The sequence below is a fragment of the Acidimicrobiia bacterium genome (genome assembly GCA_041676705.1).
Taxonomy (GTDB): domain Bacteria; phylum Actinomycetota; class Acidimicrobiia; order Acidimicrobiales; family SKKL01; genus Actinomarinicola.
In genome coordinates, this window is the sequence record JBAYRL010000007.1 from 1 (window position 1) to 57671 (window position 57671).

Annotated in this window: 53 protein-coding genes, 3 tRNA genes and 2 pseudogenes (1 of these 58 running past the window's edge); 26 read left to right on the forward strand and 32 right to left on the reverse strand. The window is 56.0% G+C overall.

Going from position 1 to position 57671, the window contains the following annotated elements:
- Positions 1-879, reverse strand: an 879-nt coding sequence (locus WC184_10405) for a chromosome segregation protein SMC (protein MFA7478286.1), incomplete at its 3' end; no start/stop codon positions are given.
- 232 nt (positions 880-1111) lie between these two features.
- Between WC184_10405 and WC184_10410 the strand changes: the two genes are divergently transcribed.
- Positions 1112-2053, forward strand: a complete 942-nt coding sequence (locus WC184_10410; protein MFA7478287.1) for a DNA-processing protein DprA — start codon at positions 1112-1114, stop codon at positions 2051-2053.
- Positions 2054-2086: 33 nt separating this feature from the next.
- On the opposite strand, the gene WC184_10415 is transcribed toward WC184_10410, so the two are convergent.
- Both WC184_10415 and WC184_10420 read right to left on the reverse strand, forming a co-directional pair.
- Entirely contained in the window at positions 2087-2455 is a 369-nt protein-coding gene (locus WC184_10415) for a sulfate permease (protein MFA7478288.1), read from the reverse strand.
- A gap of 145 nt (positions 2456-2600) precedes the next feature.
- A pseudogene (locus tag WC184_10420) lies at positions 2601-3275 on the reverse strand (conjugal transfer protein).
- On the opposite strand from WC184_10420, the pseudogene WC184_10425 reads away from it, so the two are divergent.
- From WC184_10425 to WC184_10435, 3 genes and pseudogenes are all read left to right on the forward strand, one after another.
- Positions 3275-3475: pseudogene (locus WC184_10425) on the forward strand (single-stranded DNA-binding protein). The pseudogenes WC184_10420 and WC184_10425 overlap by 1 nt on opposite strands.
- Positions 3472-4050 carry a hypothetical protein gene (locus WC184_10430; protein MFA7478289.1) on the forward strand — a complete coding sequence of 193 codons (579 nt, stop codon included), beginning with the start codon at positions 3472-3474 and terminating at the stop codon, positions 4048-4050. The pseudogene WC184_10425 and the gene WC184_10430 overlap by 4 nt, the downstream one beginning before the upstream one ends.
- A gap of 387 nt (positions 4051-4437) precedes the next feature.
- A complete protein-coding gene (locus WC184_10435; GenBank protein MFA7478290.1) occupies positions 4438-6117 on the forward strand; it encodes a recombinase family protein in 1680 nt (559 codons plus the stop codon).
- Here the strand turns inward: WC184_10435 and WC184_10440 are convergent.
- A tRNA-His gene (locus WC184_10440) sits at positions 6110-6186 on the reverse strand. The two genes, WC184_10435 and WC184_10440, sit on opposite strands and share 8 nt — an antisense overlap.
- Positions 6187-6309: 123 nt before the next feature.
- On the opposite strand from WC184_10440, the gene WC184_10445 reads away from it, so the two are divergent.
- The 4 genes from WC184_10445 to WC184_10460 all read left to right on the forward strand — a co-directional run bounded on the left by WC184_10445 (position 6310) and on the right by WC184_10460 (position 8131).
- A tRNA-Arg gene (locus WC184_10445) sits at positions 6310-6383 on the forward strand.
- Between the two features lie 114 nt (positions 6384-6497).
- Positions 6498-6698 (forward strand): hypothetical protein, encoded by a 201-nt coding sequence (locus tag WC184_10450; GenBank protein MFA7478291.1) that lies wholly within the window; start codon positions 6498-6500, stop codon positions 6696-6698.
- Positions 6695-7033 (forward strand): type II toxin-antitoxin system PemK/MazF family toxin, encoded by a 339-nt coding sequence (locus WC184_10455; protein ID MFA7478292.1) that lies wholly within the window; start codon positions 6695-6697, stop codon positions 7031-7033. The genes WC184_10450 and WC184_10455 overlap by 4 nt, the downstream gene beginning before the upstream one ends.
- Positions 7034-7357: 324 nt before the next feature.
- A complete protein-coding gene (locus WC184_10460; protein ID MFA7478293.1) occupies positions 7358-8131 on the forward strand; it encodes an SDR family oxidoreductase in 774 nt (257 codons plus the stop codon).
- Positions 8132-8312: 181 nt separating this feature from the next.
- On the opposite strand, the gene WC184_10465 is transcribed toward WC184_10460, so the two are convergent.
- From WC184_10465 to WC184_10475, 3 genes are all read right to left on the reverse strand, one after another.
- Positions 8313-9554 (reverse strand): acetyl-CoA C-acetyltransferase, encoded by a 1242-nt coding sequence (locus WC184_10465; GenBank protein MFA7478294.1) that lies wholly within the window; start codon positions 9552-9554, stop codon positions 8313-8315.
- Between the two features lie 154 nt (positions 9555-9708).
- The gene (locus WC184_10470) at positions 9709-10614 is read right to left on the reverse strand and encodes an enoyl-CoA hydratase-related protein (GenBank protein ID MFA7478295.1); all 906 of its coding nucleotides are present in this window, start codon (positions 10612-10614) and stop codon (positions 9709-9711) included.
- A 250-nt stretch (positions 10615-10864) separates the two neighbouring features.
- On the reverse strand, positions 10865-11467 hold the full coding sequence (locus WC184_10475) for a hypothetical protein (GenBank protein MFA7478296.1): 603 nt from the start codon (positions 11465-11467) through the stop codon (positions 10865-10867).
- Between the two features lie 128 nt (positions 11468-11595).
- Between WC184_10475 and WC184_10480 the strand changes: the two genes are divergently transcribed.
- Positions 11596-12585 carry an LLM class F420-dependent oxidoreductase gene (locus WC184_10480; GenBank protein MFA7478297.1) on the forward strand — a complete coding sequence of 330 codons (990 nt, stop codon included), beginning with the start codon at positions 11596-11598 and terminating at the stop codon, positions 12583-12585.
- Here the strand turns inward: WC184_10480 and WC184_10485 are convergent.
- The 3 genes from WC184_10485 to WC184_10495 form a co-directional block, all read right to left on the reverse strand.
- Positions 12582-13226, reverse strand: a complete 645-nt coding sequence (locus WC184_10485) for a nitroreductase family protein (GenBank protein ID MFA7478298.1) — start codon at positions 13224-13226, stop codon at positions 12582-12584. The genes WC184_10480 and WC184_10485 overlap by 4 nt on opposite strands.
- Positions 13227-13319: 93 nt before the next feature.
- Positions 13320-15218: a DUF2207 domain-containing protein gene (locus WC184_10490; protein MFA7478299.1), complete on the reverse strand. Its 1899-nt coding sequence runs from the start codon at positions 15216-15218 to the stop codon at positions 13320-13322.
- A gap of 2 nt (positions 15219-15220) precedes the next feature.
- The gene (locus tag WC184_10495; GenBank protein ID MFA7478300.1) at positions 15221-16000 is read right to left on the reverse strand and encodes an SDR family oxidoreductase; all 780 of its coding nucleotides are present in this window, start codon (positions 15998-16000) and stop codon (positions 15221-15223) included.
- A gap of 168 nt (positions 16001-16168) precedes the next feature.
- Here WC184_10495 and WC184_10500 point away from each other — a divergent pair, with 168 nt between their 5' ends.
- A complete protein-coding gene (locus WC184_10500; protein MFA7478301.1) occupies positions 16169-16357 on the forward strand; it encodes a hypothetical protein in 189 nt (62 codons plus the stop codon).
- A 67-nt stretch (positions 16358-16424) separates the two neighbouring features.
- Here WC184_10500 and WC184_10505 read toward each other — a convergent pair whose 3' ends face one another.
- Genes WC184_10505 through WC184_10520 form a run of 4 tightly spaced genes read right to left on the reverse strand, consistent with a single transcriptional unit; the run spans position 16425 to position 20157 of the window.
- Complete coding sequence (locus tag WC184_10505; protein ID MFA7478302.1) at positions 16425-17027, reverse strand: DsbA family protein; 603 nt, start codon at positions 17025-17027, stop codon at positions 16425-16427.
- Between the two features lie 21 nt (positions 17028-17048).
- Entirely contained in the window at positions 17049-17642 is a 594-nt protein-coding gene (locus tag WC184_10510; protein ID MFA7478303.1) for a phosphatase PAP2 family protein, read from the reverse strand.
- Positions 17643-17684: 42 nt separating this feature from the next.
- On the reverse strand, positions 17685-18524 hold the full coding sequence (locus tag WC184_10515) for an alpha/beta hydrolase (GenBank protein MFA7478304.1): 840 nt from the start codon (positions 18522-18524) through the stop codon (positions 17685-17687).
- A gap of 10 nt (positions 18525-18534) precedes the next feature.
- Positions 18535-20157, reverse strand: a complete 1623-nt coding sequence (locus tag WC184_10520) for an AMP-binding protein (GenBank protein MFA7478305.1) — start codon at positions 20155-20157, stop codon at positions 18535-18537.
- 44 nt (positions 20158-20201) lie between these two features.
- Between WC184_10520 and WC184_10525 the strand changes: the two genes are divergently transcribed.
- Positions 20202-21323, forward strand: coding sequence for an acyl-CoA dehydrogenase family protein (locus WC184_10525; GenBank protein MFA7478306.1), 1122 nt, complete (start codon positions 20202-20204; stop codon positions 21321-21323).
- A 71-nt stretch (positions 21324-21394) separates the two neighbouring features.
- Positions 21395-21601, forward strand: a complete 207-nt coding sequence (locus WC184_10530) for a hypothetical protein (protein ID MFA7478307.1) — start codon at positions 21395-21397, stop codon at positions 21599-21601.
- A gap of 114 nt (positions 21602-21715) precedes the next feature.
- Here the strand turns inward: WC184_10530 and WC184_10535 are convergent, their stop codons facing one another.
- The 4 genes from WC184_10535 to WC184_10550 are packed head-to-tail and all read right to left on the reverse strand — an operon-like array spanning position 21716 to position 26216.
- Positions 21716-22171, reverse strand: a complete 456-nt coding sequence (locus WC184_10535) for an SRPBCC family protein (protein ID MFA7478308.1) — start codon at positions 22169-22171, stop codon at positions 21716-21718.
- 8 nt (positions 22172-22179) lie between these two features.
- The gene (locus tag WC184_10540; GenBank protein ID MFA7478309.1) at positions 22180-23151 is read right to left on the reverse strand and encodes a nitronate monooxygenase; all 972 of its coding nucleotides are present in this window, start codon (positions 23149-23151) and stop codon (positions 22180-22182) included.
- Between the two features lie 45 nt (positions 23152-23196).
- Positions 23197-24432: an NAD(P)/FAD-dependent oxidoreductase gene (locus tag WC184_10545; GenBank protein ID MFA7478310.1), complete on the reverse strand. Its 1236-nt coding sequence runs from the start codon at positions 24430-24432 to the stop codon at positions 23197-23199.
- Entirely contained in the window at positions 24429-26216 is a 1788-nt protein-coding gene (locus WC184_10550) for a VanW family protein (protein MFA7478311.1), read from the reverse strand. The genes WC184_10545 and WC184_10550 overlap by 4 nt, the downstream gene beginning before the upstream one ends.
- A gap of 214 nt (positions 26217-26430) precedes the next feature.
- Between WC184_10550 and WC184_10555 the strand changes: the two genes are divergently transcribed.
- Both WC184_10555 and WC184_10560 read left to right on the forward strand, forming a co-directional pair.
- On the forward strand, positions 26431-27357 hold the full coding sequence (locus tag WC184_10555; GenBank protein ID MFA7478312.1) for an SDR family oxidoreductase: 927 nt from the start codon (positions 26431-26433) through the stop codon (positions 27355-27357).
- A gap of 34 nt (positions 27358-27391) precedes the next feature.
- Positions 27392-28249 carry a MaoC/PaaZ C-terminal domain-containing protein gene (locus WC184_10560; protein ID MFA7478313.1) on the forward strand — a complete coding sequence of 286 codons (858 nt, stop codon included), beginning with the start codon at positions 27392-27394 and terminating at the stop codon, positions 28247-28249.
- 127 nt (positions 28250-28376) lie between these two features.
- On the opposite strand, the gene nucS is transcribed toward WC184_10560, so the two are convergent.
- From nucS to ettA, 4 genes are read right to left on the reverse strand one after another with little or no spacing between them, the layout of a single operon-like run.
- The gene (gene nucS, locus WC184_10565) at positions 28377-29036 is read right to left on the reverse strand and encodes an endonuclease NucS (GenBank protein ID MFA7478314.1); all 660 of its coding nucleotides are present in this window, start codon (positions 29034-29036) and stop codon (positions 28377-28379) included.
- Between the two features lie 7 nt (positions 29037-29043).
- Entirely contained in the window at positions 29044-30654 is a 1611-nt protein-coding gene (locus tag WC184_10570; GenBank protein ID MFA7478315.1) for an AarF/UbiB family protein, read from the reverse strand.
- Positions 30645-31472 carry a 3'(2'),5'-bisphosphate nucleotidase CysQ gene (locus WC184_10575; protein ID MFA7478316.1) on the reverse strand — a complete coding sequence of 276 codons (828 nt, stop codon included), beginning with the start codon at positions 31470-31472 and terminating at the stop codon, positions 30645-30647. Before WC184_10575 ends, WC184_10570 begins: the two co-directional genes overlap by 10 nt.
- Positions 31473-31474: 2 nt before the next feature.
- Complete coding sequence (gene ettA / locus WC184_10580) at positions 31475-33154, reverse strand: energy-dependent translational throttle protein EttA (protein ID MFA7478317.1); 1680 nt, start codon at positions 33152-33154, stop codon at positions 31475-31477.
- Between the two features lie 136 nt (positions 33155-33290).
- Here ettA and WC184_10585 point away from each other — a divergent pair, with 136 nt between their 5' ends.
- Positions 33291-33947 carry an HAD-IA family hydrolase gene (locus WC184_10585; GenBank protein ID MFA7478318.1) on the forward strand — a complete coding sequence of 219 codons (657 nt, stop codon included), beginning with the start codon at positions 33291-33293 and terminating at the stop codon, positions 33945-33947.
- A gap of 87 nt (positions 33948-34034) precedes the next feature.
- Here WC184_10585 and WC184_10590 read toward each other — a convergent pair whose 3' ends face one another.
- Positions 34035-37676 (reverse strand): multifunctional oxoglutarate decarboxylase/oxoglutarate dehydrogenase thiamine pyrophosphate-binding subunit/dihydrolipoyllysine-residue succinyltransferase subunit, encoded by a 3642-nt coding sequence (locus WC184_10590; GenBank protein MFA7478319.1) that lies wholly within the window; start codon positions 37674-37676, stop codon positions 34035-34037.
- Positions 37677-37782: 106 nt separating this feature from the next.
- Between WC184_10590 and WC184_10595 the strand changes: the two genes are divergently transcribed.
- Together WC184_10595 and WC184_10600 are read left to right on the forward strand one after the other, a co-directional pair.
- On the forward strand, positions 37783-38571 hold the full coding sequence (locus WC184_10595) for an exodeoxyribonuclease III (protein ID MFA7478320.1): 789 nt from the start codon (positions 37783-37785) through the stop codon (positions 38569-38571).
- A gap of 28 nt (positions 38572-38599) precedes the next feature.
- Positions 38600-39316: a PaaI family thioesterase gene (locus WC184_10600; GenBank protein MFA7478321.1), complete on the forward strand. Its 717-nt coding sequence runs from the start codon at positions 38600-38602 to the stop codon at positions 39314-39316.
- Positions 39317-39451: 135 nt separating this feature from the next.
- Here WC184_10600 and WC184_10605 read toward each other — a convergent pair whose 3' ends face one another.
- Entirely contained in the window at positions 39452-41524 is a 2073-nt protein-coding gene (locus WC184_10605; protein ID MFA7478322.1) for an ATP-dependent DNA helicase UvrD2, read from the reverse strand.
- Positions 41525-41584: 60 nt separating this feature from the next.
- On the opposite strand from WC184_10605, the gene WC184_10610 reads away from it, so the two are divergent.
- The 3 genes from WC184_10610 to WC184_10620 are packed head-to-tail and all read left to right on the forward strand — an operon-like array spanning position 41585 to position 43320.
- Positions 41585-42121 (forward strand): ACT domain-containing protein, encoded by a 537-nt coding sequence (locus tag WC184_10610; GenBank protein ID MFA7478323.1) that lies wholly within the window; start codon positions 41585-41587, stop codon positions 42119-42121.
- Positions 42122-42126: 5 nt separating this feature from the next.
- Positions 42127-42624, forward strand: a complete 498-nt coding sequence (gene def, locus WC184_10615; GenBank protein ID MFA7478324.1) for a peptide deformylase — start codon at positions 42127-42129, stop codon at positions 42622-42624.
- 42 nt (positions 42625-42666) lie between these two features.
- Positions 42667-43320 carry a PH domain-containing protein gene (locus tag WC184_10620; protein MFA7478325.1) on the forward strand — a complete coding sequence of 218 codons (654 nt, stop codon included), beginning with the start codon at positions 42667-42669 and terminating at the stop codon, positions 43318-43320.
- Positions 43321-43373: 53 nt separating this feature from the next.
- On the opposite strand, the gene WC184_10625 is transcribed toward WC184_10620, so the two are convergent.
- Positions 43374-44273, reverse strand: a complete 900-nt coding sequence (locus WC184_10625; protein ID MFA7478326.1) for an LLM class flavin-dependent oxidoreductase — start codon at positions 44271-44273, stop codon at positions 43374-43376.
- Between the two features lie 166 nt (positions 44274-44439).
- Between WC184_10625 and WC184_10630 the strand changes: the two genes are divergently transcribed.
- The 3 genes from WC184_10630 (at position 44440) to WC184_10640 (ending at position 48061) form a co-directional block, all read left to right on the forward strand.
- Entirely contained in the window at positions 44440-45564 is a 1125-nt protein-coding gene (locus tag WC184_10630; protein MFA7478327.1) for a ferritin-like domain-containing protein, read from the forward strand.
- A 142-nt stretch (positions 45565-45706) separates the two neighbouring features.
- Entirely contained in the window at positions 45707-46852 is a 1146-nt protein-coding gene (locus tag WC184_10635) for a CaiB/BaiF CoA-transferase family protein (protein ID MFA7478328.1), read from the forward strand.
- An 84-nt stretch (positions 46853-46936) separates the two neighbouring features.
- A complete protein-coding gene (locus tag WC184_10640) occupies positions 46937-48061 on the forward strand; it encodes an iron-containing alcohol dehydrogenase (protein MFA7478329.1) in 1125 nt (374 codons plus the stop codon).
- A 71-nt stretch (positions 48062-48132) separates the two neighbouring features.
- Here the strand turns inward: WC184_10640 and WC184_10645 are convergent, their stop codons facing one another.
- From WC184_10645 to WC184_10675, 7 genes are all read right to left on the reverse strand, one after another.
- A complete protein-coding gene (locus tag WC184_10645) occupies positions 48133-48954 on the reverse strand; it encodes a xanthine dehydrogenase family protein subunit M (protein ID MFA7478330.1) in 822 nt (273 codons plus the stop codon).
- On the reverse strand, positions 48951-49415 hold the full coding sequence (locus tag WC184_10650) for a (2Fe-2S)-binding protein (GenBank protein MFA7478331.1): 465 nt from the start codon (positions 49413-49415) through the stop codon (positions 48951-48953). Before WC184_10650 ends, WC184_10645 begins: the two co-directional genes overlap by 4 nt.
- 211 nt (positions 49416-49626) lie before the next feature.
- Entirely contained in the window at positions 49627-50127 is a 501-nt protein-coding gene (locus WC184_10655) for a hypothetical protein (protein ID MFA7478332.1), read from the reverse strand.
- Position 50128: 1 nt separating this feature from the next.
- Positions 50129-50800 carry a copper chaperone PCu(A)C gene (locus WC184_10660; GenBank protein MFA7478333.1) on the reverse strand — a complete coding sequence of 224 codons (672 nt, stop codon included), beginning with the start codon at positions 50798-50800 and terminating at the stop codon, positions 50129-50131.
- Positions 50801-50841: 41 nt separating this feature from the next.
- Positions 50842-51588, reverse strand: a complete 747-nt coding sequence (locus WC184_10665) for an SCO family protein (GenBank protein MFA7478334.1) — start codon at positions 51586-51588, stop codon at positions 50842-50844.
- A gap of 181 nt (positions 51589-51769) precedes the next feature.
- Complete coding sequence (locus tag WC184_10670) at positions 51770-53440, reverse strand: EAL domain-containing protein (protein ID MFA7478335.1); 1671 nt, start codon at positions 53438-53440, stop codon at positions 51770-51772.
- A gap of 189 nt (positions 53441-53629) precedes the next feature.
- A tRNA-Arg gene (locus WC184_10675) sits at positions 53630-53701 on the reverse strand.
- A 15-nt stretch (positions 53702-53716) separates the two neighbouring features.
- On the opposite strand from WC184_10675, the gene argS reads away from it, so the two are divergent.
- The 3 genes in view from argS to WC184_10690 are tightly spaced (at most 39 nt apart) and all read left to right on the forward strand, a layout consistent with a single transcriptional unit that may run on beyond the window.
- Positions 53717-55384, forward strand: a complete 1668-nt coding sequence (gene argS / locus WC184_10680; GenBank protein ID MFA7478336.1) for an arginine--tRNA ligase — start codon at positions 53717-53719, stop codon at positions 55382-55384.
- Positions 55381-56679: a diaminopimelate decarboxylase gene (gene lysA, locus WC184_10685; protein ID MFA7478337.1), complete on the forward strand. Its 1299-nt coding sequence runs from the start codon at positions 55381-55383 to the stop codon at positions 56677-56679. The genes argS and lysA overlap by 4 nt, the downstream gene beginning before the upstream one ends.
- A gap of 39 nt (positions 56680-56718) precedes the next feature.
- A protein-coding gene (locus WC184_10690) for a homoserine dehydrogenase (GenBank protein ID MFA7478338.1) crosses the window boundary here: on the forward strand, positions 56719-57671 show its 5' portion. It continues 382 nt past the right edge of the window; the window shows 953 of its 1335 coding nt (coding positions 1-953); its start codon is at positions 56719-56721; the stop codon falls past the right edge of the window.

The following is a 57671-nucleotide window of genomic DNA, read 5'->3' on the forward strand; positions in this document are numbered from 1 at the left end:
CATTGGGCCCTCGGCGCTGACGGAGGCCATGGGCATGCTCAACCACCATTTCGCAGCAGCCGCCTGATCGGCGCAGAGCGACAGCCTACCTCTGACTGCCGCCAATCTTTGCAACAGAGCCCGGAGTTCTTCCACGTCTGCCTGCCACCGGGTCGTGTCCTCATAGGCGGTGAAGATGAACTGTGCCGAGTTGATGACGTTCTTCTTCGCGGCGATTGATTGGTCGTTCCACTTGATGTCCCGCCACTCGGTCTTGCCAATCCCGATGAGCGCACGACCTTTGAAGTATGAGCCGGCGAGGATCGCCTGAACGTCGTCGAGGCCGACGTTCAGGTTGTTGAACCCTTCGCGGAGGTCCGAATCGTAATTCGACAGGTGCTCAGCCGGGACGGATTCTTTAATCCTGCGGCCGAGGTCGGTCAGCGAATCCCGCGTGATTACGCCCTGCCAGCTGAGGGAGGAGTGGCTCGGTGCGAGCTTCATCTTTGGCTGGAGCGCGTTGATGAACTGTGCCTGAATCACTTCCGGGTCGAGGTCTGGGTCGAAGATGACATGCAGGTTGACCCTCGCCAGTTTCCCGTCGGTGCCACCGAAGTGATCCAGCCGCAGTTCGATCACCGGGAAGATCGCTTCGAGGTTCTGAAGGCGTCCGCTCTTCCGTGCCTCGATGACACGCTTGTAGCCGTCCAGGAACCAGTAGTCATTGATGCCGATGACAGTCATGTCTTCTGGCAGAGCCTCAAGTTCATCGATGAACTGGGCCCAAGTCTCGTCGGTGTCGGCACCGTAGTGCTGAACGATGGAGGCTGGCGTGTGCACGTGAAGGTCCCAGATTCGCCACGCCGTGCCGCGTGCACGCTCCAGTCCTGCTGTTGTCACTTGCGTTCCTTCCGACCGACTCCGACGTCGGCCGAACCAGGAGGACCGCCGTTACGTGTTCACGTCTTCAGAGTATCGGCAGGCACCGACGCCGCACCGAGGCCGCGCCGCTGTCGGCGAGTCTTCGTCTTGTTCGGCGCACCTCCTGGGCAACGGACGTGGGGAGGAACCGACGATGACTGGCCTGAGTGATGCCGCGAAGGACGAACGCACCGCGCGCATGGTGTTGTCCATGCTCGTCGAGCCCAACGATCCGGTGACGGGCCGACTCTTGGCTCAGGTCGGGGCGGTGGAGGTGCTCCGGCTTGCCGAGCGCAACGGTGAGGTCAGTGGCCTCGACTCTGCGGATGCGCAGGTCTGGCGTGACCATTTCAACGCATCGGAGGCGCGGAGCATCACTGAGCGGCTCAGCCAGATTCAGCAGTCAGGAGTCCGAGCGCTGATCCCCGGCGACGCTCATTGGCCCGGTGCCCTCAACGACCTGGGGGAAGCTGCACCGTACGTGCTGTGGGTTCGCGGCGCGTCCTCCTTCCTGTCTCGTCCGTTGCGCGACTTCGTGACGATCACCGGAGCGCGGGCGTCTACCTCGTACGGGGATCATGTAGCTCGCGAACTCGCTGCCTCCGTCGCTGCTGACCACCGAGTTGTAGTTGCCGGGGGTGCCTACGGGATCGAAGGAGTTGCACATCAGACTGCTCTCGCAACAGGCGGTGATACCATCACCGTTCTCGCCAATGGGGTTGACCGGCCTTACCCTGCTGGGCACCGCGAGCTTCTCGACCGCGTGGCCCGTGTTGGGGTGCTGGTCAGCGAGGTTCCGCCAGGTACTGTTCCAACCCGACATCGCTTCATCGCTCGGGCACGCTTGATGGCGGCGCTCTCGTCGGCGACGGTTCTTGTCGAGGCCGGATTCCGCTCGGGCTCGCTGGCGGTGGCGCATCGCGCCTCGGAGCTGGGGCGAGGAGTGGGAGCAGTTCCGGGGCCGGTGACGAGCGCATCGAGTGCGGGACCGCACGGCCTGTTGCAGGCCGGTGTGGCGTCGCTTGTAACCAGCACTGCGGACCTTGCGAGACTCGTGGAACACCAGGGCTCGCGCCCTGCGCCGGCGCTGCACGCCGGACTCGCCAGGGATCAGATTCGTCGGCCTACATCCGAGTCCGCGCGGACTCTGTAGGAACTACACAGTGCTACGGGCTGGCACCGGAGTTCAGCGCTCGCTGTGAGCAAGTTCGAGCAGCGCCGGCGTGCCGCCACTCACGCACTGACGCCGCGCGCGGCATTCACGAGCGCGGACCTTCACGAGCATCACGAGACTCATTGGACCGAAGAGCGTCATCTTGAGCGCGTTCCAAATGCACACGAGTACGACGAGGTGGAGCCACCCGGGACCACCGCTGCCGGCGAGGGTGGTGCACCAGTGGGCGACGACGAGGTAGGGAACGGCCAAGAGCATCGCAGGGATGCCCCACTTGAGTCCCCGCCTTGTGCGAAGCAGATCAAGGACGATGTTGCTCGGCATGTAGCGCCGGAGGAAGTATCGGACCTCGACGCTCGCTGTCCACAGTAGGCGGATCATGGTGGGCTCCTCTCAACACGCGCCTGCTTCGTCGAGACGGTGCGTGGAGAGTGACCCGAGGGTCTGCCGCGAACGGCCCAAAGGTAAGGAGAAATCCGCCTCACCTCCAAGGCTACGTCTGTGGGCCGACATTGGGAAGGGGGAGTCAGATGGTTCGCCCTAGCTGCGACTGTGTGCGCGTCGGCCCGTGGGCGCTGAACCCTTCCGACCTATCCATCTCGGTGGCTGAGGACAACGCGCGATCTAGGCATACCTTCGCTCGCGCGGCGTCGATCTTCTGCGCCTCGGACACGGGCGGTGCCCCGAGGGGCGCGTCGTCGGTGATGCGGTAGCGGTCTCGGTAGGCGGCGACCACTCGCGCCGCCCTCCTCCATGCTGCGGCCCGGCGAGTGTCGCTCGGTGACGTACCGAGCGCTCTCATCCAGGGTGCCTCGTCGGTGAGAGCGCCATCAAGAACGGCGTCGGCGCGGGCTTCGATGAGTGCTTCTCGCTCATCGAGCGCCGCACGCATCTCGGCGTCGTGTACTCCGCCCGCGTGTGGCAGGAGCCCAGCGATGAGCCTGGGCGCTTTGCGGGCCCGTCCTGATCCGGCGGGGCGAGCGGTGGCACGGGCGACCCGGTAGTGAATGACCGCGGCGATGTCGTCAGCGTCGTCGAATCCGCGCGCCTGGACGATGCGTGGAAGCAGGGTCTCGACGTTGTGGTGGTTGGCTTCGGCGCGGCGGAGCTCTGCCGTGAGCGCTCCAAAGGCTTCGGACTCAACAGCGGCTTGGGCTTGCTCAGCAGTGAGGCTGGATGCACGGACGAGGGATGCCCAGCGGCCGTGTACGGGAGTACTCCTACGAGCGCAACGGACAGCGCTACGAAGGTGAGGAGTTCATCGCAACTCGCATCGGCCACGACCTGGCGCGCACGCGCTACGAGGTAGATCGAACCGAGCGCAACTCTGGCCGAAATGGCGCTGCCTTCACCGCGCCACAGCGTTCCGCTCCGTCGAACGCCGCGACCATCGGAATGTGAGCGGGGAGACCATGACCGACTCGCTCGGCCCCGAACACGATGACCTGCCGCCCGAGGCAGAAACACGGTCGCCTCGTTTCGATACTCCTGAGCCGCCGCATCCGGTCAACTGGAATCTACTCACGGCTAATGATCTTGAAACGGAGCTGCTCGAACTCAACCGCTGGGTGGACTGGCTTCGCCACACCTACGGTCTTACAGCCAGCGTCGTGCCGCCGTACTGGCATCGGCACCCCGAACTCCTCTGGGAGCTGTCCGCCCTGCACCTGCACTGGTTATCCGCCTACGACGCCGAGCAGGACGGCTCAGCGCCCCTCGGGTGGCACCGCGACTTCGCAGATGCACGAGCCCGGCTTCGAGACTGGGTCGCCGCCTGCGGCACACGCCTTGACAGGGATCGGCCAACCCGCCAGACGAGTTGGCCCGGAGAAGACCCCGCCGCGCCCGTCGAGGACTTACCCATCACAGACCGCGACGAAGACTTCGTGCGGTTCGTGCTCGATCAGGTCGCAGCGCGCCAGGAGGCCGAAGATGCCTTCTTCGCGGCCTTCGAATCTGACACCGGCGAGGTGTGAGCATGACGCGGCGGTACATACGAAAGACCGGGCAGCGTCAGCAGAGCGAGCGCGAGCTGACGATCCGCGCCGACTTCCACGAACCCCCCGACCTCGACAAGCTCAGCGAGTTACTCATCCGTATCGCGCTCCAACGGTCCGGGTCGTGCCCCTCGGGAGGAACGACGACATCGAAGCGCCCGCGTGCTTCAGTGGAGCCTTCGTCGTAGAATGTATGCATCCGTCGCGGATGGCGGATGTTGTGGTCCTAGCGCTTCGCCCTTGTGGCGAGGCAAAGCAAACGTGGCCGACTCGGCCTAGTCCTACAGCCTTCGGGCTCTTCTTACGATCAACATCCCTCGACTCATCAGTCCGCGTCGGCAGAACTAGTGACTGTGGAGAAGAGCCATGACGACCACCGATGCGAGCCGCGCCGCGATAGACAGTCTCGTTGCCCCAACACCGTTCGTTGGGGCGATCGCCGTCTCCTACCTCCGTGTCTCGACCAAGGAGCAGGCAGAGAAGGGCGGCAGCGCCGAAGGCTTCTCGATCCCAGCCCAGCGCGAGGCCAACCAGCGCAAGGCCGACCAACTCGGCGCGACCATCGTCGAGGAGTTCGTCGACGCGGGCGAGTCTGCCCGCAAGGCCGACCGGCCAGAACTGATGCGGATGATCCAGTACGTCACGAAGCACAAAACGAACTACTGCATCGTCCACAAGGTCGACCGGCTGGCCCGCAACCGCGCAGACGACGTGACCATCCACCTCGCGCTCAAGGACGCCGGGGTCACCCTGGTGTCAGCGACTGAAAACATTGACGAGACGCCCTCGGGGATGCTGCTGCACGGCATCATGTCGTCGATCGCCGAGTTCTACTCGCGCAACCTGGCCACGGAGGTCGTCAAGGGTCTGTCACAGAAGGCCGCGCAGGGCGGGACAGTGTCGAAGGCACCTATCGGATACCGCAACATCGGAGTGCGTGACGAGTTTGGCCGTGAGGTGCGCACCGTCGAGCTGGACGAGGAACGTGCACCGCTGGTTCGGTGGGCCTTCCAGGTGTTCGCGTCCGGGGATTGGTCGACGAGCCAGCTCCACCACGAGTTAGTGGCGCGGGGGCTGACGACAGCACCTTCCCCGCGTCGTCCTTCTCAGCCCATTGGCAAGTCGTCGGTGCATCGGATGCTCACGAACCCGTACTACAAGGGCTGCGTCCGCTATCAAGGCGTCACCTACGCCGGAGTCCACGAAGCGCTCGTCCCGAACGAGGTGTGGGATCAGGTGCAGACCGTGCTCGGCACTCACCGGTCGGCGGCGGACGCGACGCAAGTGCACGATCACTACCTGAAAGGCTCTGTGTTCTGCGGGCAGTGCGGCTCGCGCCTGATCGTGTGCAACGCGAAGAGTAGCCAGGGCACGATCTATCCGTACTTCGTGTGCGCGAGCAGGCACGGCGGTAGGGGTGACTGTACCCGTCAAGCGATGCTCATCGAGCACGTCGAGCGACTCGTGGAGCAGTTCTACGATCACGTCCAGATCAGCGCGGAGACCAAGCAGGCGCTCTCGTCGATGCTGCACGCACGGTTCGACGAGATGATGTCCGAGGGTGCCGCGGAACTGGCGGACCTCGCCACGCGTCGGACCCAGCTCGAAGACGAGCAGGAGAAGCTGCTCCGTGCTCACTACGCGGGAGCGGTCCCGTTGGAGTTGCTCAAGCGGGAGCAGGATCGGATCACGGCATCGCTGGAGACGATCCAGAACCGGATCGACGCCCACCACGGGGAGTACGCCTTCGCTCGGGCGAACTTGGACGACGCGTTGACTCTGCTGTCGAATGCGGCCGACATTTACAAGAAGGCTGACGACGCGAACCGTCGTCTGTGCAACCAGGCGCTGTTCACGGCGATTTATGTCGATGAGGACAACGACGTTCGGGTCGGCTACAAGACGCCGTACGACGGGCTGAGCATCGAAGGCTTGCAGGCCGACGCCCTCACCTGGGCCGCCGAGGCAAGAAAGTTGAGCCAGGCTCGAACCTCGACCAAGGGCGGTCCCTTGGTCGAAAGTTCAAACCTGACCCATTTGGGGTGACCGAGGGGATTCGAACCCCCGACCTCCAGGGCCACAACCTGGCGCTCTAACCAACTGAGCTACGGCCACCATGAACGTACCAGCATAGGGCACTTTCACGAAGGTGATGAAGTTGAGTTCGTCACTAGTTACAACACAAGCTGTACCGCCACTTCCACCCCTAGCTTAAAAGGTGGCAACATATAACGTCTTGCCCTCGTAGCTCAGCTGGATAGAGCAATTGACTTCTAATCAATAGGTCGCAGGTTCGAGTCCTGCCGGGGGCGCCCAATACTCGAAGAGGGACGCATGTCGATGGTACAAGCGATCTTGCAGTTCGACATGCCCGGCTTACGTTTGGCTTGTTGAACAAATGTCGAACGCAACGGTATCCTTAGATCATGTCCACCTCGATTGGTTTCCGCCCGACTGCCGAAGACGAGCGAATCCTCCGCGAAGCTGCGCGGCCCGGTGAGAGCACATCCGACACGCTGCGTCGTGCGCTGCGGCTGCTCGACCACGAGCACTGGCTCGAACGATTCCATGCTGACGCTGAGAAGCTTAAGGATGAAGACCTGAGCAGCGAGCCGGATGCCTGGTGATCCGCGGTGCGATATACCGCATCGACCTCGGACAACCTCGTGGTCACGAGCAACGCGGGAAGCGTCTGGGGCTAGTGGTCTCACCCTCGGAATCGCCCCTGTCGGTCGTTACGGTGATCCCAACATCGACGTCCGCTCGGCCTGCGATCCATCGGCCAGAGCTGGAGATCGCGGGACGACCGACGCGGTTGCTGGTTGATCAGATCCGATCGATCGATACCGACTACATCGTGGGTGAGCCCGTGGACTACCTCTCCCGCAACCAGTTGGCTGAGGTGGAGTTCGCTCTGGCACAGTACCTCGGCATCACCGGCACCGCACCGCCCAACAGGTAGGTCCCGGTTGCAATATCGTGCAATGGCGCGCTGGTAAGCAACACAGGTACAACCGCCACATCCACAGCCACGTTGGTTGATCTGCTGAACAACGCGGATGCCAGGGTCAGCAGCGCTGCCCGCCAGTTCGCTGCTCACCACCGATGCTCGATTAGCTAGTGCTCCAGTCGTAACGTACGAGATCAAGGTGCTGGTGTAGCCGCCGCTACGCCTACCACATTTGGCAACCTGAATTAGGAAACGGATACCGACTACTCGAGCCCGACTACGGCTCAGCCAAGATTGGCCTCATGCGTCATCAGGCAGCCATTACGGTATAAGGCCATGAGCCTGCACGATCACGTTTCTTCACTTTTTAGCTTGGAAGGCCAGGTAGCGGTAGTAACCGGGGCTTCCAGTGGCTTGGGTTATCGCTTCGCCAAAGTGCTTCACGCCGCTGGAGCCACGGTAGTAGCGGCCGCCCGACGTGAAGAACGCCTCAACCAGCTGGCCAGCGAATGCGGCGATGGCCTAATCCCAGTAGTAACCGACGTGGCCAACGACGATGATTGCGTCCAGCTCATCAACATTGCCGCCGATGCAGGGCCACTCGAAATCCTGGTCAACAACGCTGGCATTGGCGATCAGTTCGCAGCCGAAGATGAAGACCCGGCCCATTTTCGCCAAGTGTTGGAAGTGAACCTAACCGCCCCGTTTGTGCTTAGTCAGCTGGCCGCCCGCCGAATGCTTCCCCAACGCTCAGGTTCGATAATAAACGTGGCCTCAGTTCTTGGGCTGGTAGCTTCTGCCCCCATTAAACAAGCCTCGTACTGTGCCTCAAAGGGCGGCCTGGTCAACCTCACCCGAGAACTTGGCGCTCAATGGGCCCGCAAAGGGGTGCGAGTGAACGCCTTGGCTCCTGGCTGGTTTGTTTCGGAAATGACCGATGTCATGTGGGGTGATGAAGGCAGCATGAACTTCATTCAACGCAATACCCCCATGGGTCGTGGCGGCAACGAAGACGAACTCGACGGCGCCCTCCTGTTCCTGGCCAGCCGAGCTAGCACCTATGTAACCGGCCAGATACTCGCCGTGGACGGCGGCTGGACCGCCCGCTAAAACCAGCTGCACATAACATCAGCGAGCTGGTCAACGTCTCTGCGAGAAGGCTCCGCCCGCTAAAAGCACACATGACCCCCGCTACACCGGCGCCAAGCCGGCCCAAAACGAGCAACGGCGGCTACCTCACAACAGAAGTAGCCGCCGAAGCACAACCAGCTATAGCAGGTTTAATACCTAATTAAATCCGCTCGATAATAATCGCTGGGGCCATACCACCAGCTGCACACATGGTTACTAAACCAGTCTGCTTATCTTGGCGTTCCAGCTCGTCCAACACGGTGCCAATCAACATGGCACCAGTAGCGGCAATGGGGTGGCCAAGGGCAATCGCCCCACCGTTCACGTTGATCTTCTCACGGTCAATGCCCAAGTCGCGAATAAACTTCTCGGGCACCACGGCAAAGGCCTCGTTAACCTCGATCAAATCGATGTCGGAAAGGGTCATGCCCGCACGGCCAAGCACCTTCTTAGCGGCTGGCACCGGAGCGTTTAGCATAAGGGTTGGGTCATCACCCATGTTCGACATGGCCACAATACGAGCCCGCGGCTTTAGCCCGTGGGCTTTGGCGTATTCGGGGCTGGTAACCAAAATGGCAGCCGCTCCATCAACCACACCCGATGAGTTACCGGCATGGTGCACGTGTTGAATGTCTAGCCCCTCGTAACGACGCAAAATCATCGAGCGGAAGGTGTTGCCCTCCTCATCCAAAGGAATATCGGCTAGCTGGGCAAACGACGGTGACAAACCGGCCAACGACTCGATGGTGGTGCTGGGGCGGGGGTACTCTTCCCGATCCAAAATCACGGTGCCATCGGGGCGCACCACTGGCACTAAGCTCTTGTCGAAACGGCCCTCACGAATAGCTTGGTCGGCCCGACGCTGTGACTCGGCCGACAGCTCGTCCAACGCTTCACGAGAAATACCTTCCAAGGTGGCAATGGCATCGGCGGCCACACCCTGGTTCGACTGGGGATGCAATGCCCGCAGAATTTCGTTGCCCTTGTCCATAAAGGGCAGACGTGGCCCGCCAGCGTTGTTGGCAGCATAAGACGACATCATCTCAGCACCACCAGCGATCACCACATCTTCAAGCCCCGACATAACCGACGCAGCAGCCATACCAGTGGTGGTGATACCCGAACCGCAGAAACGATCGAGCGTGACACCACTTACTTTGATATCGAAACCAGCGCCTAGGGCCGCCATGCGGGCCAAGTCGCCCCCTTGGGTGCCGGTTTGCATGTGGGTACCAAACACCACATCGTCAATGTCGCTTGAGTTCAAACCGTTGCGCTCAGCAATAGCACGCAAAACGGTGGAGCCCAGCTCTTGCGGGTGCACATCGGCGAGCGCACCTTTACCTACTTTTCCAATACCACGAGGGGTTCGGACAGCGTCAATAATCCACGCTTCTGACATGAAATCTCCTTATAAGAGGGGGATCTACTGCTTAAGTATAAGTTTTATTACGTGACCGCTTGCATCATTATTCACCACACCTAGCCCATATACCGAACCGAGGGGTGACAGGTGGAAGCTACGCAGCGGCGACCTGCAACAACGAAGCGGGTGGCTAACCCTCGGCCACCGGCAAACGGTTGAACTGCGGCTCGCGCTGTTCTAAGAACGATTTAACCCCTTCCGCGAAATCGGGGCGACGGAAACTTTGCGCCATCAACGCCAACGACTCGCGTTCCGCGGCGCCCAAACCGTCGTGGAGCTGGGAATATACCTGGCGTTTCATCACCGCCATAGAACTAGGCGACGACATCCGAGCCAGACCGGACACATAATCACGCACATAAGGCATTAGCTCTTCGAGTGGCATTGAGCGGTTCACAAAACCCATGCGAGCCGCTTCTTGACCGTCAACCTTGCGCGACGAAAACAACATGTCTAAGGCATGGGCCGGTCCCACCTGGCGCGCCAACAGCCAGCTAGTACCAAACTCGGCGATTAGGCCCCGCTGTACAAACGCCGTCACAATCACGGCTTCATCGGCCATGAAACGCAGGTCGCACGACAACACCATCGGAACTGCCATACCAGCTACCGCACCGTTAATCGCCGCAATAACGGGCTTTTCGACCGCCATCAAATAGGTATACGCGCCAGCAAAATTATTTGTTACGACGTCCTCGCCAGCGTCGCTAGCGTCGCCATCGTCGCCAGCCCCGTTGTCTTTCGCGCCGCCGCTCAGTTCCGCCGAAATCGCTGCCGCTGGATCGTCCCCGTCGGTGGTTTCGCCCTGGTTGGCGCTTACTAAATTGGTTAACGAGGAAAGGTCGGCCCCAGCGCAAAAGCCTTTGCCAGCGCCGGTAATAACAATGGCCACTACCTCAGGGTCATTGGCAGCCGACTCTACGGCTTGGCGCATTTCGGTGGCCATCTTGCCGCCCCAAGCGTTTAGCTGTTGGGGGCGGTTTAGCGTAATAAGGCCCATTCCGTCTTGAACTTCATACAGAATATCTTCGTACACGTTGGTCTTTCTCCAAATCGACTTGAACGTACGTTAGTGGCGATTCCAGACGCCGGTCGGCCGAAAACGAATTTGGCACGCGCACACTTCAAACTCCCGAAAAACAACCAAAGCCGACCCTGTGGTTCCAGAACCTAGATTAACGGTCTTGAACACGGAGTCGGCTTTGGTGGTAAAGCTAGTAAAAGCTCACCTAACTAGTTAACGCCTATAAGGCTCGTTGAGGCCCAGAGTGGGTGACGCGAAGGTCTTACTCGTCGTCCATGTCGAAGTCCATGTCCATGAACATGCACTCCATCAGGCCACTGAAGATCTCAGCGACTTCTGGGTTCTCAAACATCACATCTTCACCACCGGTAAAGAGCGCGGCTGCAAAGGTGCGAGTGCTCTTTTCGTCGAAGACCTTGGCGACACAATCTTTGGCTTCGCTGCTCATATCCTCATCGGCACCCAGTTCTTCCAGTAGCACCTCACGGAAGTTAACACCGCAGCTACCGAATGAATCGTAGATTTTGTAGCCGTCGTCCATGGAAAGTTCGAGCTCGGACAGATCAAAGCTGTCGTTACGGTCGCTTAAGTCCTCCGGGGTTACACCATGATCCTTGAAGCGATTCACGCCGACGGTTTTCACCATTCCAGCGCTTATGCATTCAACCTGGGCGTCGGTCAGATTTAGCTCATCTTCAGAACGGTCGAAGCCCGATACCATAGCGTCGACATAGGGCTTTTCTTCAGCTGAAACACTCGGTGCTTTGGCGCTGCCACCCGAAGGCTTGTCGTCACTGGAACAAGCGCTCACCGTTAGCACCGCAAACGCTGCCACAACGGCCAGCACTGTCTTGAGACGATTCATTCACATTCTCCTATAAGGGTTACGGCAGTCGTCTACTAGTAGATTCCCCGCCAGATTATTGCTACGACCTTACCCTTGACGTCGATCTAAGCTGAAAGTTACAAGCGAGAATGAAATGGATGGGTGCAATGAGTCGTTATGGAATGACGGTGCCATTTGGCGGAGTGCCTTTGGGGGAACAACGAGAATGGTTTGAAGAGCTGGTAGATCTTGGCTACACCGACGCCTGGTCGGCTGAAGCCGACGGTGCTGACGGCTTCACCCCATTGGCTTTAGCTTCGGTTTGGGCGCCGAGCCTGCGTCTAGGTACAGCCATTATCCCTGCTTACACCCGTGGACCGGCTTGTTTCGCGCAAAGTGTTGGGTCAATGGCTCAAGCTGCCCCCGGACGTTTCGCCATCGGAATTGGTTCTTCGTCGAATGTGATCGTGGAAGGTTGGAACGGGATCCCCTTCGAAGAGCCATACCAGCAGGTTCAAGCCATGGTACGATTCCTAAGAGATTCCCTAACCGGTGAAAAGGTTACGAAAGATTACGGACGCTTTTCGGTAAGGAGTTTCCGACTAGGAGTAGTGCCACCACAACCAGTGCCGATTTTGGTGGCGGCGCTACGTTCAGGAATGTTGCGCTTGGCGGGTCGAGAAGGCGATGGCGCCATTATCAACTGGCTTTCGCCCGACGATGTTCTAACGGTGGTGCCCGAGGTGCATGCTGGCGCACAACAGGCGGGTGCGACGGCTGAAGAAGCCACCCAAAAAGAGATCGTGGCCCGCATCTTCGTGATTCCTAACCCCGACGCCGAAGTGGCCCGTGGGGTGGCCCGCCGCTTAATCGCCTCATATCTGAATGTGCCCGTTTATGCCGATTTCCACCGGTGGCTCGGCCGAGAAGAAGAGCTCACCCCAATGTGGGAGCTTTGGAGTGCTGGTGACCGCGCTGAGGCCTTAGAGGCTATTCCCGACCATGTGGTGGATGCTTTGGTGGTGCATGGAACGCCCGAGGCTTGCAAAGAAACCATCGGGCGCTACATGGAAAATGGGGTCACCACCCCGGCACTTGCGGTGATTCCCGTAGGGGTTGACCTACGAGAAAGCATTCGGGCGCTGGCGCCCAGCTAAGCGCCGATGTCGGTTTGTTTCCACTCGTTCCAATAGGTGATTTCTTCTACCGGACGGCGTTTGGCTTCCTTAAAGTCATCGCCGGTGTAGTACCCAATGGGAATGAGAGCCGCTTGGCTGACCGTGTTGGGAATACCCAACAGCTCGGCGGCTTCTTGTTCTTTGAACAAATGGATAGTGGTTAGCGCGGTGCCTAGCCCACGGCTGCGCGCCGCCAACATAAAACTCCACGCAGCGGGTAACACCGAACCCCAATATCCAGGGCCGTTCCCACGATCTAGAAGGCATGGAATCAACATGGCGGGCACTTCATGGAGTCGATCGGCTAAATAATCCGCAGAATCAGAAACCCTGGTTTCGGGGTTGAGACCCTGATCTTTGCGAGTCTGCTTTGACTGTTGCAGATACGGCCCCCAGCCTTCGCGGTACATATCAGCCAAGGCCTGTTTCTTGGCTGGGTCGTCTATAACAATCCAACGCCAACGCTGCGTGTTGCCACCTGTCGGGGCCTGTATTGCTACCCGTAAACAATCGGCAATTAGTTCCCGAGGCACCGGCGTGTCGAAGTCGAGCCGCTTGCGCACGGCTCGCGTCGTGGTCAACAGATGATCTGTTTGTTCCAAATCGAATTCAAAAGCCATTAAGGCCCCCTTGTGGTCTATGGGTTTATAGGTGGTCGAATGGTTGGATGATTAGGTATTTCGGCAGGTGAATCCCAATGCGTGCAGGTAACCCTAGCGGGCACCGAAGCCGCCGCCCCCACCGCCGCCGCCTCCACCGCCACCAGAAAAACCACCGCCCGAGCCAGAACCGCTCGATTGTGGGGTGAAGCTTGAAACCGATGATGACCCCACCTGGGAAGCGAAAGAACCGAAGTTTGAGAATCGGTTACCGCTAGTGGCGCTGGCCACATACCAGGGAGCAAAAGTCGTGGCAGAATTAGCGTCCATAAGCTCGGGGAATTGAACCGTTAAGCCTTTAATTAGGTCATCGGCGACGCCTAATGCCACCGCTGCCACCAGATAATGCTCCCACAGTGCCAGGTGACCAACCGGAGCTTCATCTAGACGAGAAAAGTCTTTCATGAAACGGCGCAGTCCGGTCCATTCCGCCAGGCGTCGTGTTCCCGCCGGGGTACGGGCTCGGTGTAGAAGTGCCAGTGGGATCAGCACTACTGCTGCCACTGCCGCCAAAATCATGGGAAGCCAAGCCTCGTTCAACAGCGCAATAAAGGCAATGCCAATCAATCCAGCCACAATCACGAAATGCCAAAAGAAAGCCCAACCTTTTCCGCTTTGGGTGTAATTGCGGCCCTTAAGGTTACTGCTGACATTGCTTTGGAACGTTTTCCAGAAACTGGCCGCCGCCGTTTGATGTTTGCGGTTCTGTTTCACCAGCTCCTCTTGAGTGATCACCGGTGAGTACTTAAATAGCCATCCCAAAGTGTCACGTTCAAAGTTGTTTAGTTGGTCATTTGGTGGATCATTGAGACGTACGAAACGGTGCTCAACCCGATCTTTAAGCAGCTTGCGTTCAACCGTTTCCTCTTCAATACGCATATAACCGCGGCGAGCTAAATCCAATACCGTGGCCGAATAGCCATCGGCGCTAACCGAGCCCCACGATAAGAACGCTTGGGCTACCGCGGGCGGGTCATCGGGTACTTCGCGCCAATAATCACCAATGTCATCTGGTTTTTTAGGATCGCGGCCCCACCGGTTCCAAATTAGATAGAAACCGCCAGCGGCCCACAACAGAATCGGTCCAATGGCCCAATTCAGGCCTTCCTCAATTTTGGCCCGTCGATTCTCAGCGTCAATAACGGCCTGGCGACGGGCATTAGCCTCATTCGCCCATGTTTCTTCTTCAGCCAAAATATTGGGGAGTAATTCTTCGCTGCCTGGCTCTAGTTGGAAACGATCAACCGGTATTGCCAAGCGGGTTTCGATAAATTCACCGGAGCGTGAGCCTTCGGCAATGTTGGCTACCGCACCGGAACCTTCAGGGAAAATTGTTCCATCGAGCGGCCCGTGTCCCCACACCAAAACCCCATCAGCGCCTCCCGGCACACTGATTTCGGCCGACCATTTATGCACGGTGGGCGACGTTGGCCCCACCCACTGGCGGTAGAACTCCACCACATCACTACCTACCGTCACAGCGTCGGCCAAGGTGTAACGCAGTTCGTAGGTGTGAATTCCGCTTCGAGCTGGGTAAATGTCCCATTCGATCAGGTTCTGGTTCGCCACCAAAATCTCCAGTGCTTCGCCATCGCGGTAGGCACTTACATTGGAAATAGTTCCACTTGGTGCCGAGCTGATTCCCGAACTGGCGGTCACAAAATCACGAGAACCCACGCTAAAGGGTGAGCTGTTAGCGCCTTTGAACTCGTAGGTCACGAACTCGCGAACGTCGACCAAACCGTTGGGCAACAACGTCGCGACGACATGAATTTCTTCAATCGAAAAAGTACGATCTTCGGCCGATGCCGCCGGTGCCAAAGCCATGATGGCGACCAACGTGGCCGCCAAAGCGCCCATCAGTCGATAGACCACCGACCATGATCTGGTCTGAGCTTGCGAGAATTTTGAAACCGAACGAGAGGGTGGGAAGATCCAGCCAGGAATTATCACGTTTAGCCTCGGAAACGATCTTGCAGCCGACGCATGCCTGCCAACCAGCGGTTGTAGTCAGAAGCTTTGCGTTGCATATAACCAGCTACCTCGGGGTGGGGGAGAATCAAGAACGTCTCCTCGCGCAGACCCTCGGCCACGATCTGGGCCACCTGGTCGGCTTCCAACATTCCATCGACGCCCGCGACACCTCCACCTTCTGACCCGGCGGTCATGTTGGTACGAACTGCTTGTGGTGCCAACACCGAAACCTTTATGCCCTGGCCACCATGAGTAATTGAAAGCCATTCGGCCAAGGCCACGGCCGCGTGTTTGGTGACAGCGTAGGGGGCTGAACCGATCTGGCTTAACAACCCAGCCGCGGAGGCGGTGTTGAGCAAATAGCCCGAACCCCGTTCGATCATGGCTGGCAGCGCCGCCCGAGCAGCGTAAATGTGGGCCATGAGGTTAATGTCAATAATTCTCTGCCAGTCGTCATCCGCCACTTCCACCCCACCACCGATGAAAATACCGGCGTTTGAACACACCAAATCAACCGGTCCAACCGCCTCAGCGGCCCGAATGAGGGCAATAACATCGGCTTCATTAGCGACATCGCAACGTTGGGTTACAACCGTGGTGCCCGTGCTGTCCAACTGCGACTTCACCTCATCCAGAGCATTTTCGGCAATATCGCCTAGAACCAACGTGGTGGCCCCAAGCGCGGCGAAACGCTTCGCTAGAGCTGCGCCAATGCCGTTGGCAGCTCCGGTAATAACAATGTTTGAACCGGCTATCTCCATGGCAGTTGATCTTAGATCGTGTGAGGGTCGCAGAGCGTTAGGGAATTATCACTTCGTTCGGTAATTGTTTCGCGTTGGCGACCGACTAAGTGAAGTTAAGACCACTATGATAGGTAAGCGTGGTCACACAGATTAGGCTCGTTCAGCAAACGACTCGGGAGGAATTGAATGACTAAGACGGCAGCCATCGATACCATCGCCGAGGCCTTGGCTCTAATCGATCAGGGGTTAGGAGATATTCAGCATCGCAACCTCATCTCAACTGATGAAGTGGCCGACTTGCTGCTTGACGTTCGGGTGCTTCTAGCCGCCCAAGATTTGGAAGAAGTTCTGGAAGGGCCAGTTCCAGTTCCATAATCTTTCAAACGGTCGATCCCCTCGATCTAGAACGTAGCTATCTAGAACGTAGCTATTGGCATCGCAACTAGCGATCTAATGTGGTGTGTTTGAACTCGTTCAGTTGTGGCCATTCCTGCAACATGTTGATGATGTTGTTCACAACCTCAATGGCAGGCTTACCATCAGCCGATGGTTCATCCATTAGCCGTACGAACGCGGCCTGACCATTTGCGATAAAGGTCGGCACACCCCAAACCGAGTTCTCGGCCACGGAAGCTTCATGCTCGCGCTGCACGGTCTTTAAGGCTTCTTTCGTGTCGACGAGCTCAAAAACCTCTTTCGCGGATAATCCAGAACCTTCAATGGCACCGCTCAGGTCGTCGCGACTAGCCAAGCTTCCGAAATCTACATGTCGCAGGTTAAACAGGTTGCGATGTAGGTCGTTGAAGGCCTCTGGAAAATGGTCCCGTACCGCCATAGACACCTCTAGCGCTAAGAGTCCAGTGTCGGATTCGGTGTCTTGCCAGGCACAGCCCGGGTCGCTTTCTTCGACTTTCGCTTGCGTAAGCGAAAACGGGCTGAAGTGAACTTTCCAGTCGGCTCCCTGGGCTAAGCCGTCAAGGATATGAAGGTGAGCAATTCGAGCGAAAGGGCAGCGATAATCAAAGGTCACTGTAAAAGAAGACATACCTAATTTAACCAGCGTTTCTTATGATCCCGGCGAATCAAGCGCTGGTAGAGGTGCTATTCGCACCGCAACTTCACCCAATAGAACCCCAAGTGCTGCACCGGCTAAGACGTCAGATGCATGGTGAATGCGCACATGAACGCGGCTAGTCGATACCAAAGCTGCCAGTGCGTACCACAACGGGGCTTGATGATTTTGGTCTGACAATAGACGTGCGGCCATAAAGGCGGAACTGGCATGGCCGCTGGGAAAACTTGAGGTCACCGGAATTCGTAGTTTGTAAGGACGAAGCGCGCTGGCCACCGGACGTGTCCGCCGAAACAGCGACTTCACGGCGCCATTTACCAGGGCCGACTCAACGCCTAGCGCAGCTGCTAGACGAGTGGCGCGGTGCCAACCTCGCTCGTGGTCTAACACACCTTGCGCCGTACCGGCTAGGTGCCAAATAAGGCTCCAATCACCAAGTGCCGAAGCCGAATAATAAAGCCGATCGATTGGGGCTACCCCCCGAATGTTCTCCCACCATTGGTCGACCAAATCGTCGGTGTTATGGATACGTTCAACTAGCGCGCCAATAGAAGATTGGCGAGAACGAGAACGAAAAAACTTGGACATTGAATCCTTGTACGGGTGCAACTGGCCAACAAAGGGACAGGACTAAACGCCAAAAGCGAGTCGAATCCGTGCCGCGAATCTACTTGGATCTTCAAGAGGCCCAAAATGCCCCACCTCGGGGTGCTCTTCGAGAGTGGCATTAGGCATTGCCGCCACGATCAAGTTAGCGGCGGCCGCGGTGTGGCTCTCTTCACCTCGAGCTACTGTGATCGGCACCGACATTTCACTTAGGTGTTCGAAAAGTCCATGGGTACCGCTAGTGCCATAAATAACGGCTTCGTCATCGCCCTGACATTTGAGCTCGACGCTACCGTCAGCCAGGTCAACAAAACCGTAATCTACATAGGCTTGTAAAACTTCGGGGTCTAGGGCGTTAAATGGAGGCTTTTGGGCATAGTTGTCGTAGGCAGCCTGGCGGGAATCAAAAACGTGACGGCGCTTGCGCGCCCCTTGAGCCATAGGGTTCTCGGCCGCTTCTGCTACATCGGTGTGGGCCTTAGGAAACACAATCGGCTCGAAACAATACAAGGCCGCAAAGGTGCCAGGATGGCTGTATTCGGCCAACATTAAGGCGGCGCCACCCTTAGAATGCCCAACCCCAAACAGTGGTTGGGGAGACCCCAGTGCCTCGATAACAGCACCGATGTCGCGGCCGAATTGTTGCCAATTGAACCCCGGCGGCAAGCTCGCACGGCTATCTCCGTGGGCACGCATGTCGACAGTGTAACAATGAAACGAATCGGCCAGGGCGTTCGCTATGGGCAGCCAAACCTTGCCGTGAAATCCGGTGGCATGAGCAAACAATAGTGTCGGCCCACTGCCACCTAGATCGTGATAGACAATTTCGGTGCCATCGCTCGAAGATACACGGTGTGATGTCACGGCTTAACTCTTATAAGCCCAGTTCGTCGCGGGCCAACGTTGTTAGGCGCTTGTAGTCGACCTTGCCGTTTACAGCACGACCAATGGTGTCAACCATGACCACATGTTTTGGTGCCTTATAACCAGCGAGCTGCGATTTTACGTGGTTGATTAGTTCGTCGGCCGAGGCTTGAGTGCCATCTTTAGCTTCCACCACGGCTGTTACAACTTGGCCGAATTTCTCATCGGGCACGCCCACGGCTACCGCGTCTGACACCCCGGGATGGGTTTTCAGAACCTCTTCCACCTCTTCAGGGAACACCTTCTCACCACCGGTGTTAATGCACACCGAGCCGCGACCTAAGAGGGTGAGCGTACCGTCGGCTTCTACCGTGGCGTAGTCACCCGGCATGGAATAGCGCTGGCCGTCGATAGTGATGAAGGTTTCGGCGGTCTTCTTTTCATCTTTGTAATAGCCAAGGGGTTGTAGCCCACCCACCGCTACACGGCCGATTTCGCCGGAACCTGGTTTTACGTCTTGGCCGTTGTCATCGATCACTCGAGCTTCGGTTCCAAGGTCAAATTTGGCGGTCTTGGCGGCCATTCCTCCACCCGAGATTGACTGACCCATGCCTAAGGCTTCCGACGAAGAAAAAGCGTCAACCAAGATCATGTCAGGATGATGTTTGAGAAGACCTTGCTTAACGCTTTCGCTCCACATGACACCCGAGGAGTTCATCATCTTCAAACTGGTAATGTCCCACTTGTTGGGGGAAGAGTCGAGGGCTGCCACCATGGGCTTGGTGAACACGTCTCCAACTACCGCCACACCGTTCACGCCTTCACGCTCAATGGTGTCGAGCATTTCTACCACGTCATAGGAACGACCGGCGAGCGTAACCACCGCGCCGCCGGTGAGCAGGCCAATCAAGGCGCTAAACCAGCCGGTGCCATGCATAATCGGACATGCGGGCAATGTGACTAAACCAGGGTCTGGCAGGCTAGCAGCGAAAGCTTCGTAGTCGGGTTCGCCAGCCAAAACCGCATTGTTGGGGCTTCCCAGACGTGAAATGAGATCTTCTTGTTGCCACATAACGCCCTTGGGCATTCCTGTGGTGCCCCCGGTGTAGAGCATCAAAATGTGCTCACCTTTACGACCCCATGGTGCAGTTACACGTTCGGGATGGGAAGTCGCCGCATCTTCATAGGGAGTGGCCCAATCCGGGCAGCTACCGTGCCCATCGTCAACCCAGAACCAACCCTTTACCCCTGGTACCCGATCACGAACGGCTTCAATCCGTTCCGAGAACACCCCGTGGAAAACAACCGCCACGGTGTCCGAGTTATCCCAAAGATATACCAGCTCTTCATCCATATAGCGGTAATTGGTGTTGACCGGAACTAGCCCAGCTTTAAATATTCCGAACTGTGATTCCATATATTCGGCACAGTTATAAAGATATTGCGCCACCTTGTCTTGCTCGTTTACACCCAAGCTCAACAAGGCATTGGCGAAGCCGTTCGCCCGTTCATCCATTTCTTTCCAGCTGCGATGGGTATCGGCGTGCGCCAGGGCCAGGCGATCTCCGGCCACGTTGGCGATGGTCTCCCAAACGTCAGCAAAATTCCAAGTAGTTAAAGCGTTAGTCCCCATGGAAGAGACATCTTAGAACTTTTCCCTCGGCTAGCGTGGCGTACGTGGATTTTGAACTGCCTAGCGACGATGATCCTCGTCGACTAGAGATACGTGAATGGTTGGCGAGGAACCCTAATCCAACCGGTAAAGAATTGGCGGAAGCAGGCCTGGTAGCACCTCATTGGCCCAAACCATATGGGCTTGATGCCGCGCCAATGCATCAGCTAATTATCGATGAGGAGTTGAAATCGGCCGGGGTGGCGCGGCCGAGCAACACCATTGGCATTGGTTGGGCTGGTCCCACCATCTTGCATGCCGGAACAGAGGAGCAAAAAAGCAGATATTTGCCTCCGCTGCTCTCCGGTGAAGAGATTTGGTGCCAACTCTTCAGCGAACCTGAAGCAGGTTCCGATTTAGCTTCGCTTCGAACTACCGCCACCAAAGATGGCGACACTTGGGTCATCAACGGCCAGAAGATTTGGAACTCGGGTGCGCACGCCTCGAAATTTGGCATTCTGATTGCCCGCACTAACGCCGATGTGCCCAAACATCAAGGTATTTCATACTTTATCTGCCCTATGGATGCACCGGGGGTAGAAGTGCGACCAATCGTTGACATGACCAGTGGCCATACCTTCAACGAAGTATTTCTTACCGATGTTCGTCTCGGCGCCGATGCCCTGGTGGGTGAAGAGAACCGTGGTTGGGCGCTTGCCAAGGTAACGCTAGGCAACGAGCGGGTTTCGCTTTCTAGCGGAGGTGCCTTGTGGGGTATGGGTCCCACCGCTGAAGATCTCTTGGATGTAGTGCGAAAATCTGGAGGCTGCACTGATCCGATCATGCGCCAAGAATTGGCTGCACTTCACATTGAATCGGAACTGCTGCGCCTAATTCGATTGCGTACTTTAACGGCGGCCATCAAGGGCGAAGCTCCGGGGCCCGAGGCGTCCATCCGCAAGATCTTGGCTGATGAGCATGGTCAACGCATCATGGGTGCTGCCAAGTCCTTGACCGGTGCCGGCGGCATGTTGTCGAGCCATGGACCAATGGGCGACGAACCTGCGTTGTGGCATTATGGCTTCTTGTTCGGCCCGGCCTTAACCGTGGGTGGTGGAACCGGTGAGGTGCAACGCAACATTATTGCCGAGCGCGTTTTAGGCCTTCCCCACGATCCTGGCGCATAATGCCATGAGTCCTATGCTAGTGGCGGCCTCGCCACGGTGGGGTTTAGCCAAAACCAGGAGACACCGTTTTCGTGCCTAATACCAAAAGTGAAGCCAACGACGAGCTGAAGCGCCACCAAAAAGTGGTAGCAACCACCGATCTCATTGGGGTACCCGCGGGCACCAAAGGCAAAGTTTTGCTAGTGAACGGAATCGGCCCTTGGATCCGTTACCGCGTGCTCTTTGAAAACAACGTAGAGCGCGGCAATGTGCTTCGCAGTGAAATCGAGCCACGGTAGGCGGCCAAGCGCTGGTCAAGTGTTCAGTCACGCTTGATGGGCTGTTTTGAAGTTAATGTTTGGCGGCGGTTCAACTAGGTTGAACCGCACGGCCAATTTTGGTGTCAGCTAAGTTTATGCCTCGGCCTCAACCAGGCGTTTTAGGTTTTCCAACGAGGCAGTGATGTTGCCTTCATGACGTTTGGGGAAACCGGCCAATCGCAAGGCCCAAGGGGCTTTCGAGGTTGATAGATCGAAAGTTTCGGTGACCAGTGAGTGGCCCGAAGGCAGTTCACGAATCGTGTAGCGCCAACGATGACCACCAAAGTGTGCCCAAGCGATGTTGTGATTCAGCTCGAATTCAACCACACGAGAGGTCATCTTGTAGCGCACACCGAACATTTTCATCGACATGCCAAAGCGATCACCGTTAGAAAGTTCGGTCGGCCCGAAAATAGCTGCCTTCACGCTTTGATCCCCCGAAATTTCGGCGTGGTGAGCAGGTTGGCGTAGGTAATGAAAAACCTGCTCTGGTCTGGCCTCAATTTCGATGGATGCCCAGGCTTGGTCGCGATCGCTGTGGCTATGCATGCCTGTTATTAAACCAGGTGATACGAATTAAGCTTGCCCAACACGGCTTCGGCTTCTTCAACAAAGCGCAATACCAGCTCTCCAGCCGGAACAACCTCTCCAATAGCGCCGGCGCCTTGGCCAGCTGGCCAAAACTCTTTAGATGGGTCAACTTCGGTGGAAGAATCGGCGCCTAGATGGTTGGCCCCATCGGTAACCGAGCGCATAAATTGCTGTGGAAAAGGTTGCAGCTCATCAGGGTTATCTTCCCAATATTGGGTGTAGTCGTTTCGTACCACCCGACATGTTTTACCGGTGTAGCCACGTGAAATTACCGTGCCGTCATCGGGCAGGTTAAGCAGGGTTTCTTTATAACCGGGGGTGGTCCGAGCCTCGGGCGTGGCGATGAAGCGGGTCCCAATCCAGACTCCGTCAGCGCCAAGTGACAACGCTGCTGCCAAACCCCGTCCGTCTACAATTCCACCAGCTGCCACTACCGGTACTCGATCGCCGACGGCATCTACAATTTGGGGCACTAATGCCATGGTGGCCACTTGACCAGTGTGTCCGCCAGCTTCGGTGCCTTGTGCCACCACAATGTCACAGCCTGCTTCCACCGCTGCAATAGCGTGGCGGACCTTGCCACACATATTCATAACCAGCACATTGTTGGCATGGCATAGGTCGATGACATCGCGTGGTACACCAAGGCCCGCCACAAATACTTCGGCACCACCATCGATAATGGCTTGTACCTTGGCTTCTAAATCGCCGGGAGAGGCCGTAAGAAGGTCAACTCCAAAGGGTTTTTGCGTGGCTTTCCTGACTCGGGAAATTTCTCCTACCATTTCGTCAAAACCCATGGTAGAAGCGCCCATGCAGCCAAAACCGCCAGCTTCGGTGACTGCGGTTACGAGTTCGTGATAAGAAACTCCGCCCATACCCGCCAGCATTACAGGGTGCTCAATTTGTAGAGCTTCAGTTAAACGTGTGCGTAACATGGCAACAGCGTAGCGCTCGGGCGAAAGCCACGACGCTGCGACTGCTTAGTTCCTAGGCGCGAATGCCGCTGGGCCGCTTAACGCTCCGCGTTTCCAATGTGAAGGCATAAAGGCAATACCGCGAGGAGAATCTTCAAATAACCAGCGTGCGAACTGTTGCCGGTTCCAAAGCGAGAGCCCGATCACTCTGATGGCGGTTTCAGCTCGCCACGGAGCAGCAATTATTTTATTTAACAGACTCGCCATGCGAGCATCGGCAAACAAGGTTTGTTGCAGTGCTTTCTCATAGGCCAAAGCCACGGTTTGCACCTCATCGACCGTCGGGCTAGAGCCCTGGGTTAAACCCACCGCGTCGGCAGCCAAACGTCCGCTTAACAAGGCTTGGCCGATGCCTTCGCCCGTTAACACGTCACCTGCTCGCACGGCGTCGCCCACGAAAAGGAAACGCCCCCAAGTAGGGGTCGCGGCGGTGACCCCGGCCGGAATAGGCCAAGCACGGTGGGTGTCTTCAGGCTCAGCGTGGGTACCAAGTACCCTTAGAATCGCTGGTCTTTTCAACAGCTCAGGCCATAGACGGGCTAGTTCAGCGCCCTTCATTCGCTCGCCTCTCAGCACCCCAAAACCCACGTTGGCGCCATTCTCACCAACTGGAAACGACCACACGTAGCCAGGCAACAGATCGGGTTCAAACCAAATATGAAGGTTGGATGAACCCGGTGCGGTGTTGGTGAAGTATTGGCGGAAAGCGTGCCATTCGCCTCGGTATCCACTTTGGGCGGCACCAAGCATCCGCGCTAATGGTGACCACATGCCATCGGCCCCAATGGCCCATCGGGCGCTTACCTCACCTAAGTTAGAAAAACCCAGCTTAACGGCGGTGGCATCTTGGCTGGCGCTGGTAAGTGAAGCCCCAGGGAAGAATTGAACCCCAGTTTCGATGGCGGTTTGCAACAACGCATCGTCAAGTTCCATACGCCGTGTTACCGCGGCAAAAACGCCGGGCCCCCTTGGCAATGGTAGCGAAACGATATGGCGATAAGGCGAATGTAAGACCGCCTCGGTGACCGTGGTCCATGACGGGACCACGGCCGGTTGAAACCCGAGACTTTCCAGCTCACGCAGGGCCAAGGTGGTGAGCCCATCACCGCAGGTTTTATCGCGTGGAAATTGTGCTTTGTCGAAAAGCCCGACGCTGAAACCTAAGCGTGTTAGATGAATAGCGGTTGCGGTGCCAGCCGGGCCAGCGCCAACAATCACTGCATCAAAATCTAGTTGGCTCATTCCTCATCGTCCGGTGACGCGGGGGAGCTGGGCGGCGGTGATGGCTCTTCAGGCTCGGTGGCTGGGGGTGTGGTGGGAGGTGGGGGTGTAGTTGGGGCTGGCGCCGTGGTGGGCACCGAAGATTCGCCCGAACAATTCTCGCCTTCCACTCGGCGATACAGAGCACTCACGCTGTCAACCTTGACCGTTCCGTCGAGGTAGCGGCGTGTTCTTTCGGTGCGCACCCGCGTGCAGGTGCCTTGGGGTTCTTTTGATTGCGCGGTCTGTTCAACATCCACATATTTGGTGGAATACAACGTCACCGTGATTTCAGTGTCGGTGTATGTCGGCCAAATCAATATGCCATAAGGCGTAGTGTTTCTAATCTGCAGGTCGGGATGCGGCCACGAAAGCGTAGCTTCTCGGCCGTAAGGGTAGCGACTGAAATAAATGGAGTGCGACTGGTATTCGCCATAATCCAACCCCGCGAAGAAAGCCGCGTTGAACAAAGCTGTGGTGAATTGCGAAATGCCCCCACCGAGCTGGTCGACCATCACTCCGTTGGTGATGCCCCCAGCGGCCACATAACCTTTTTCGGTAGTTCGTTGGCCGACATGGCCGTTAAGCGAAAAGGTTTCGCCCGGTAGAATCAACACTCCACGAGTGTCGTCGGCAATCTTGTGGATATTGGTAACACGGTTTTGGCAACAAGCATGAGCCGAGGTGAAGGTGGCTACAGGCTCGACTACACCCAAGCTTTCGGCCCATTCCAAACCTCGTTGCTCACCAGCTTGGCGCAATTCAAGGGTCACTCGGCTTTGGCCTGAGCGAATGGCAGTGTCAATTAGATCGGCCGAGTCGGCGCTACAACACATGGTGGAATCATCGCCGGGGGTAAAGACTACTTGGCCGTTTTCTACGCTGAAACGCGAATCGGTTCCCATAGAACCTGATTCTGAGAATGCACCTCGAACGTAATCGTCAAGCAGATCTTGGTTGAAAGACCATTTAACATCGCCGGGCTTACTGGCCGAATCCAATTCCACCCAGCCTCGCAGAACCTGTGGTTCAAAATGCTGTTCTTCATCTTCCACGACCACGGTTAGACCGGCCTTGGTCTGCTCATCGGCTTCTGCGATGGCACCTTGAACATCTTCATCAGCCAGTAGAGGCTGCACTGGTACTAGCGGCGGTGCCACCGAAATCACACCGTTATTGGCTCGAGCGGCTTCTTCCGTCAATACCGCTGCCAGCTCTTGAATGTCGATACCTTTACCTTCAACACCTGGAACCAAACTCAGCGTTCCAGCTTCGGCATCGATGCTTGGCTCAATGGCCGCAACCTTGCCCGGAATAGAAAGGGCAGCCACTTCGCTAGTCAAGGAAGTTTCATCCACGCTATAACGTGAGGTTACGGTACGGTCGCCAAAGAAGCTACCGACCCATGCTAAGGGGCGAACAATCACGTTGACCTGCGGTTTTTGCACCACCTTGGCGGTTGATTCGCGGTCGAAGCTAATTCCTAAGTCGATAGCGTTAACCGCTACGAATTGATCGGTTGAACCCAACCGCACCTCAGCATTTGCCAGCTCTTTCGATTTCTCATCGAGGTGAGCTTGGAGCTTTTCTTTGCTGAAGCCCGCGATATCCACGTCATCTAAGCGTGTTCCACGCGCAACCTGTTTCCCGTTGAACCCAGGATCCAAATAAGACGCCACCAATAATGCTGCATAGATAAGGACGAGCGCGCCAGCCGATACGGCTAATGCTAAACGTCCCCGAATCGAACGGGATTGTTGTGCCATTGTGCTACATATCGTACATATGTGCAGCGCAAGATAGGTATCGACAACGCAAGTTGAATTCTTGTATTCGTAGCGGTGTTGTGCCGGTCAGCTAGTACTGCTGACCGTTGGCCAAGAGCCGGTGCCAGGTGGCACACTTTAGTATCTACCCGTGCTGGCTCGACCAGATGTAATACGAGACAGCCGACAAACGATTCAGGAGAAGAATCACACGATGGGAATCCTCGACGGACGCGTAGCTATTATCACCGGCGCAGGCCGCGGCATCGGGCGTGAGCATGCCCTCATGATGGCCGAACAGGGCGCCAAAATTGTTGTTAACGACCTCGGCTCGGAAATGGACGGCTCTGGTGGCGGCTCTGGCCCAGCTGGTGAGGTTGTAGAAGAAATCCGTGGCATGGGCGGTGAAGCCGTTGTAAACGGCGATGACGTGAGCAGCTGGGAAGGTGCTCAGAACATGGTGAACCAGGCCGTTGAAACCTTCGGTGACCTGAACATCGTGGTGAACAACGCCGGTATTCTGCGTGACCGCATGCTCACCAACATGACCGAAGCCGAATGGGATGCCGTGATTCAGGTTCACCTGAAGGGCACCTTTGGTCCGAGCCGTTGGGCGGCTGCTTACTGGCGTGAACAAGCCAAGGCTGGCAAAGAAACCTACGGTCGTATTATTAACACCACCTCACCTTCTGGTATCTACGGCAACGTGGGCCAAACCAACTATGGTGCCGCCAAGGCAGGCATCGCGGCCTTCACCGTAATTGCCGCCCTCGAGCTGGCTCGTTACAACGTCACCTGTAATGCCATTGCCCCCGCGGCGCTCACTCGTATGACTGAAAACCTGGGCATGGGTCAGCTTCCTGAGGAAGCTAAAGAGCAAATGTCCCCCCGTTGGATTGCTCCCATTGTCACCTGGTTGGCTAGCCCCGAAGCCGAGAAGGTAACCGGTCGCGTCTTCGACGTTAGCGGTCGTGCGCTTTCAATTTCAGAAGGCTGGCACCGTGGCCCCACCTCGGAACCAACCGATGATCCCACCAAGATGGGTGCCATCGTGGCCGAGCTTATGGCCAATGCCCGCTTGAATGCTGACATGAGCGGTGCCGACGCTGAAGGCCCAGGCCGCCCAGGCAAGTCAATCTAATTATCAGGCTCATAGAGGCAAATAGGGGGTAGTAATGCCAATTAATCCTGATGCTGTTGGTTCTAAGGGTGAACCGGGTCGTCGAAGCTGGACCAGCAAAGATGCTTTGCTCTACGCCGTGAGCGTGGGTGCCGGAAGCCTTGACCCGGTCAACCTGGAACTTGAGTTCACCACCGAAAACACCAAAGGTGTCCAGCAACGAGTATTGCCCACCATGGCGGTCGTTATGGGTGCTGGCGGTGGCGGTATGGACAAGATCGGAACCTTTAACCCGGCCATGTTGGTACATGGTGAACAAGCCGTAACGCTGCATCGCGAGATCCCCGTTGAGGGCGAACTCGAATCGCAAGGTGAGATCACCGGCATCTACGACAAAGGCAAAGGCGCGGTTGTAGTAACCGAATCGCACGCCAAGCTCGTTGAAACCGGCGAACCACTATTTAGCACCCGTTCATCGGTCTTCATTGCCGGCGAGGGTGGTTTTGGCGGTGATCGTGGACCATCGGGCGCGGTTAACGTGGCTCCAGATCGTGACCCTGACCATGTGGTCACCTATACCACTCGGCCCGACCAGGCCCTCACCTACCGTTTGAATGGCGACCGGAATCCACTTCACTCCGATAAGTCTTTCTCGGACATTGGTGGATTCCCACGACCCATTTTGCACGGTTTGTGCACCTACGGATTCACCGGCCGTGCTTTGTTGCACACCTTGTGCGATGGAGACCCTGCCCGGTTCCGCCACATGGAAGTTCGATTCGCATCACCGGTTCTACCTGGTGACGAACTGACGATCCGCATGTGGAATACCGAAGCTGGGGAAGCGCTTTTCACCACTTCGGTTGGTGACAAGGTTGTTATCAGCAATGGGTTGTGCAAGTTCGACGCTTGATTAGGGGTTGGCTTTGCCAACCTCTTGCAAAACCGGGAACCACTTTGCACCTAGTGTTGGCCAGTACGGCCGCGTAAAACCTAAATTCCGTAGCGGCAGAGGTGGACTCGCAGCTTAGGGAGGTTAGCTAAAACAGTCTTGGCTGTTGAGGCTCGATCCCCCGAAGCTCGTCGTAGTCCACCTCTACGCATTTTATGCCTCGTTGGCTGGCCAGCTCCCAAGCTTGGGGTTTGATCGACTGTGCCACAAACATGCCTTCAACGCTGCCGAAGCTTGGGTCTTTGCGCAGTACTTCTAAATATCGGGTGAGTTGCTCAACCCCATCTATTTCTCCCCGGCGTTTTATTTCGATGGCGATCAAAGTGCCATCGCTTTGGCGACACATTAAATCGACCGGGCCGATAGCCGTTGGGTATTCACGCCGGATAAGGGCCAGATCATCGGCGATGGCTTGGGTGTTAGCCGCTAAAAGCTCTTGTAACTGAAGCTCAACGCCATCTTTCCTAAGGCCCGGATCGACCCCAAGTTCGTGGTTGGTGTCGCTAAAAACCTGGTCGATAGTGATGGTCAGCACTTCACCCTTGGCACCATGCACCACCCATTCCTCATCGCTTTCCACCAAACGATTTGGGGCGTTCATCCAGTTCAACGGTTTATAGGCACCACCGTCGGAATGAATGGCTACACAGCCGTCAGCTTTCACCATGATAAGGCGTTTGGCCATGGGCAAATAGGCATCAAGTCGGCCCACATAGCTGACCGAGCAGCGCGCAATAACTAGTCGCATGGTGTCATCACTTTAGGCTGGCACCGCGTTTGGCGAAACGTTCCCGGATTAACTCGCGGCGTTCTTGTAAATCACGATAGGTGAAGCTTGCTAGGTCGTCACTGCTATCGAGGCCCAAGCCCGCCTTCATAGCGGTGAAGTCAAAATCGACGCTGGTCGGGTCGACCCCTATATCGGCGGCAATGGTTTCGCCGTGGGTGGTAGCGAAATACATGGCAATTCTGCTGATCTCGGCGAACAGATCGATATCCGGTGCCAACCTCGAAATAGCGCCGTCCAAAAAGACCATGTTCTTTACAAAGAGCATGAGTTCTTTTGGGATGCGAGCGCCGTAACCTAACAAGGCTTTCACCACTCGTTGTAGTTCTTCCACCAATTCATCTGGTGAAAGCTGCGTGGGGTCAATCGGGCCTTTTTCGAGGTCTAACTCTACAATCACGGCGTCGAGGTCGGTGTCGGCGGGCAACGCACCTAGGTCACGAAGTGCGGCCAGTTGGCCGGTGATGTTATTTGTGCTGGCCGATAGCAACAAGCGTAGAAATGCTTTACGCCGGTTTTCATTGAGGCGACCGGTGATGCCGAAGTCTAAAAGGGCGGTACGACCGTCGCGAAGCACCAACAAGTTACCGCCGTGCAGATCACCGTGGAAGATTCCGTGCAGCATGGCACCTTCCATAAAGCCCACCATGCCGGTGCGAATAATCTCTTCGGTGTCGATACCCGCTTCTTGCATGCCAACTACGTCGTCAAAGGCAAAGCCGCTCAAGCGTTCCATCACTAGCACGCGACGAGTTACCAACCTCGGATGAGGTCGTGGGATCACATAGGTTCGTTGGTCAAGAGTGGCGAAGGTACGGGCCACATCCAACATGTTTTCGGCCTCAACTCGAAAGTCGAGTTCTTCGGTGATGGTTTCAGCAAATAACTCGACCAAAGCTGGTGGGTTGGCCAGCGCTACCACTGGGATGCGGCCCACTAGAAACGGTGCCAGCCACGACATTACCTGCAAGTCTCGGTGTACAACCTGGCCGACGATGGGTCGCTGAACCTTTACCACCACCTCTTCGCCGCTGCGGAGCTTGGCAACGTGAACTTGGGCAATAGAAGCGGCCGCTAAAGCGTCTTCTTGGATCCACTCGAAAACCTGGTCAATTGGTCGGCCCAAATCTTCTTCGATTACAGCACGCACCGCACTAAAGGGTTCCGCCGGTACTTGGTCGCGACATTTCTTGAATTCGTTGACCAGCTCGGGAGGAAAGAGGCCTTCGCCCGAGGAAATTATCTGCGCCAGCTTGATGAAGGTGGGGCCCAATCGCTCAATGGCCAAACGCATGCGCCGCGACAACCCGGCCCTCGACTTTGACCGGTCTCCAGAGCGTCGCTCTACCAAGGCCCAACCCACAACCGCTAGACCAAGGTGGAACACCACCACCATCAAACGTCCAAGCGGCGGTAAACGACGTTGGCGGGTGAGCGATGGAAGTTGGCGGCGCACCACATCTCGAACGGTTGGCACCGGGGCCCGCCAAGGCATGTTTTTGGGATCCACCAACCAGGGGGCGTGGTTGGAAAATGCGCCAATTGTTAGGTCGGTTGGCGGGTTGGAATCTAATGCCATCGGTTCTGGTACGTGGATCGCTGGAAGTGCTGATGTACGACTGCCAAAATGTCATCGGTGTATTCAGGACGACAGATTAGAAAGTCGGGCAGCCAGGGGTCGGGCTGATTGTAAAGCAGCGGTGCACCGTCGAGGCGTGCCGTGTATAAGCCTACGGCGTTGGCAACTCCAACCGGAGCGCACGAATCCCACTCGTACTGGCCACCGGCATGGGCATAAATGTCAGCCTCTCCGCTCACCACGGCCATAGCCTTGGCGCCCGCTGAGCCCATTGGAATTAGCTCGGCCCCAATGGCCTCAGCAATGAGATAACAGATGTGGGGCGGACGCGATCGACTCACCACCATCCGAGGTGGTCCCTCGTCACGTTGTGGTAGCTCAAGACCTAACCCACTTTGGTAGGTGACACCGACCGCTGGCAGTGCCACCGCCGCTGCCACCGGCCGGTTTTTTTTAACCAGGGCGACATGCACCGCGAAATCACGTCGCGGGTATTCACCGTATTCTCGGGTCCCGTCGAGCGGGTCCACAATCCAGGTTCGTTCAGCCCCAAGGCGCACCGGGTCGTCGGTGCCTTCTTCCGACAAAAGCGCATCACCGGGTGCCAGTTTCGCCAATGCCTGAGCGCACAGACGATGGGCTTGTGCGTCGCCTTGTTGCTCAATTGCCCATCGTGGTGCGCCCTGGGCCACCAGATCAGCCCGCAATGCCATTAACAATTCACCCGCCGCCGTGGCTACCTGCGCGGCAATGGCATGGTCATCTAAGGGTTCTTTGTGGTTATCGGTGGCGTTTGTTGACGGTGGATTCAAAGGCAAATTTAGCTCCGAGCTAGTGGCTTATATTTGATGCGATGCGGCTGATTGGCGTCGGCACCAAATTCTTTACGGCGGAACTCTTCATATTCTGAGAAGTTGCCTTCAAACCAACGCACCTGCGAGTTTCCTTCAAAAGCCAACACGTGGGTCGCAACACGATCTAAGAACCACCGATCGTGACTAATGATAACGGCACAACCAGCGAAGGCTTCTAAGGCGTCTTCCAATGCTCGCAGGGTTTCAACGTCTAGGTCGTTGGTTGGTTCGTCAAGCAACAGCACGTTTCCACCGCGGCTTAGCACCTTGGCCAGATGAACTCGGTTTCTTTCCCCACCCGAAAGTACGCCCACCTTCTTTTGTTGATCAGAACCCTTGAAGTTGAAGCTCGCAACGTAGGCCCGGCCGTTCAGCTCTCGACCCCCAACTTTGATTAAGTCTGAGCCGCCGGTGATTTCTTCATAAAGGGTCCGTTCAGGGTCAAGTTCGTCCCGTGACTGGTCAACATAAGCCAGCTGTACTGTTGGCCCCACCACAATCTCACCACCATCGGGTGTTTCGCTGCCGGTGATCATCTTGAACAAGGTGGTTTTCCCGGCACCATTGGCACCGATTACACCCACAATGCCTGCCTTGGGCAGGTCGAATGATAAATCGTCAATCAGCAAACGGTCGCCGAACCCTTTGGAAAGATCTTTGGCCTGAATAACCACATCACCCAAGCGTTCACCAGCCGGGATTTGAATTTGTAAGGCCTCGCCTCGGCCTTCATTGGCTTTTGATTCGGCCAACAATGCCTCGTAAGCACTCAGGCGAGCCTTACCTTTGGCTTGGCGGGCTTTCGGAGCCATGCGAACCCATTCCAATTCGCGAGCCAGTGTTCGTTGTCGAGCCGACTCGGTTTTTTCTTCTTGGGCCAAGCGAGCCTGTTTTTGTTCAAGCCACGAGGAATAGTTGCCTTCGAAGGGGTAACCCCGACCGCGGTCGAGTTCTAGAATCCAACCGGCCACGTTGTCGAGGAAGTAGAGGTCGTGGGTGATGGCCACCACCGTTCCGGCATAGTCGGCCAGGAACCGCTCTAGCCAGGCCACCGATTCGGCGTCTAAGTGGTTGGTTGGCTCGTCTAACAGCAAAAGATCGGGCCGTGAGAGCAACAAGCGACAGAGGGCTACCCGGCGGCGTTCACCACCGGAGAGGTGGGTTACCTCGCTATCGGAGGGCGGCAATCGCAACGCGTCCATAGCAATTTCTATGTTGCGCTGAAGGTCCCATGCTTGGGCGGCCTCAATTTTGGCTTCAAGGTCGGCCTGTTCGGCACCCAAGCGGTCATAGTCGGCATCGGGGTCAGCCCAGCCCGCCAGTACTTCGTCGTATCGGGTCAGCAATTCTGCTACTTCGCCCACCCCGTCCATCACGTTGCCTAAAACGTCTTTATCAGGGTTTAGTTGGGGTTCTTGTTCTAGTAACCCCACGGTGAAGCCAGCGGTTAGCCGCGCTTCACCCGTGTAGCCGTCATCAAGCCCGGCCATGATGCGTAACAGCGACGACTTACCGGAGCCGTTAGCACCAATGACACCAATTTTGGCACCAGGAAAGAAACTTAAATTGATATCAGAGAGCACGGTGCGGTCAGGAGGATAGAACCGGCTTAGCTTGTGCATCGTGTAGATGTATTGAGCGCTCATGGCTATTGACACTAATCGCTATAAGCCAAGTTCCCCTCGCCGCCATCGTGATCGTGTGCGGCGTGGTGCCGGTGTTAGCGATTAAAGCCGCGTGAGGAACCAGTAGACCCGAGCTATTTGTGCCTACCATCGTCAAATGATTCGTGCTGTGTTGTTCGATTTTGGTGGTGTGATACTTTCGAGTCCGTTTGAGGCCTTTGCTCGATACGAGGCCGAAAATGGCTTGCCGGCAGGGCTTCTTCGTCACATCAACTCAATTAATCCCGATAATAATGCTTGGGCCAAGCTAGAACGAAGCGAAGTTAACCGAGCCGAGTTTGCCCAACTTTTTGAAGCCGAGGTGGCCGAGTTGGGTCACCAGGTTGAGGGCGAGGTGATTCTCAGCCTGCTGAGCGGAGACTTGCGTCCGGCCATGGTAGAGGCTTTGCGTCGCACCAAAGAACGTTTGATGACCGCGCTTTTAACCAACAATTTCTTGGTACCTGCGGAAGCTAAAGGGCTGCCGGTTGGGGAAACCCGACCGAATCGTGCCGCCGCGATTGCCGAGGTGATGGCCCTTTTTGATGTGGTGGTGGAATCGTCAAAGGCCGGGGTTCGTAAACCCGATCCGCGCTTTTATGAGATTGCGTGCGAGCTGCTCGGTATTGAGCCGCATGAAGCGGTGTTCCTAGATGACCTTGGGGTGAATCTGAAACCGGCTCGGGCCATGGGCATGACCACCATCAAGGTGGTAGACCCCGAGGTAGCGATTCGTGAGCTCGAAGAGGTAGTTGGTTTTCCGCTAGGCACCTAGCGGCTTAAGGTGCCTAGCGAAATCTGAAATGTGCTGCTCGGCACTGCTGGATGCCGCTGGCGCCGAACGCTTAGGGCTTGAGCCGAGTTAGCTAAAAGCCTTGGTTAGTATTTGGCGCTGTTCAAGTACGTGCATGGCTGCCGACCCGGTTGCCGGACTTGCCGAGTCAGCGCGACTGACACGATAAATCTTGTGGCTGTCACCGTGGGGCCCATACAGGCGGCCCTTAACAAAGTTCCAGGCACCCATGTTCTTGGGTTCTTCTTGTAGCCAAACTACCTCGTGGGCGTTGCTGTAACGCTGCAGGATCTCAGCGATTTGTTCGCCGGGCCAAGGATAAAGCTGCTCGATTCGAACCACCGCCGCTGGTGCTCCAACCTCATCACGATGCGCGATGGCATCATGGCCAACCTTGCCGGTGGTGAGCACTACTTTGGTAATGCTGGCCGGGTCGGTGACGCTGGCATCGTCGATAACCTCTCGGAAATGCCCGGTGGTGAGCTCTTCGATGGGTGAATGCGCCGAACGGGCACGCAGCAACGACTTGGGAGTCATCACAATTAATGGGGTGCGACGTTCGCGATGCATTTGTCGACGTAGCAGGTGGAAGTATTGCGCCGAGGTGGTGGCGTTTACTACCTGGATGTTGTCTTGTGCCGACAAGGTCAGGAACCGTTCCAGACGAGCTGAAGAGTGCTCTGGGCCTTGTCCTTCAAAACCATGGGGTAACAGCATTACCAAGCCCGATAGCTGCTCCCATTTTTCTTCAGCTGCCACCAGGAACTGGTCAATGATGATTTGGGCACCGTTAGCAAAGTCACCGAATTGGGCTTCCCAGGCCACCAAAACATCTTGGTTGGCAACCGAATAGCCGTATTCAAAACCTAACGCCGCGTATTCGCTTAACAGCGAGTCGTAAATCCACAGCTGCGTGGGGTCTTTAGCCAGCATGCTAAGGGGCACATACTCGCGACCAGTTTCATAGTCGACCAAGGTGGAGTGACGTTGAGAGAAGGTTCCACGACGGGTGTCTTGGCCTGCCAAACGAACTGATACGCCTTCAATTAGCAGCGAGCCAAATGCCATCGACTCGGCTAGGGACCAATCAACCTCGCCATCGTGGAACATTTGATCGCGGTTCTTGAACTGGCGGGCCAGTTTGGGGTGAATTGTGAAGCCGGTGGGATGGGTGGACAGAGTTTCGTAAATCTGATTGATTACGGAACGCTCGACGCCGGTTTCAACGTGAGGCAACACACCGCGGGTGCCCCGTGGTGGTAGCGCTTCGGTGACCGGGGGAGGGGCCGTTTGACGGGTTTCGTCGAGGGCCTCTTGCAGCCTTGACTGGTAGTCATCAAGTGCGCCTTCGGCTTGTTCGAGGGTGATGTCGCCCCTCTTGACCAGTGCTTCGGTGTATATCTTTCGCACCGACCGGCGAGCGTCGATCTTGGCGTACATTTGCGGTTGGGTATAGCTCGGATCGTCGCCTTCGTTGTGGCCAAAACGCCGGTAACAAACCACATCGATGACCACGTCTTTGTTGAAGCGTTGACGATATTGGAATGCTAGTTTCGCCACATGAACGCAGGCTTCGGGATCATCTCCATTCACATGGAAGATGGGGGCTTGCACCATTTTCGCGATGTCGGTGGGATACTCCGAGGAGCGGGCGGAATCGGGTGGGGTGGTAAAGCCCAACTGGTTGTTGATGATCACGTGGATAGTGCCACCAACCCGGTAACCCTTAATGAGTGAGAGGTTCAGAGTTTCCGCAACCACGCCTTGTCCTGCAAAGGCAGCGTCGCCATGAATCAAGACCGGCAAAATCGGATAGTTGTCGGTCTCGGCGGTGTCCATGTGGGCGCGTGCCATACCCAACACCACTGGATTCACAGCTTCCAGGTGCGATGGGTTAGCGGCTAGCTCAACAGGAATCGTGTTGCCATTGCGGCTGGTAAAGAAGCCCGATTGACCCAGGTGGTATTTCACGTCACCGGAGCCTTGGATTGTTTCTGGGTCGATGTTGCCTTCGAACTCACGGAAAATTTGGTCGTATGACTTACCAACGATGTTGGCCAACACGTTGAGGCGGCCACGGTGAGCCATACCCAAAATCGCTCGTTGCTGATTCGAATCGGCTGCTTCGCCCACCAAAGTATCGAGAATTGGAATGGTGGTTTCGCCACCTTCTAGCCCAAATCGTTTTTGGCCCACATATTTGGTGGAGAGGAACTTCTCGAAAGCTTCAGCGGCATTCAAACGTTCCAAAATGTGGCGTTGTTCTTCAGGGCTGAAACTTGGTGAGACGCCCTCCACGTGCTCTTGAATCCAGCGCTTCTCGGCTGGTTCTTGGATGTGCATGTACTCAATGCCAATGGTGCGGCAATAGGCATCTCGCAACACATCCAAAATATTGTCGAGGCTCATACGTGGTCGGCCACCAACTGGGGCATAAAGACCAGCGCCGGTACCGGTAAGGAAGTCGCGATCCAAATCCCAAATGCTCAGCCCGTATGTAGCTGGGTCGAGTTCGGGGTGCATGGTCGGTTCTTCGCTTGAGAGGGGGTCAAGATCGGCAATGAGATGCCCCCGCACCCGATACATGTTGATGAGGGTGTTAACCGCAATTTGTTTCTCAATAGCCGAATCGGCTCGGTCAGCGGGGTTGGTGTCGCGCTGCCATTTCACGGCTTCATAGGGAATGCCCATGGAATGGAAGACGTCGTCGTAGAAGTTGTGTTGCCCCAACAGCAGCTCTTGAACGCGCTGCAAGAAGATGCCCGATTCTGCGCCTTGAATGATGCGATGGTCATACGTGGATGAGATAGTGATGACCTTAGAAAGCCCTAAATCAGCAATGGCACGAGGATCGGCGGCCTGATAGGCGGTCGGGTAGTCGATACTGCCCACACCCACGATCAGCCCTTGGCCAGGCATAAGCCGTGGTACCGATTGTTTGGTACCAATGGTGCCTGGGTTGGTGAGACTTACTGTGGTACCAGCAAAATCGTCGGGCGAGAGCTTATTGGTACGAACCTTACGGATTATCTCTTCGTAGGCGGTGTGGAATTCCGCGAAGTTTAAGGCGTCCGCCTCGCGAATACACGGAACCAATAAGGTGCGCGAACCATCAGATTTTTCCACGTCGACCGCTAGGCCCAAACCAACGTGTTTGTGGCGCGTGACGTACGGGTTAGCGTCGCTACCGCGTTCGAAGGTGGAGTTCATAACCGGAACGTGATCGGCGATGGCCCGCACAATGGCATAACCAATGAGGTGCGTGAAAGAAACCTTGCCACCTCTGGTCCGCCCCAGATAGCCGTTAATCGTCTTGCGGTTAATCTCTAGAAGTTTGGCGGGCACCTCACGAAAACTGGTAGCGGTCGGTACCGACAAGCTTGTTTCCATGTTTTCCACAATCCGTGCCGCCGCTCCGCGTAAACGGTCACCTTCAGGTAACTCTGCTGCGGGAGCGGGCTTGGTTGCCGCTGTGGCGGTGGCAGCTGAAGCGGTTGCTGTTGGTGTAGAGGTTGATGGGGCGGCCACCGGCGGAGTGTGTTGGGGTGCGGCCCCGGGGGGTGCCGAGGTGCCTCGTTGATAGTCGGCGAAGAATTCTCGCCAGCTTTCGCTAACCGAATTGGGATCGGTGAGGTATTGATCGTGCATCTCATCAACGAGCCAGGCATTAGGCCCGAGCGATGAACCGGAAGAAAAAGTAGATTCGGCCACAAGGCCATGTTATCCACGACAAGGCCATTGTTACGGCACTGTAACCCTACGTTCATTTAAAATGGCCCATACAGCATTGTTTTGGCGGGCTAGCTAGGGTCGTATCGTGCGAATTGCAACCTGGAACGTGAATTCACTGAACGCTCGGATGCCACGGGTAGAAGAGTGGCTAATCCAGGCTCAGCCGGATGTGGTGTGTCTTCAAGAAACAAAAATGGCTGATGCGGCCTTCCCGGCCCTGGCCTTTGAAGCTTTAGGGTACGAGTCGGTCCACCACGGATCGGGCCGGTGGAATGGAGTGGCCATCTTAAGCCGGGTTGGTTTGTCCGACCCTATGGTGGGCTTCGAACCGAGCATCGAACCAGACACCGATACTCGCCTCATTTCGGCCACTTGCGCCGGGATCAGAGTGACCTCGGTTTATGTGCCGAATGGTCGTGGCTTAGATGACCCTCATTATGTTTATAAACTTTCTTGGCTAAAGCGTTTGCGTGAGCACCTTGAAGCCACCACGTCGCCTGAGGTTCCAGTAGTGGTCTGCGGTGATTACAACATCGCGCCTACTGACATTGATATTTGGGATCCGGCGGCCTTCGCTGGGATGACGCATGTCAGCCAACCCGAACGTGAGGCCCTGCAAAATGTGATGGACTGGGGATTGATTGACACATTTCGTGCTCGTTATCCCGATACCCCAGGTCTTTATTCGTATTGGGATTACACGGCGGGGCACTTTCACAAACGAGAAGGTATGCGGATCGACTTTTGTTTAGCGTCGGCGCCGTTGGCCAACCTGTCAACCCTAGATTTGGTTGACCGGAATGCCCGCAAGGGCACTAAACCCTCGGACCACGCCCCGGTCATCGCTGAATACAACTATCCAGTTGGCCCCTAGACCTGTCTAATAGTTCAATCGAGGTTCAATGGACACGCCTTCCCAGCCCCCAAAGGAACAACCAAAGCCCAGATTTGGTTGGGCCGCGGCCTATATCGACGGGGAAGCTACCCACGAGTTGACTCCCTTGCGCCGTGCTCGTCGCGCTTTGGCTTTTGCTTTGCGAAGGGTGATTGATGCGTCGGTCTCGCGCACGGTGCCACAAGATCACCTAGAGGCGCTTACGGCCCAGCTTGAAGCAGCGGCTGAAGCCTTGGAACGTTACGACACCCAAGGGTTTACCGGTTATGCCGAGGCTGCTAATTCCCCAGAACCCAATGACGGGTTTATGGACAAGAGCCCAGTTTTGGGTCAAGCGAATCCGCTGGCACCGCCGCTTTACATGGACTTCTCTAAAGATCGTATCGAAGCGAGCGCCACGTTTGGTGCGGCTTATGAAGGGCCGCCTGGTTGTGTGCATGGCGGTTGGATCGCGGCCTCTTTTGATGAGGTTTTAGGTGCTGCGCAATCGCTAAATGGGTCGGGTGGTATGACGGCATATTTGAATGTGAACTACCGCTCACCGACTCCACTGCATGCCAAAGTGCATTTCATTGGTGAACTGATTAGTACCGAGGGCCGTAAAATCCTAACCCGTGGCACACTGTGGCACGGCGAAACGCTGTGCGCCGAGGCTGAAGGCCTATTTATTGCGGTCGATTTTCAACGCTTTGCCGAGATGCGCCTAAAACGCGATGCCACCTAGGCACGGAGAAGAGTCACGGTTTGCTCTTAGGGATAGTTAAAGATGACGTGACTTGGGCTCAAGAAATTCCCCCAAATCATTTAAGAGTTGAGCCTCTGCGAGAGCTTGTTCGTGAGATGCTCGAAAATGTAACTCTTAGGCGTGTTCGGCCACGATCCTAAGCAAAGCTTCGCCGTGGCGTTGTGCTTTAACCGGACCAATTCCGGGCAACGCCAACAATTCTTGGGGCAGCTCGGGCCGTTCGTTTGCCACTGCCACCAAGGTGGTGTCGGGAAAGACCACATAAGCGGGCACCCCAGCCGCTTTAGCTTTTATCGAGCGCCAAGTTCGCAACGATTCGAACAGTTCCTCATTATCTTTGCTAAGTCCGGCCGGTACCTTGTTTGGTCGTGAGCGACTCTGGCCGGCACTGGTGAGACCTGCGGTCGCTTTATAGGGCCTTCTAGCACCAATGTTGGCCACCCTTTGATCGTTGGCAGCAGTCTCAGAAGGCGGATTTAAGAGCAAAATTTGGTCGAGATACGGTGACGGATCGCGGTTAGCCACATGTTGACCAAATGAGCGTTCTTTGGCCCAGCTACAGTGCAGTTGAGTTTCGGCTCGGGTGATAGCTACATAAAACAGCCGGCGTTCTTCGGCCCTAGCAGCCAGGGTTTTGGCATGAGCGATTGGTACCAGGCCCGATTCCAGGCCCGCCAAATGCACAATCGGCCACTCCAAACCTTTGGCGGCGTGAAAAGTTGTCACATCAACTGCGTCGTGATCGGCTGAGTCTGAACCAACAGTGGCAATAAGCCAACGGTAGAAAGCCTCAGCGGTAGGTATTGGGTCGATCTTTTGATAGTCATAAGCCAAACGCAACAACATCTCTAGGTTGGCGTGGCGCTGCAACACCCGATCAGAAACTTCGGTATCTTCACGCAGCGAGCTGGTCTCGTCTCTGCTTGGTGCAGGCTCAGTTTCGCCAATGGCCGCGTTGGTCTCGCCCAACGCTTCAGCAAAATCGGCCACGGCTGCTTCAAAACGACCACCGTGATGCACTAATTGATCGAGCGCTTGTCGTACCTCAACTTGTTCCAACAAGCCCGCCCCACCTCGAACACGATGTGGAACCTGGGCTTTGGTTAAGGCTTCAGAAATCAGCGCGGTTTGGGCGTTAGTGCGCACCAACACCGCCTGAAATGACCAAGGATGCTGTGGAGCTTTGGCCTCTCTTATGGCCCGGGCAATTCCGGCGGCTTCTGCGCTATCACTCGTGAACTCCACCACCTTTGGTTCAGGGCCATCGGGCCGATTAGCACGCAACGGGTTCGGATTAGCGTCTTTGGCACCCAACACTGCATTGGCAGCCGAAAGTATCTGCGGGCTAGAACGATAATTTTCGGCCAATCGAACGGTGCCACTGGCTGGAAACCACTGTTTGAAGTTGATCAGATAGTCGGCATCGGCACCGTTCCAGGTATAAATGGCCTGGTTTGGGTCACCGACCACGCATAGGTCGTTTCGGTCACCTAGCCACGCATTGAGAAGAGCGAATTGCAAGGGGTTCACGTCTTGAAATTCGTCGACATAGAAATGGCGGTAGCGCCATCGAATAGCGGCGGCAATTGTGGGGTCTTGCATGTCGCGAATGGCCAAACCCAAAATATCGTCGAAGTCGATAGTGCGCCGCTGTTTTTTAACTTCTTCATAGCGGGCGTACAAGGTGGCCACCAGCTTCGGTGCTAGCGGAGGCGTGCGTTTCGCAGCCGCGGCCTTCGCTTCGTATTCGTCCGGTTGGATCTGTCGGGCTTTGGCCCATTCGATTTCGCTAATCAGATCGAAAATGTTTACGTCTTTGGGGGCGAAACTGCCTACAAAGCGGGCCTTGCGATCAAGTAGCTTCGGCGGGCGTATTCCCCGTTCGCTCCATCGAGTTTGCAGCTGGGCGTAAGCAATAGAGTGGAAAGTGCCCGCCGCGATTGAGTCGCGAAAACCCATGGCCGCTAAGCGTGTGGTTAGTTCACGTGCAGCCTTACGGGTGAAAGTGAGAGCCAGAATGTGGCGCGGGTCTGCAGCTTCAGTGGCTACCCGATAGCCAATTCGGCGCGTTAAGACCCGAGTTTTACCCGAGCCCGCACCCGCAATAATGCAAAGCGGAGCATGGGAACCTGTTACGGCTTCGGCCTGGGCCGTGTTTAGGTTCTCGAGGAGACGATTCGGATCCACTTCCCCTAGCCTAGTGAAGGGTTATGACACCCACAGGTAACGTCACCGGAGGAGACGGCATTGGCACACGAGCTTTCAATTACCGCGATTGGTGCTGATCAGCCTGGTGTGGTCGCAGGAGTGACCGGGGCTCTAGCAGCGCTGAACGCCAATTTGTTAGACACCTCAATGACCATCCTTGGCGGCCGTTTCGCCATGGTACTGATTGTTTCGGTGCCTAAGAATGTTCAGGCTGAAGCAGTGGAAAATGCACTGGAAGAACCCGCCAGTCGGTTGGGCCTAGATGTCAGCGTTCACGAAAGTAGCGTTACCTCACCAGCTGGTAGTGGTGAACGATTTAGTGTTTCCGTCTACGGCGGAGATAAGCCAGGTATTGTGCACCGATTTGCACAGGCACTGGCCGAAGCGCAGGTAAATATAACCGACTTGTCAACCCGTTTTCTCGGCGACTCGGACACCCCAGTTTACGCCATGCTGCTCGACGTGGCTTTTCCACCGGGTCTAACAATTGAGGCCGTTCGTGGCACTCTCTCTGCTCTGGCCAAAGAGCTTGACGTCGAATTTTCAATTAACTCAGCCGACGCTGACATTCTCTAATAATCATGATTCGTCCTGTTGTCGTGCTCCCGGACCATGTCTTAAGCACGCCTGCTAAACCCGTCACGAGCTTCGGCTCGGCCACTATTGAGTTGGCCAACGATTTGTTGGACACCATGCGAGCCAGTTCGCACAGTGTGGGCATTGCCGCACCTCAAATTGGTGTGAGCTTGCGTGCCTTTGCTCTCGATATCACCGGTCACAAAAAGGCGAAAAGCTGCCATGGGGAATTTGTGCTTTTTAATGCTCAAATCGTCTCGGGTGAAGGTCGAGAAATTGGTCGAGAAGGCTGTATGAGCGTGCCTTCATTAACCGGTGACGTGGCCAGATACACCTCGCTCGTCGTGCACGGCTTTACCCCTCACGGCCAGGAAGTGGAATACCATTGCGATGCTTTTGAAGCCCGGGCCGTGCAGCATGAACTCGACCATCTCGACGGCAAATTATTCCTCGATCGAGTGGTGGCGGCCGACCGGGTCTTTCAGCGGCGCGTCTACCGTTAAAGGTTCGCTGCTACGGGCTGGCTCGGCGGCTAGAGTGGCCACGTGGCCTTTCCTGAAGACTATCTACATCCTAACGAAGAGCTAATTCTTGATCTGAAACCCCATTGGTTTCGAATGTTGCCGACCGGAGGTGCCTTAGCGGCAGCCGTCATCGTCGGCGTTTTCATCTTCACTAAAACCAACGTTCAGGCCCTAAACATTTTGGCAGGACTGGCGATTTTGGCAACCTTGGCTTGGTTTATACAGGCCTATGTGGCTTGGACAAGCACTCACTTCGTGTTGACCTCTGATCGCTTAATTCATCGCCGCGGCGTGGTTAGCCGCTCGGGTATTGAAATTCCACTAGAGCGGATCAACACCGTGTTCTCGCATCAATCGATCTTTGAACGCTTGATTGGTGCAGGCGATTTGGTCATCGAATCGGCCAGCGCCGAGGGTCGCCAAGAGTTCGACGATATGCGCCATCCTGACACCATCCAAAATGAAATCTACGTGGCCATGGAAGCGAACCGAAACCGCACCTTTAACCAGAGCGTGGCCGCGGCAACGGCGGCGGCCCGTCCGGTTTCAGAGCCGGTAGATCCTCAAGCTTCCGTACCTGAACAGATTGAACAGCTGCATTCCTTGAAAGAGCGTGGCCTGATTACCGATGCCGAATTCGAGGCTAAGAAGGCCGAACTGCTTGGGCGCATGTAAGGGCCATTAACAGGTTGGGCTCTTGGTGGGTTGCCGAGGCCGTTATGAGGTTTCTAGCCTAGTTCTTCGATGGTGGCGGCCATCATCTCAAGGTGCTCTAGCTGCCAAGGGGCACGCATGGCCAGGTTGATTTGCTGCACACCAACATCTAGGTAGCGCCCCAGGTGGTCGACCATTTGTTGCTGCGACCCCATTAAAACTCCGGCTCGCACACCTTCAGCTAAACCGCCAAATTGTTCTTGTAGGTCGGCTTCGGTGGGGCACATTCCCACGTTAATAGCGGTGCGTATATCGGAAATGGAACGGCCAGCGGCTTCAGCGTGTTCGGTTAGCACATGGCGCTTATGCACGAAAGCTTCGGGCGAGGCGAAGGGAATGTTCCAGCCATCAGCATATTTCCCCACGATTTTAAGGGTCCGTTTTTCCCCACCACCTCCAATCCAAAGCGGCAGTTGGTCCCGCATGGGCTTGGGCTCGCATTTAGCATCGACCAGATTGAAGTGAGTCCCACTGAAATCGGTTGTTTCGTTCCGTAGTAAACCGAGCACGCATTGAGCCGACTCTTCTAACACGTCAAGGCGTACCTTGGGTTCTTCAAAAGGTATTCCATAAGCATCGAATTCGAACTTCGCCCAGCCCGCGCCCAGACCCATGGCGGCTCGACCGCCCGAGAGGTGATCGATGGTCACGATGGCATTAGCAAGCACCGCTGGATGACGATAGGCGGCGCAGTAGACGAGCGAGCCAACCTCAACCCGGCTGGTGCTCAGTGCCAAAGCAGCATGGGCGGCTACGGCTTCGTGGCAGTGTGCGCCGTCGAAATCAGCCGAGTAGAAGTGGTCCCAAATCGAGATCCAGTCGAAGGGCAACTCTTCAATCCGGGTCCAAAGCGAGCGTAGCTCGTCGATGCTTGTGTTTTGTAGCCCGGTGTGCACCCCAAAAATGGCTGACATCAATTTCCCCCAACAGGTTTTTACGAAGTTGCCATAACCATAGTGGCAACGTTCTTTGAATTCCGTGAGGTATACGTTGTACGCTGTCGCTCTACGCCGTATAGTGACTGTTGACACTACCACCACACACCATTAGACCAGCGGGTCCGTAATATCAGAGGGAATTATGTCGTTAGACACGAGCAACGATCTTGAAGCCATCTTGGCGGTGTCCAACACCGACCGTGATGAAGCTATTCACACCGTAAAAAATAACGCCGAGTCCATTTTCACCTGGGATTATGACAAAGGTTCTCGCCCAGCGTTGAACAAGCTGTATGAAAAGGCCAAGCACTCCCAGTGGAACGGTGAAACCGACCTTGACTGGTCAATAGAAGTTGACCAAGAGAAGCTTGTTTATGAAGGTGGCGGACCACCCTCAAGCGAGCAATTCATGCAACTTGGCGTCGACCTCAAAGGCACCGCGCTAGAAAAGTGGACCGAGAAGGAATGGTTGCAGTGGTCCATTCTGAACCAAAACTGGAGCCTCTCGCAGTTCATGCACGGCGAGCAAGGTGCGCTCATCTGCACCGCGAAAATTGTGGAAACCGTCCCCTGGATTGACGCTAAATACTATGGCGCCACTCAGGTGATGGACGAAGCTCGTCACGTTGAAGTCTTCGCGAAGTACCTTGATGAGAAAATGTCGGGTCACTTCCCAATCAACACCCACCTAAAGGCGCTCCTCGATGACATCATCGACGACAGCCGTTGGGACATGACGTATCTGGGTATGCAGATCATGGTGGAAGGACTGGCCTTGGCTGCTTTTGGTGTAACCATGCAGACCACCGGCGACCCATTGCTGAAGAAGCTGCTTCGCTATGTCATGGCCGACGAAGCTCGTCATGTGGCTTTCGGTGTTATCTCGCTGCAAGAGTTCTATCAGGGGCTCACTTCAGCCGAAATGATGGAGCGCCAAGAATTTGCCTATGAAGCGGCGATTCGTATGCGGAACCGTTTCTTGCAGCAAGAAGTTTGGGATGAAATGGGCGTTGATGTGCGTGAAGCCATCCGCATCTTCCAAAAGACTGATGAAGAGAAGAACAAGGATCCATTCCAGCAGCTACTCTTCTCGAAGATAGTTCCCAACGCCAAGAAGCTGGGCCTTCTTGATGCCAATGACGGCTGGTTGCGCAAGCGCTTCGATGTGCTGGGCGTAACACAGTTCGAAGACTGGGACGACACTGGTGCTGAGTATGAGAGCCTCGACTTCATTGCTCAAGACCGTGAAGCCGGACTAATTGAATAGACCGCTAAAAGTTGGTGGTTAAGGAAGCGGCCCCCAGCGGGGCCGCTTCTTTTTTTCTTATTCATCACGTGTCTTAGCTTGTGATGCCAAACTGGAAGCACGCGACGCAAGGTTGCGGCTTGATCTGAAGGAGAATCACTGCATGGGACCCTTGGCAGGCTTCAAAGTTATTGAGATCGCCGGCATTGGCCCCGGACCGTTTTGCGCCATGATGTTGGCCGATATGGGTGCCGATGTAATACGTGTGGACCGCTCACAATCAGTTCGTGGCGGAGATCCAGATAGTCCACCCGCAGATATTTTGATGCGAGGGCGGCGCTCAATCGGGGTCGACCTGAAGTCACCTGAAGGCGTAGAAACGGTTCTGAAGCTAATTGAAGGTGCCGATGCCATGCTTGAGGGTTTTCGTCCCGGCGTGGCCGAACGTTTGGGTATTGGCCCTGAAGAGGCCATGGCACAGAACCCAAAGCTGGTGTACGGACGCATGACCGGCTGGGGTCAAAGCGGCCCCTATGCACCAACGGCGGGCCACGACATCAACTACATTGCCCTGGCTGGGGCCCTTGAACCTATTGGTCGTGCCGGTGGACCTCCGGTACCTCCTCTAAACCTGGTGGGTGATTTTGGCGGTGGTGGCCTCATGCTGGCCTTTGGCTTAGTTTGCGGCATGCTCGAAGCACAAAAAACAGGTGCCGGACAGGTGGTCGATGCGGCCATGGTCGACGGTTCGGCCGTGCTGATGACCATGTTCCATGCCTTCAACGCTATGGGCATTTGGAACCCCGAACGTGGCACCAACTTGTTAGATACCGGTGCCCATTTCTACGACACCTACGAGTGTGCCGATGGCAAGTATGTTTCGATTGGTTCTATAGAGCCTCAGTTTTATGCCGAGCTGTTGCGGCTAACCGGTTTGAGCGAAGACGGCGATTTTACTGCTCAGATGGAACGTTCTCGCTGGCCTGAACTCACTGAACGTTTAGCAGGCGTGTTCCGCACCAAGACTCGTGATGAGTGGTGCGAGATCATGGAAGGCACCGACGTTTGTTTTGCGCCGGTACTGTCAATCTCAGAAGCACCCGAACATCCGCACAACAAAGAACGTGGCACCTTCGTTGAGGTCGCTGGTGTGGTGCAACCGGCCCCGGCACCCCGTTTCAGCCGGACTGAAGCGTCGATTCAGCGCCCGCCGTCTCATGCAGGGCAACACACCGATGAAATCTTGGGAGAGTTGGGATTAAGTACCGACGAGATTAGCCAGCTTCGAAGCTCGGGGGCCGTGGCTTAGGAGAGTCTCACCACAGCCAATGTCATAGCTTCGGCCTAGCATCAATGATGATCGAGCACACTCTGGTTCAGATGAGGTTAAGCGATGTTTGACAACTGGACACACCGTTCCTTACCCCAAGAAATTCATGGGGGTACCGGTGTGCTCGAACATTTAGGCGACCTGTTAAAGAGTTTTGGTGCTAGGAGAGTTTTGCTGGTTGCCTCTCGCCGAATGCTCGACTCCGAGCCTGGTGAATTAGTAACAAAACAGTTGGGTCGCATGTTGGCCGGAACGTTCAGCGAGACCGGGCCCTATGTCGATGCGCACACTGCTCAACACGCAGTCTTGTCGGCCCGATCGAGCGAAGCCGACACGCTTGTGAGTCTTGGCTCGGGTGCCAACATAGAAATGGCCAAAGCCATTGCTTTTTTTTCGGAAATGGAATCTGGCATGTCGGGCCGCAGCGTGGCCGATCGGCCCAAGTTCCCGCATGTAGCTATTCCAACCACCCTTAACGGTGCCCCATACACGGGCGAATTTTCTCTGATTGATTCCCACACTAAGCGTTCTAGCAGTGCTGGTTCGCCAACATCGACACCTATGGCGGTCTTGTTAGAACATAGTTTTCAATCAGATACCGATTCTGAATCGTTCATTTTGCGAGCCACGGTAGCTTTAGCGCACGCCATTGATGTCCTAACTGGCACCCAGGCGAGCCCCGAAGCACGGATGCTGGCACGGCAAGGCCTGATCGAACTGGCGCAGTGGCTACCAGAATTTCACGCTGACCCCAAAGAGTTCGGCTTGTTGGAACGCGTCATCGATGCCACCGTGGTTTGCGGTAGAGCGCGACAGAACGCTTCAGCTGGTTTTCAACATACCTTGGCGCAACTATTGGGTGCGCGCACCCTCTCTTCTTACGAATTGGTAAGCGCTTCGCTTCTGCCGTATACAACGGCGTTCATTTCTGATGTTCTGCCCGCCTCGACCTCGGAATTGCTTAACACGCTGTTCATGCACGAACCAACCGAGTTAGGCCTTCGGCTGAGTTGGTGGCTTGAAGATATCGGTGTGCACAATGCCTTTTATGATCTAGGAATTGATCACGAAGACATTGAAGCGGTGGCCCGCCAGGCAACGGCTCAACGCGGTGTGCAACTTTGTGCTCGTCCCGCTGGCGAGGGTGATATTTACGCCCTACTGAAAGAAGCTCTAGGTATTAAATAAGCACTACTCCCCACCCTGGCCACCACAGCTAGGGTCGGTAGGCGACCAAGGCGGGGGGATCTTAGCGACTGCTAAATTTGAAGGTCGGTTAAAGCCCGTTCGGTTAAGACTCGGGCTAAGTGCGCACGGTATTCAACGGTTGCGTTTAGGTCTTCGGTTGGTGAGGTGCCCTGGGCGGCTTGGGCCGCAGCGTCCTTAGCGTTGGCACCGGCGGCAATTGCCTCTTCCACGGCCGTGGCGCGAAGCGGGGTGGCGCCCATATTCACCAAGCCCACACCAGTGGTGCCATTGTGTACTGCGGCTACGGCCACGATGGCCCAATCTTGGGCCCGGCGATTGAATTTCTTGAAGCTCCACTTGCCGCCCGGCGTGGCGGGAAGTTCAATTTCGACGATCATTTCATCGGGGGCCAAAGCCGATTCGTAGTAACCAGTGAAGAAGTCGGTGGCAGCGATGCGACGTCGACCCTTTGGGCCAGCCACCACCATCGTTCCGCCCAAGGCCAACACCGCGGCGGGCAAATCTGATGCCGGATCGGCGTGGGCCAAAGTGCCGCCTAAGGTACCCCGATGGCGGACCTGTGGGTCGCCAACTTCAGCGGCTACTCCCTTGATAAGAGGGCAATACTCGGCTAATAGCTCGCTAGTTTCCACCAAGTGATGAGTAGTTAAGGCGCCGATTTTCACAGTGTCGCCTTCGTGGCGAATATAGGAAAGATCGTTGAGGCGACCCACGTCTACCAGAACTGAAGGCACGGCTAAGCGCAGTTTCATCATGGGAAGAAGCGAGTGACCACCTGCCAGTAATTTGGCTTCATCGCCGTGCTCGCTAAGTTGCTCTAAGGCATGATCAACCGATTCTGCTCTTACGTATTCGAAAGCTACGGGGATCACTCGCTAGCTCCTTCGGCGGCGGCCAAAACCGATTTCACAATGTTGTGATAGCCGGTGCAGCGACACAAATTGCCCTCCAAACCAAGCCGAACCTCTTCCTCGGTTGGATTGGGGTTTTCTTCCAACAGTGAGGTGGCAGCCATAACCATGCCCGGTGTGCAATAGCCGCACTGCAGTCCATGGTTTTCGTGGAATGCCCGCTGCATCGGGTGCATTTCACCCCCCTGGGCCATTCCTTCGATAGTTGTTATTTGGCATCCCTCGGCCTGCACCGCCAGTACAGTGCACGACTTAACCGACTGACCGTCTAAATGAACGGTACAAGCGCCACAAGAAGAGGTGTCGCAGCCAACGTTGGTGCCGGTCAACCCAAGTTGTTCCCTGATGAAATAGACCAGAAGTGTTCGGGGTTCGGCCTCTCCAGAGACGTCTTGGCCGTTCACGGTCATCTTGACCTGCATGGCTGTTCCTTTTGGTTCAGTAAACGTTCTTGAAGCTTAGCAGCGGTGACTTTCGACACAGCCGCAAAAGTCTTTAAAACGTTGTCTGAACACCACCGAGCGTCTCGACCGACCAACCGACCGACCATAGAGTGCTCGTGCAAGATAGGGTGCCCGCTCCGCCGAAGTCTTAATGTTTGGCGGAGCGGGCTATGGGGAGACAGCTACATGCTTATGGCGCCACGTTGACGGTGAACGTCTTGGCGTTCGGAGGTGGAACGCCGCAGCCACCGCTCTCATCGGAATACACCACGTTGGTGGATCGGCCAACGGTGTTAAAGCTCATGCTCACGGTTTCCCCTGGGCGCACGTCGAAAATGCCCAATCGAATGAGCTCGACGTCGTCATTGCGCACTTGAATACGGTCGCCTACTCGCACGTCTAACCACTCAGGGAGAATGTCGACTTCTTGGCGAAGTGCCAAACGCTTAGAAGTACCCGGTGGTATCACAAACTCGTGAGTGACGGGATCGTGGGGCTCGGTGGTGGTGGTAGATTCAACCTCCGGCGTAGCGGTTGAAGCCGCCACCTGACCTTGCGTGCTTACTACCGGATCAGCACTATTTCCGCAGGCGCTTAACCCCACTGTCACTACCAAAGCCGCTAGCGCAACGGCGGCTCTATTAGCAGCTCGGCGAGGGAAAATTTTGGCTAACAATCCATTCGTATCCATGTCACATCTCTCGAACTTCAGCGGTGACTTCAACCTCACCGGTAGATTCAAAATGCAGTGTCACCTTCACCGTGTCGCCAACGGCTAAGGCTTGTTTCAGCCCCAGAACCATTACGTGGTAGCCACCTGGCTCCAGGGTGACTTGCGACCCTGCTGGAATGTCGAGCCCATCAATTTGGCGCATCATTTTCATGCCACCGCCACCGTTGTTAGAGCTTGGCATGCCACCGCTCATTGAGCCGTGGTCGGCGTCGGCATCATCTTCGGTGCCACTATTCATTGACCCGGCCGAACCCATGTGATTGTCCATGTCGTCGGTGGCGTCGTCGTCTTCAACAACCACAACCTCGTGGATTTCAATTGCTTCAGCAAAGTCGTTGTCAGCGGAAACGTCGACTAGGCGGTCATCGTCACTGCCCCCATAAACCACCATGTAAATCGCTGTGTTACCATCCGCCATTCCCGGCCGGGCCCAAACATTTTCAATTCGAAGTGTTTCCCCGTTGGTGTCATCTTCGTCACCAGTCTCGGGGCCTTCAGTAGTAGTGGTGGTCTCGGCTACGGTGCTGGAACTGGCGGAAGGATTGTCATCTGATGAACCACAGGCAGTGGCACTAACCGCTAAAAGCAAGGCCAATGCTGTTCCAATACCAATACTCCGCCAGGTTCGCATGGTCGTATGGTTCTTCTCGTTAAAGGGGGATGTGGCTATTGTCACGATGCACTCTCCGTGCTGTTGTCTGAAGCACCCACCGCTTCAGGGATCTCATCACCAGGCCGTTCACCCTTTAAGAGCCGAGTGAGGTCTTGCTCTACCTCGGCCAAGGCATGGCCGAAGGGCCAAGCCAAGACAACGGTGCCAGTGTCATCAACGGCGTACAGATCGTCGGTGTGCGCCACCACGCGTTTGCCGTCTTGGTATTGAATTCGGTATGAAGCCCCAAAAGTGTTGGCGGCGGCGCGCAACAGCACGGGGTCCATGGTGTGGATGGCATGACCGTTTGGCACGAATTGCTGAATATAGGCGGAGAGGATTTCAGGCGAGTCGACCGAGGGGTCGATCGTGATCATGTCAACGTCGACCTTGGCGCGGTCGGTTTCACTCTGGCCATTCAGGGCTTTTTCAACATAAGCCAAGGTTGCCGGACAAATATCGGGGCAGGTGGTGTAGCCGAAATACACCAACCGGATGCCGCCGGGCTGGGCCACCATCGTGATTTCAGTGCCATCCGCTGCAGGCAAGGTCACCTCGGACACATCGAGGGGTGGATTACGTACGTAGCCCGCAAACTCTTTCGGTTCATCTGGTGTGGCCGCCAAGGTGTCGGTAGTGCTTGATTCCGACGGGTCGTTCGTCGCCTGGTTAGATGAGTTGCTATTTCCGCATGCCGTGACCAATAGCGCGACGGTCAGCATCAAGGCCGTGAGAAGTGAGCGAAACCGATTTGGCCGCTTGGACATTTTGCCCTCAAGTCGTTGCTAGAAGCGGAAATTTGTGTCTACTTCCAGGCTAAATTCGGCTCTCATTGAATTTATGGGGCAAAGGTCCCAAATGGGGTCGCCGATGGTCACTAAAGCCCTGATTTACAGGCGATTTTCGACTATTGAGCTAATGCCTGCCACAGGCTTGTATGCCACGACGCTAGGTAGCGCTGAATAGTTTCGAAAATTCGGTACTTGGCAGGGGAGGACTGAAGAGGAAACCTTGGCCGAAACCAGTACCGAGAGCACGTAGAATGCTGGCCTGTTCCTCGGTTTCAATGCCTTCGGCTACCCACAACAAACCAAGGTCGGCGGCCAGGGAAGTAACGGCGCGGATAATGGCCGCGCTGTTGGAGTCGTAGGTAATTTTGGCTACGAAAGATTGGTCGATTTTCAGGCGAGTAATCGGCAAACGCTGCAAATAGGTGAGTGACGAGTAGCCGGTACCGAAGTCATCTAGAGCAATTTGTACACCGGCTTCGCGTAGCGCCACGAAGCGTGCGGTGGCGGCGGGCCCGGCGTCTAAAAGCGTGCTCTCGGTGAGCTCCAGGGTTAAGGCCTCGGGTGGCAAATGTGAATTCTCAAGTGCCTCTAAGACCACGTCGATTAGGTTGGTTTGGTCCGCTTGGCGAGCCGAAATGTTCACCGATAGACCAAGAGGCCGGTTTGTTAGCGAACGGAGCTGAGCCACGTACTGAGAAGCTTCTCGTAAGACCTTTTCTCCCATGGGCACAATTAATCCCGAGCGTTCGGCTAGCGGAATGAAGGTGTCTGGCGGAACCAAACTACCATCATCGTTACGTAATCGCGTTAATGTCTCGACACCGATAATAGAATTATCAACCAAAGATACAATGGGTTGATAATGCAATACTAGGCTGCTATTTTCAATAGCGTTTCGCAATAAAGTTTCGGTCTCCCAGTTCCGATCGTTAGCTGCTCGTAGCTGCGCGTTATAAACCATGACTTGGCTCTTGCCGTCTCGTTTGCACTGATAAGCCGCCGCATCAGCTTGTTGCAGCCGCTCAAGCCCCGATTTAGCTGGGATTGATCCGTCGCTTATCCCTATGGAAGCGCTAATATACACACCGCCATCGGAGGTCTCAACCGGCAGTCTCAGAGTCGTTTGGATGCGCTCGATCAAATGGCTCTCGGGCGTAGAGCATACGTGTGGATTAAGGCATATTATTGCGAATTCATCGCCTCCAACACGAGCTACTATGTCGCCCTCCATCGACACGTTGCACAGTCTTTTAGCTACTTCTATTAGAATTTCATCGCCCACGAGATGACCGTGATAATCGTTAATTGCGCCAAGGCCATCAAGATCTAAAAACATAACGGCGTAGCAAGCATCACCTAATGTGCTGAGCTCGGCCAACAGGCGGGCGCGGCTAGACAAGCCGGTTAGAGGATCTTTACGGGCTGCTTCGGCGAAATGTTGAGCTAGTGAGTTGTCGTATCCGCTAAGAGGACTTACAACGGAGACCCAGCCACATAACTCATCTTGCTCACGTACCACGAAGGTAACCACCCGGGTGCTTACCAGCGTGCCGTTTCGTTTAATAAAACGGCGAATCGCTACGTTCTTTTCAACTTTGCCCTCGCGCAGTAGCTCTGTGCCCTGGGCTATTGAACCCTGATCATCGTGGTCAACTAGGCTCACCAAAGGGCGTCCAAGCAGCTCGCTTGCTTCATAGTCGAGCATGCTGGCCAATTGGTCGTTTACGGTGGTTATGCAGCCGTCAGCATCGGAAAAAACCTGGCCAAATGGGGCGTAATCGAAAACACCCCAAAATCGGGAAGCATGCCGGTCAGGGCCAGAAAACATGTTGTCAGCTCGGTTGAGTTTGTGGCACATGGCCGTGGCAGCTCTCTATCTATCAGCCAGCATTCGGGCCTATTACGGGAAAGTCCGATGCCACGTAAGTTATTAATGCGCTATTCAACCTGATTTACAGGGCCTTTTGACATGTTCACACTGTGAAAAGCGTAACGTTAGTGCCGCGCAAAGCTTAAGCGCCCTCGGCAGGACTCGAACCTGCGCACACGCCTCCGGAGGGCGATGCTCTATCCGCTGAGCTACGAGGGCTGGGCGTATACCATTATGGCACGTAAGCTTTCGAGTCCCCGCCCTCGAACGAGAGAGAATCTTTTGATACGAGACAACCTGGCTGAAAATCTCCGTTCTGTGCTAGTTGCGCTTGAGATTGAACCATTACCAACCGCTATTCATTTGGAACAACCTGCCAATCGTGAGAACGGCGATTGGTCATCAAACGTGGCTTTAGCTACTGCCAAGAAGGCCGGGTGGAACCCTCGTGAGCTGGCCACAAAAATCGCTGAGGCCTTGAACGCGAAACTGCCTACCCACGTGCAACGGGTGGAGATTGCTGGGCCTGGGTTCATCAACTTTTATCTAGCCAACAGCTGGTTGCATGAAGTGTTAGGCAACGTGATTGCTGCCGGTACCGAGGCATACGCCCGTCCAAATATAGGCGATGGTCGTAGCGTGCAGCTTGAGTTTGTGAGTGCCAACCCCACAGGGCCATTACACGTAGGTAATGGCTGGTGGTGCGCTTATGGTGATGCGCTGGCGCGAGTGATGGATCGCTGTGGCTATGAGGTGCGGCGCGAATACTACGTGAATGACACTGGTGGACAGGTGCGTCGCTTAGGGGAAAGCTTGCTGGCCCGCAGGCGCGGTGAAGAGGTTCCCGAAGGTGGCTATCCCGGTCAGTATGTGGCTGACTTAGCAGCCGAATACTCTGGGGCTGAAGATGTGGTGGAAGCGGGCCGATTCGCGGCCGAACACATATTGGTAAACATCAAAGAAACGCTGGCGTCGCTAGACATTCACTTCGACGAATGGTTTAGCCAGGCTTCCATTGAAGAGTCGCCCGCCATGGACGAAACGCTGGGTGCGCTACGTGAAAGTGGCCTTATTTTTGAGCGTGATGGTGCCACTTGGTTACGTACCGGCGAATTTGGCGATCCCCGTGAGGAGCGGGTGATTAAAAAGTCGGCTGATGAAGGTGGCGATTACACCTATTTGGCCGGAGATATTGCCTATCATCGCAACAAGTTCGAAACTCGTGGCTTTGATCATGTGATCGACGTTTGGGGTGCCGACCACCACGGACAAGTCGCCAGTCTTCGTGCAGGCGTGGCTGCACTTGGCATCGACCCAGCCCGCCTCGAAGTTCGTTTGGGTCAAATGATTTCACTGACTTCGGGCAAAATGTCGAAGCGAGCTGGCAACACCATTGATTTGTCGGACTTGATTGCTGATATCGGAGCCGACGCCACCCGTTTCTTAAGCTTGATCGGTTCGATTGATCAGGCCACCACGGTAGATCTCGATCAGGTGCGCAGCGCTACCATGGAAAACCCGGTTTTCTATGTTCAGTATGCGCATGCCCGTATTCACTCCATTCGGGCTGTGGCTGCCGAGCGAGGTGTAGAGCGGAAACCCTTGGATGAAGTTGACCTGTCGATTCTGAACCACGACCGCGAACTTGATCTGCTGCGGACACTATTCGAACTGCCCGATATTTTGACCACCGCCTGTAACGATCGGGCCCCCCACCGTGTAACGGTATGGCTGCGTGAACTAGCCGGTCGTTTCCACCGTTTCTACCACGATTGTTACGTGATTGGTGACGATGTACCCGCCGAGTTGACCCAAGCTCGCCTGTGGTTAGTGGAAGCTACCCGAGTTGGATTGGTGATCGGATTTGGCCTTTTGGGTGTTAGCGCGCCGGAGTCAATGTGAATCCCATTCCCGCAGCACAAACTGGGCGCGGTCCAATTCCGTTTCGTCTCTTACCCGACACCGCCGCTATTGAAACCGATGGCATGTTGTCGATTGGGGGCTGTCGTCTAGACGAATTGGTGGCCGAGTTTGGTACCCCGGTCTTTATTTACGATGAAGCCCATTTGCGGGCCCGTGCCCGTGAGGCGGTGAGCGCCTTTGGAGATGGCGTGGCGTATGCCGCCAAGGCTTTTTTGTGCAAGGCCATGGCACAGCTAGCTCATGAAGAAGGCTTGCATATCGATGTTGCTACCGGCGGAGAACTACAGGTAGCTCTGGCGGCTGGGGTGCCAGCCTCACGCCTAGTACTACATGGCAACAACAAGTCAACCGCCGAGCTGGCTATGGCCATGGCTGAAGGTGTGGGCCGCATCGTCATTGATTCCTTTGATGAGATGGACCGTATTGAGGCTTTGGTGGCTGCGGGTGCAACCCCACCGGCGGTGTTGATTCGCATAACGCCAGGCATCGAGGCGCACACCCATGAGTTCGTACAAACCGGCCAAGACGATTCCAAGTTTGGCTTCGGCTTAGCCTCGGGCGCTGCTCATGAGGCTTTAGCTCGGGCTAAAGCCTTACCGGCCTACAATTTGGTGGGCACACACATGCACATCGGCAGCCAGGTTTTTGCGGTCGATTCTTTCCACAAAGCGGTGGCCTTGTTGGCCCCCACCATCAACGAATTCGGTTTGCCCGAGTTCTCGGTGGGTGGAGGTTTGGGCGTGGCTTATGTTGAGGAGGAAACGTCGAGCACCATTACCGAATGGGGGGCAGCAATTACCAGCGCCTGTCGAGAAGCTGGCATAACAGCTTCGGTGAATGCCGAGCCGGGACGCTCAATCGTGGCGGCGGCCGCGGTCACAGCCTACACCGTGGGCACCATCAAAGAACTCCCCGGAATTCGCACTTACCTAGCTGTTGATGGCGGCATGAGCGACAACCCGCGGCCGGTGCTTTATGGCTCGGGCTACGAGACGTTTCTGGCTCGTTCGCCCTTGGCAGCCCGTGAGCGGGCGGTGCGAGTAGTCGGCAAGCACTGTGAAAGTGGCGATGTGCTGGTGAAGGAAGGCTTTGTGCCCACCGATGTTGCAGTCGATGACATTCTAGTAACCCCGGTCACTGGTGCCTATGGCCATTCGATGGGTTCCAACTACAACAAGGTTCTACGCCCGCCGGTGGTGTTTGTGGCCGACGGGAAGGCTCGTTTGGTGGTACGTCGTGAAACCTACGACGACTTGCTAAAGCTCGATTTGTAATGGGTAAATGCCCCTCGGGGCTCGACTAACGTGGAAGATATGGAAGCGTCATTGGTGCGTATTGGTGTGTTGGGCGCGGGCAACGTTGGTGCTGCCTTTGTGGGTTTGGTCAACGACCGCCGCGAGACTATTGCCAAACGCCATGGCGTTGACTTGGAAATTACTCAGGTCGCGGTGCGCAATTTGTCGCGGGAGCGTGGGGTGAGCATCGATGCCGAACTACTGACCCACGACGCCGAGGCCGTAGTCAATGACCCCAATATCGATTTGGTAGTGGAGCTAATTGGTGGCATTGAGCCCGCCCGAACTTTGGTCACCGAAGCACTAGTCGCCCACAAGCCGGTGGTGAGCGCCAACAAAGAACTTTTGGCTAATTATGGTGCCGAGTTGATGAAACTGGCCCATGACGCTGGGGTTGACCTGCTTTTTGAAGCCGCTGTGGCTGGTGGCATTCCACTCATCCGACCCTTGCAGCGTTCGTTAGCTGGTGAAGACATCACCCGTGTTATGGGCATTGTGAATGGCACTACCAACTACGTGCTAACCCGTATGACCGAAGAAGGCAGCACGTTTGCCGAAGCTGTGGCCGAGGCCCAAGCGTTGGGTTATGCCGAACGTGACCCAACCGCCGATGTGGAAGGCTTTGACGCAGGGGCAAAAGCAGCAATATTGGCTTCGATTGCCTTTGGGGCCGATGTGGTGGCAGGTGATGTCTATCGCGAAGGCATTACCGACATCACCCCTGATGACTTGGCTTTTGCGGCTCGGTTAGGTTACGTAGTGAAGCTGTTGGCTATTGCAGAACGCTTCGACACCAAAGAGGGCCCCGAAATCGCGGTGCGGGTCCATCCTGCAATGTTGCCGGTCCACCATCCGCTGGCATCGGTGCGTGATTCGTTCAACGCCGTCTTTGTGGAAGGTGAAACCGTTGGCGAGTTGATGTTCTACGGGCGTGGGGCTGGTGGCAATCCCACTGCTTCAGCTGTTTTGGG

What these genes read in the sequence shown, in the direction of transcription:
- WC184_10560 (MFA7478313.1), top strand. Translation starts at nt 27,392, where the DNA reads ATGCCAATTAATCCTGATGCTGTTGGTTCTAAGGGTGAACCGGGTCGT.
- WC184_10475 (MFA7478296.1), bottom strand. Translation starts at nt 11,467, where the DNA reads ATGAATCGTCTCAAGACAGTGCTGGCCGTTGTGGCAGCGTTTGCGGTG.
- nucS (MFA7478314.1), bottom strand. Translation starts at nt 29,036, where the DNA reads ATGCGACTAGTTATTGCGCGCTGCTCGGTCAGCTATGTGGGCCGACTT.
- WC184_10550 (MFA7478311.1), bottom strand. Translation starts at nt 26,216, where the DNA reads ATGGCACAACAATCCCGTTCGATTCGGGGACGTTTAGCATTAGCCGTA.
- WC184_10540 (MFA7478309.1), bottom strand. Translation starts at nt 23,151, where the DNA reads ATGTTACGCACACGTTTAACTGAAGCTCTACAAATTGAGCACCCTGTA.
- WC184_10480 (MFA7478297.1), top strand. Translation starts at nt 11,596, where the DNA reads ATGAGTCGTTATGGAATGACGGTGCCATTTGGCGGAGTGCCTTTGGGG.
- WC184_10495 (MFA7478300.1), bottom strand. Translation starts at nt 16,000, where the DNA reads ATGGAGATAGCCGGTTCAAACATTGTTATTACCGGAGCTGCCAACGGC.
- WC184_10545 (MFA7478310.1), bottom strand. Translation starts at nt 24,432, where the DNA reads ATGAGCCAACTAGATTTTGATGCAGTGATTGTTGGCGCTGGCCCGGCT.
- WC184_10585 (MFA7478318.1), top strand. Translation starts at nt 33,291, where the DNA reads ATGATTCGTGCTGTGTTGTTCGATTTTGGTGGTGTGATACTTTCGAGT.
- WC184_10435 (MFA7478290.1), top strand. Translation starts at nt 4,438, where the DNA reads ATGACGACCACCGATGCGAGCCGCGCCGCGATAGACAGTCTCGTTGCC.
- WC184_10410 (MFA7478287.1), top strand. Translation starts at nt 1,112, where the DNA reads ATGCTCGTCGAGCCCAACGATCCGGTGACGGGCCGACTCTTGGCTCAG.
- WC184_10555 (MFA7478312.1), top strand. Translation starts at nt 26,431, where the DNA reads ATGGGAATCCTCGACGGACGCGTAGCTATTATCACCGGCGCAGGCCGC.
- WC184_10450 (MFA7478291.1), top strand. Translation starts at nt 6,498, where the DNA reads ATGTCCACCTCGATTGGTTTCCGCCCGACTGCCGAAGACGAGCGAATC.
- WC184_10415 (MFA7478288.1), bottom strand. Translation starts at nt 2,455, where the DNA reads ATGATCCGCCTACTGTGGACAGCGAGCGTCGAGGTCCGATACTTCCTC.
- WC184_10505 (MFA7478302.1), bottom strand. Translation starts at nt 17,027, where the DNA reads ATGTCTTCTTTTACAGTGACCTTTGATTATCGCTGCCCTTTCGCTCGA.
- WC184_10630 (MFA7478327.1), top strand. Translation starts at nt 44,440, where the DNA reads ATGTCGTTAGACACGAGCAACGATCTTGAAGCCATCTTGGCGGTGTCC.
- WC184_10635 (MFA7478328.1), top strand. Translation starts at nt 45,707, where the DNA reads ATGGGACCCTTGGCAGGCTTCAAAGTTATTGAGATCGCCGGCATTGGC.
- WC184_10510 (MFA7478303.1), bottom strand. Translation starts at nt 17,642, where the DNA reads ATGTCCAAGTTTTTTCGTTCTCGTTCTCGCCAATCTTCTATTGGCGCG.
- WC184_10600 (MFA7478321.1), top strand. Translation starts at nt 38,600, where the DNA reads ATGGACACGCCTTCCCAGCCCCCAAAGGAACAACCAAAGCCCAGATTT.
- argS (MFA7478336.1), top strand. Translation starts at nt 53,717, where the DNA reads ATGGCACGTAAGCTTTCGAGTCCCCGCCCTCGAACGAGAGAGAATCTT.
- WC184_10665 (MFA7478334.1), bottom strand. Translation starts at nt 51,588, where the DNA reads ATGTCCAAGCGGCCAAATCGGTTTCGCTCACTTCTCACGGCCTTGATG.
- WC184_10655 (MFA7478332.1), bottom strand. Translation starts at nt 50,127, where the DNA reads ATGGATACGAATGGATTGTTAGCCAAAATTTTCCCTCGCCGAGCTGCT.
- WC184_10625 (MFA7478326.1), bottom strand. Translation starts at nt 44,273, where the DNA reads ATGTCAGCCATTTTTGGGGTGCACACCGGGCTACAAAACACAAGCATC.
- WC184_10570 (MFA7478315.1), bottom strand. Translation starts at nt 30,654, where the DNA reads ATGGCATTAGATTCCAACCCGCCAACCGACCTAACAATTGGCGCATTT.
- def (MFA7478324.1), top strand. Translation starts at nt 42,127, where the DNA reads ATGATTCGTCCTGTTGTCGTGCTCCCGGACCATGTCTTAAGCACGCCT.
- WC184_10465 (MFA7478294.1), bottom strand. Translation starts at nt 9,554, where the DNA reads ATGTCAGAAGCGTGGATTATTGACGCTGTCCGAACCCCTCGTGGTATT.
- WC184_10500 (MFA7478301.1), top strand. Translation starts at nt 16,169, where the DNA reads ATGACTAAGACGGCAGCCATCGATACCATCGCCGAGGCCTTGGCTCTA.
- ettA (MFA7478317.1), bottom strand. Translation starts at nt 33,154, where the DNA reads ATGAGCGCTCAATACATCTACACGATGCACAAGCTAAGCCGGTTCTAT.
- WC184_10485 (MFA7478298.1), bottom strand. Translation starts at nt 13,226, where the DNA reads ATGGCTTTTGAATTCGATTTGGAACAAACAGATCATCTGTTGACCACG.
- WC184_10520 (MFA7478305.1), bottom strand. Translation starts at nt 20,157, where the DNA reads ATGGGGACTAACGCTTTAACTACTTGGAATTTTGCTGACGTTTGGGAG.
- WC184_10660 (MFA7478333.1), bottom strand. Translation starts at nt 50,800, where the DNA reads ATGCGAACCTGGCGGAGTATTGGTATTGGAACAGCATTGGCCTTGCTT.
- WC184_10650 (MFA7478331.1), bottom strand. Translation starts at nt 49,415, where the DNA reads ATGCAGGTCAAGATGACCGTGAACGGCCAAGACGTCTCTGGAGAGGCC.
- WC184_10640 (MFA7478329.1), top strand. Translation starts at nt 46,937, where the DNA reads ATGTTTGACAACTGGACACACCGTTCCTTACCCCAAGAAATTCATGGG.
- WC184_10535 (MFA7478308.1), bottom strand. Translation starts at nt 22,171, where the DNA reads ATGCATAGCCACAGCGATCGCGACCAAGCCTGGGCATCCATCGAAATT.
- WC184_10670 (MFA7478335.1), bottom strand. Translation starts at nt 53,440, where the DNA reads ATGTTTTCTGGCCCTGACCGGCATGCTTCCCGATTTTGGGGTGTTTTC.
- WC184_10460 (MFA7478293.1), top strand. Translation starts at nt 7,358, where the DNA reads ATGAGCCTGCACGATCACGTTTCTTCACTTTTTAGCTTGGAAGGCCAG.